Genomic DNA, 56,771 nt, shown 5'->3' on the forward strand with positions numbered 1-56,771 from the left:
GTGGGTCAGGCCCGGGCCCGGCTTCACTTCCTCGGCGTTGCTGGCGATGCAGGTGGTGCCGCTCCAGCGCTGGTCCTCGATGCAGCGCATCCAGATCAGCCCGGTTTTCCGGTCCAGGACCTGGGATCCGTCATCGATGGAGACGAAGTCGCTGACGTCGCGCCGCAGCGGCCCTTCACACTGCTGCGAAGCCAGGGCCGGCGAGCCAGCGAAAGCGATGATCACGAACGGTGCGATGTGACGTGGATTCAATGTGGACTCCTGAAGCGCCCCGGGTTTGCTGGTGCCCGGTAGTTTGCCTCAGGCCCGGCGGGTGGCGCGGGGCCGCCGCGCTGCTGGGCGTGTGGCAGCGGCGTGGTGGCAGGGCGATCTCGATGCGATGAGGGTGGACTCGTGATCCTGGTCGAGGTGCTGCAGGGCTCCACCAGGCAAGGAAGCCGCTGGCTTCGCTGCGGTGGCCTTTTCATGCCTGGAGGCGGATCCAGGCAGGGCGATGGCATGAAGCCAACGCGCAGGAACGTGGCAGCGTCAGCGTGGTGCCCGGCGCAGCAGGTGCTGCTGGTCGGCGGCCTGTGCCTGCTGCTGTCCCTGGCCGCGGCGCTGCTCGACGAGCGGCTGCGGCGCTGGATGACGGCGCGGTGGCTGGGGCCGGTCGGTGGGGCGCAGGTGGCGTCAGCGCATGGGATCATGCCTGATGAGGCGGGCGGGCTCGGTGTGGCCACGCACGCCAGCGCAGGGTGGTCATGGCCGGTGTGGCGGCACGCGATTCTTGGGTGATGCCGATGCGGCCGCGTGAAGACGAGTGATGACTGACTCGTACACCACGGCGTTTTCACGTCGGTCAACGGCGACGACGGTCACCAGCAGGTGGTCGTCCTCGACCGAGCAGACGACTGGACTGGCCTTCCTCAGTTCGACTTGAGCAGTTCGCGGATGCCTTGTTTGGCTGCTTCCATCGCCAGCTCCTTGCACTGGTCGCTCCAGTACCAGCAGGCGAGCGCGGCGAGTGCGACGCCGACGGTTTCTCCGCCTGACAGTCCGCTGCCGGCCGTGCGGCCTGAAATGCTGTCCTGTTCCATCGGTTCGGCGATCTGCTGCGGGGGCGGGTCAGGCTCGCGGCTGAAGGCCCGGACGGCCAGATCGGGGAAATTCACCTGGTTCTCGGCTGCGATGGCAAAGATCTTCTGGAAGGAGGCAGCGACGGCTTCGGGGGGCGTGCAGCGGCGGGCGGCCTGCAGCCACTGAAACTGCGTGTCGCTCTGCGGGTAGTTCCGTTGCCACTGCCAGAGGTAGAGGGAGAAGGCGACCTGGGTGCCGTCGCAGTCGATGGGAACCGTGAATTTCTTGACCGGTCCGGAAAAGTCGGCTTCAGCCGCTCGGGCCTCGTCCATGGTCATGTCGTTGCGTGCGCCGGCCTTGACGAAGTGCTGGAAGAGCTGGAAGGCCCGCCAAGGGTAGAGCGGCCATCCTTCTTCGCTGTCGATGGTGGCCTTGAGCGCATTGCGGTATCCGTCCAGGGCGTAGCGGGCGCCGAGTTGAATCTGCTCGGGTGTGGCGTTGCTGTCCTTGAGAAGTTGGGCTGCTTCGATCGACGCTCGGGTGTGATGCTGCTCGGCGGCGGCGGAGAGCCGGTCCCACAGCTCCCGGTCCGACTGCGGCTGGAAGCTGCCGGATTTGATCCCGAGGCCGACGTGTTCCGCGGCCTGCGCATCACCGTGGTCGGCCAGCGTTCGCCAGTGGAAAGCGGCCCGCTCCGGGTTGGCGGCCACAGCTCCTTGTCCGTGTTCCAGCAGTTCGGCCGCTGCGCGCTGCGAGAGGGGATAGCCTTTTGCCGCCGTGCGTTCGAACCAGGCCACGGCCGCTGCCTCGTCCTTGGCAACGCCCTGACCACCGATCAGGTAGATCGAGCCGATGTTGTGACCGGCCGGGATCGAGCCCAGGCGATCCGCTTGGCGATAGGCGACCAGAGCATCAGCCAGTCGCTGGCCTGCCTGCAGTGCCCGCCCATGCTGATGCTGGAGACGGGCGTCGGCTGGTTGGTCCGCGGTCGCTTCATGACAGGCCTCGATGGCCTGCTGGGCAGCGATCTGTTCGAAAGGCACGCCAGGAATGCCTGCGGGCCGGGTGTCGTCGAAGGGCGATGCCGCAGCGGTATCGCAGGCCTGTGCGAGGCGCTGGGTACGGGCGTGCTGGTGGAGTACCACCGCCACGCCAGTGCCGCTGGCCAAGGCAAGTCCCAGCAAGAAGCCATGCATTCCAGACAGCTTGAACATCACGGGATTCAGGTGGTGAGTTGAATCTTCACGTGCATGCGCCTCTGGCGCAGCCCGGGCATGGAGGTCTGCTGAAGCCAGGTGGTGGTGTCGGACCCGCCCGCCTGGCTTCCCGAGGGCAGTCAGCGCGCCGCGCTGCACTTGCCCGGCTTGGCCAAGGCGAGCTGGGCGACGTCCGCCTTGCCTTGTTCCTCGGGCACCTGTTCCAGCCCGGCGCCGCCGACGAACACGCCCATCTTGATGAACTGCCGGATGAAGTAGTGCTTGCCGGCGACGGTCATGAGTTCGAGGGAGTTGGCGGAAAACTCGGACTCGGTGTCGATGGTGTGTTTCTTGCCGCCTTCGACCTCGGTGTGGAAGAAGATGTCGGGAGCACTTTCCCCGATGCACTTGCCGTCCATCCAGAGGTCTTTCTTGAGGCCTTGGCCCACGACGCTGTTGCGGTAGATGTAGACCCCGGCATGACCCGGGCTGGGGGATTTGAATTCTTTGGCCTGGGCCGACTCGGCGGGGGTCGCCATGTCCACGGACGCGCATCCGGACAGGATGACGGTGGTGGCCAGCGCAAGCGTATAGACGAGTTTCATGGTGCAGCTTCCTCTCTGTTGTTTGAACGTCAGCCGTGGGCGGTCCGCTCACGGCATGCCTCTCCCGCGTGACGAGACCAGGCGCGCGGCCGGAACGACCTCACCTGAAAGACCTCACATCGGTTAAGTTTTTTCATTTTATTGTGAAGATTTGCTGATTCGGGTTGTTTTGTGCGCAAGCGACGGAACTCGACGGTATCGAGTGTGGGCGGTGTGGCGCTGCGCCTTGGTGCAGACCAGAACGTCTGGATGGACTTATGATGTGTAAGAAACTCATTTTTCATGCACATCATGCGCACCAACATCGTGATCGACGACAAGCTCATGGCCGAAGCCATGCGCCTGACCGGCTTGAAGACCAAGAAGGAGGCGGTGGAGATGGGGCTGCGCACGCTGTTGCGTCTGCGTCAGCAGGAGGAGATCCGCCGCTTTCGTGGCAAGTTGGACTGGCAGGGCGATCTCGACGCGATGAGGGTGGACTCGTGATCCTGGTGGATTCCAGCGTCTGGATCGACTACTTCAGGGGCGTGGTGAGTCCGCAGACACAGCGCCTGGACGCCTTGCTGGGACACGAGCCGCTGGGTGTGGGGGACCTGATCCTGGTCGAGGTGCTGCAGGGCTTCAACGCGGATCGCGACTTCAACCAGGCCAGGAAGCTGCTGAGCTCGCTGGAGGTCATCGAGCTGGGTGGCCAGCAGATGGCGATTCAAGCCGCGCGCAACTTCCGGACGCTGCGTGCGTCGGGGATCACGGTCCGCAAGACGATCGATACCCTGATCGCGACCGCGTGCATCGAGAAGGACTTGCCGCTGCTCTACAGCGATCGTGACTTCGACCCGTTCGTCGAGCACCTCGGGTTGCGTTGCGCGCTGGTGCCTGACTGATCCTGTGCCCGATCAGCGGGCGCGGCCCGGCCGAAGGCGCCGCTCTTCAATCGAAATCTGGGCGGACGGGCCGGAAGTCATCGATTGCTGACAAGAGTCATCGTTTTCCGAGCATGAGCGCGGGGTGCCGAATATCAGATTGGCGGTGGTTGGCCGAGCGTCTCTACCGTGCCGGCCTTGCGCGTCGACAGCGCCATTCCATGGCTCGGTGATCAACCGTCGTGGCTGTGACCAGGTGCTTGAACGGTTCTCTCGGCCGTCCATGCGCAGGTACGCTGGCGCATGGAGGTTTGGCGCTGAACAGGTCGCCGACGATGGCGTGCGCTTCAACTTCCAGTTCGACGCCTATCCGGACGCCCTGCCTGCCTGGCGTGACCCCGACATGACGGATCACGTGGATGATCAGGCGCCGGCCGGCGCGAGGTGGTCTTCCATGGCCTTGAGCGCGGCCGCGACGATCTGGTCCATGTTGTAGTAGCGGTACTGGGCCAGTCGACCGACGAAGGTCACGCCGCTTTCCCGGTCGGCCATCTCGCGGTACTTGGCGAACAGCGCCTCGTTCTCCGGGCGCGGGATCGGGTAGTACGGGTCGCCCTCGGCCTGCGGATATTCATAGACCAGCGACGTGCCGCTGTGCTGCTCGCCCGTCAGGTGCCTGAATTCGGTGATGCGGGTGTAGGCATGGTCGTTGGGGTAGTTGACCGTGCCCACCGTCTGCTGCAGCGGCGTGTCGGCGTGGTGCACATGCTCGAAGCTCAGGCTGCGGTAGGGCAGCGCCCCGTGGCACTGGTCGTAGTAGCTGTCGATCGGGCCGGTGTAGACGATGTGCGCCCCGGCGACGCCGTCGAGCACCTCGCGGTAGTCCGTGCCCGTGCGCACCGTGATGTTCTCGTGGTCGAGCATCTTCTCGAACATCGCCGTGTAGCCTTGCGCGGGCATGAACTGGAAGCTGTCGCCGAAGTAGCGGTCGTCGTCGTCGGTGCGCGTGGGGATGCGCGCGGCCACGCCGGCCGACAGCTCCGACAGGTCCAGGCCCCACTGCTTCTTCGTGTAGCCGCGGAAGAACTTCTCGCACAGGTCCGGGCCCACGCTGGCGAGCACCACGTCCTGGCTGGTGGCGATCCGCTCGCAGGGCACCCGCACGCTGTCGAGGTAGCCCTGGACCTGGTCCTTGCCGAGCTCGAGCCCGTAGAGCTGGTTGATGGTGGTGCGGTTGATCGGGATGGGCAGCAGTTCGCCGTCGACCTGCGCGAGCACGCGGTGCTCGTAGAAGCGCCAGTCGGTGAAGCGCGAGAGGTACTCGAAGACCCGCTTGCTGTTGGTGTGGAAGATGTGCGGGCCGTAGGGGTGGATCAGCACGCCCTGCGCATCGCGGACATCGAAGGCATTGCCCCCGATGTGGGGCCGCTTGTCGACCACGAGCACCTGCTTGCCGGCCTCGGCCAGCTCGCGCGCGCACACCGAGCCGGCAAAACCGGCTCCGACGATCAGGTGGGTAGGGGTGACCATGATGGATTCTTTCTGACGATTCGCCTGTTCCGGGCAGGATGCAGTGCCCGGCCGGATGCGGGAAGTGCCGATTGCACATTGTTGCGCCGTCCCGCGTCAGCAACGTGGCTGGAGCGGCAGGTTGGCTGCAGGGCCCCGTGGACGGGGGGTGTCTCGTGCACGAAGCCGCGGTGGTGCCGTGGCGCGGGGGCTGGCGGCGCCGAAGTCTTCGCCAGGTACGCCCGGGTGCCTGTGATGTATCGCCGGATTGCCGGGTTCTGGTGCTGATGGCGGCCTGACTCCCTGCTGACAGGGCATTGACGCGCCGGGTTCACGGGTTCGCAATGGGCTGGCCTGACTCCATCCACGGCAGGCGAGCAAGGGAGATGAACATGGACTGGACCAAGATGTCGGCGAGCCTGACGGCCGCCTTGGCGCGTTGTGCGGCGGTGCCCGCGCGGGATCGTTCGTGGGCCGCGCTGCGGCACGGGTCGGGCGGGTTGCCGCCGCCGTCCGGAGCGGCGCTGCAGTGGGGCAGCGAGACCGGGGAGGGCGAGGGCGTGCCCGGCCTGGACGTGCTGGTGGCCTGCCGCCGCGGGGCGGTGCTGGCGCCGATGGACGGGGTGCTGTGGCACCAGACCGAGGGCGAGGTGCGCTCGGCGGTGGTGTCGGTGGAGGGGCTGGCGCGGCTGGGGCGCTGCGAGGCGGTGGCGTTCATCGAGCGCTCGGTGGCGCTGCGGCCGCTGAACGATCTGGCGGCCGCACGCATCGGGCTGCCGCAGTTCCGGCGTTCGGCGTCGCCGGAACTGGACGGGCGCGGGGTGCTGATCGGCATCGTCGACACGGGCATCGATGCGGCCCATCCGTGCTTCGGGCCGCGGGTGCTGGGCATCTGGGACCAGACGCTGCCGGCCGCGGGTGGGCGGGGCGCCGGGGCCGCCGGCGCGGTGGCCTATGGCCGGCTGCTGCGTGGCCCGCAGATGGCGCACAGCCACGACAGCGACGGGCACGGCACGCATGTGGCGGGCATCGCCGCGGGCCGCGACGATCGTTTTGGCGGGGTGGCTCCGGGGGCGAGCCTGCTGGTGGTGAAGGCGCTGATGTCGACGGCACCGGTGCTCGACGCGATCGACCTGGTGTTCCGCGAGGCCGACCGGCTGGACATGCCGGCGGTGGTGAACCTGAGCCTGGGCCACCACGACAACGCGCACGACGGCACGGACCTGCTGTCGCGCTACATCGACAGCCGCTGCGGGCCGGGGCGGCTGGTGGTGACGGCGGCGGGCAACGAGGGGGCCGATGCGATCCATGCGCAGGTGCAGCTGGCCTGCGGGGGCCGGGCGGTGCTGGACATCGAGGTGGCGCAGCCGGGCGGCCTGCCGCGCGCGGGTTTCGTGCTGACGGCCTGGTATGCCGCGGCGGCCGAGCTGGAGGTGCGCGTGGTGTCGCCCGACGCCGAGCACACCGACTGGCAGCCGCTGCTGCGGGGTGGCCCGCCGATGCGGCGGCACTACTTCGCCGAGGACGATCTGCTGCTGTCGACCCCGGCACGGCGGGGCGACCGCGAGGTGCGGGTGGAGGTGTGGCCGCGGCCCGATTCGGCCACCGGGGGCGTCGACCACTGGCGGCTGGAGCTGCGCAACCGCGGCCCGGTGCCGGTGCGGCTGGATGCGTGGCTGCCGCCGGCCGGGGCGCTGACCCGCACGCGTTTCGCGGCGCGCACGGCGGCCGCGGGCATGAAGATCGGCAGCCCCGGCTGCGCGCGCGAGGCGCTGACGGTGGCGGCGATGACCACCCGCGACCAGTGGTGCGACGAAGGGGGCGCCCCGCACGGCGCGCCCGGGCTGCGGTGCGGCGAGATCTGCGACTTCAGCAGCCAGGGGCCGCTGCGTGACGGCTCGCCCAAGCCCGACGTGACCGCGCCGGGGGCGATGATCGTCTCGGCCGCGTCGTCACAGGTGCCGGCCGGCCACGCGCCGGCCGACGTGGTGCGGCGGGGTTATGTGGTGAGCGCGGGCACCAGCATGGCCGCGCCGCTGGCGACGGGGCTGGCCGCGCTGCTGCTGCAGCGTGAGCGCGGCCTCGACCCCGCGGGGCTGAAGGCCGCGCTGAGGGCGCACAGCGTGATCCCGGGGGGCGCGCCGGGCGCCCACGATCCCGTCTGGGGGAGTGGGGTGATCGATGCCGCGCGGCTCTAGCATCTGGTCCCGACACCGGAAGGTCCGACCCATGAACTTCGACAAGCTCGACAGCGCCCTGGCCGCCGAGGTGATGCGCCTGCCGGCCCACGGCGCCGCGACGGTGACGGTGCTGGTGCTGGTGATGGCCTCGGACCCGCCCACCGCCGCCCAGCAGGCGCTGCTCGAGCCGCTGGGCCTGCCACCCGGCAGCGCCACCGGCCGGGTCTTCAGCGCCACGCTGACCCGCCCGTCCCTCGCCACGCTGGCCGACCTGCCCTGGGTGCTGCGGCTGGAGCTGGCGCGGCCGATGCAGGGAGGGGGCGTGGCCGGATGAGGTCCGGAGGCGGCCTGTCCAGACTGCTGGCGGATGTCGAGTGGCCCCATGCACCCGTGGTGCAGCGGGGGCCCGCTCAGTGTTCCGGCCCGAAGGTCGAGCGCTCGGGGTCCCGGGCGCCGCGGTAGCGGGGCAGCGACATGCCCAGCGCCCACTCGGCGGCACTGACCTCGCCGGGCACCCGGCCGGCGGCGCGGTAGCCGCGCCGCAGCAGGTTGCGGATGTGCATGCGGTTGGTGTAGCGGCCCATGGTGATCTGCCCCAGCACGGGCAGCAGCACGCTGACCACGAGCGTGAGCCCGGCCAGCGGCCAGTCACGCCGCAGCATCAGCGGCAGGGGGCCGAACAGCGCCACGGGCAGGCTGTAGCCCAGCGGGACTTCGGTGCAGTGGTCGGTGCGGGGGTGCCGCATCATCAGCGGCGGCAGCTTGCGGGCGGGCGGTCGTGCGGTGGGGCGGGCGACGTGGGCGGGTGTGTCCGACATGGTGCTGGTCCATCCTCGTGCTGGTGACTTCCCTGATGGGCAACGCATGCAATCCGTGCGTCGACCCTGATTCAGGTCAGGCTACAACAAGATCCGTACCGCCTTGATGTCCGGACCACGCAGGCGCGGGGTCAGTCCGGCGCCTTCGGGCCGCGGTAGCGGGGCAGGGACATGCCCAGCGTCCATTCGGCGGCGCTGACCGTGCCGGGCGTGGTGCCCACGGCCCGGTAGCCGCGCGCCAGCAGATCCTTGATGAGCAGGCGGTGGATGCGCGTGGCCATCAGGATCTGGCCGGCCACGGGCAGCAGCACGCTGACCACGGTGGTCAGCGCGGCCAGGCGCCAGCGCTTGTGCATCAGCAGGGGAATGGGGCCCAGCACGGCCACCGGCAGGCTGAAGCCCAGCGGCACGGTGACGCTGCCACCGGTGCGCGGGTGGCGCAGCTCCAGCGGGGGCGCGGTTCTGGGGGACAGGGAGGAGGAGTCGTTCAACACGTTGAGCATGGCGTCGCTTCGCTGGGGCCGCGGGGTGGGTTTGCTGCCGCATTGGGGCACGGGTCCGGCGTCATCGATGGCGGGAAAACCACGCCGTGAACCGGCCTGTTGCCGTTGCGTTGCGTCAAATCTTACCCGCAACGGAAACAATATGTCACATGTTGGCGTGGCGGTGTGCCCCTGTCCCGCATCGGTGGGGTGATGCGAGGGGTGTCGACAGGAGCCAGGGGGGGGGCGGGGGCCCTGGCGCGCAGGGGCGGGCCGCGATCAGGCCGGGGGGCCGCGGCGCTCCAGCATCAGCAGGTGCAGCGGCACCAGCACGGCGAACGAGACCAGCACCCGCAGCACGATGCCGGCGGGCTCGCCATAGGCCAGCAGGTCCTGCAGCGGGCCGCTGCGGCGGGTGAGGTTGTCGAGCACCGAGAACACGATGATGTGCAGCGGGAACACCGTCAGCGAGGACCGCGCCAGCAGGCCGGACCAGCGGGCGGGGCCCGGCCGGGTCAGGGCCACCACGCCGGGCAGCACGATGCCGGCGAAGGCCAGCGGCTTGAGCGCCGTCGCCACGGCCGCCGACTGGCTCCACGGGCTGCTCAGCACGGCGGTCACCGCGCCCAGGGTCAGCAGCACCAGCAGCCAGGCCCCGGTGCGCACGGGCAGGGGCTGGCTGCGTTCGACCGGCCGGTGCCGGCGCAGCAGGTGGCCCAGCACGAGGTAGGGGTAGGCGGCCACGCCGGCGTCGAGCGACCAGAGCCAGCCCTGGTTCTCGGCGAACCGGCCCAGGGCGAAGGCGCCGCAGGCGAGCGCCACCAGCACGGGGCTGGCGCGGCGGGCACTGAGCCTGAGGCCGACCAGCGCCCAGGCCAGCGCCGGAAAGAACCACAGCGCGATGGGCCAGACGGTGGTGGGCTGCGTCAGGCTCGGCAGCTGGCTGGTGCCGCTGGCCGCCAGCACCGAGGCGGCGCGGTGGAGCAGCAGCTCGCCCAGGGGGCGGTGGTCGGGGCCCCAGTGCTTGACGACGATGTAGTAGAGCGCGCCCACCAGCGAGAACACCAGGTAGTGGCGCAGGCAGGGGACGATGCGATGGTGCAGGTAGGCGCTCAGCGGCTGCCGCGCGTCCCGGGCCGAGAACAGGTAGCCCGAGGCGAAGAAGAACAGCGGCATGTGGAAGCTGTAGATCACCTCGTGCAGCAGCGTGCCGTCCACGGCATGCCCCAGCACCACCAGCACGATGCCGATGGCCTTGAGGCGGTCGATCCAGGCGATGGGCGCGCTGGCCGGGGGGACGGATGCGGACGGCATGCCGGGTGCGCAGGGGCAGCAGGCGGGCGGGGGCTGATCCGGCACCGGCTGCTGCCGCCGCTCAGTAGGCGTTCTTGTCGAAGAAGGTCAGCTTGATGGTGCGCGCGATGATGCGCAGGTCCATGCCGAGCGACCAGTTGCGCAGGTACTCGATGTCGTAGGCGACGCGGGCTTCCATCTTCTCGATCGCGTCGGTCTCGCCACGGCAGCCGTTGACCTGGGCCCAGCCGGTGATGCCGGGCTTGACCTTGTGGCGCAGCATGTAGGCGTGAATGATGCGGCGGTACTGGTCGTTGTGCGCGACCGCGTGCGGGCGTGGGCCGACGATGCTCATGCGGCCCTGCAGCACGTTGATGAACTGCGGCAGCTCGTCGAGCGAGGTGCGGCGGATGAAGGCGCCGAAGGGGGTGATGCGCGGGTCGCCCCGGGTGGCCTGCTTGACGACGGCACCGTTGTCGGTGGCCCGCATCGAGCGGAACTTGTAGACCAGGATCTCGCCGCCGTCCACGCCGTTGCGGCGCTGCTTGAAGATGATCGGGCCGGGCGAGCTGAGCTTCACGCCGATGGCCACGGCCGCCAGCATCGGGGTGATCAGCACCAGGATGATGCTGGCGAGCACGATGTCGGAGACCCGCTTGACGATGCGGTTGACGCCGATGAACGGGCTCTCGAGCAGGCTGACGACCGGCAGGCCGTCCATGTTGCGCATGCGGCCCTGGATGATGTTGACGCCGAAGACGTCGGGCACGAAGTAGATGGACACGGCGCTGTCCTGCAGCTGGGCCAGCATGCGCGCGATGCGCGGCTGCGAGCTCAGGGGCAGGGTGATGTAGACCTCCTTGATGCCCAGGCGCGTGATGATGTCGGCGGCTTCGCTGAAGCGGCCGACGATGCGCCCGCGCGTGCCGGGCGCGCAGCGCTCGACGTCACGGTCCTCGAGGTGGCCGATGAAGTCGTGGCCGTAGGCCTGGCGATTGGCCAGCATGCGCGCGACCTTGTCACCGATCGGGCCGGCGCCGATGACCAGCGCGGGCTTGCGGGCCTCGGGGCTGGCGGCCATGACCCGCATGGCGCTGCGACCGGCCCAGACGGCGGCGATCTGCGCCACCGGGGTCAGCACCGCCCACCAGACCAGCACGCTGCGGTCGAAGAAGTGCACGCTGCGCGTGGCCACGCCACACAGGAACAGGATCGCGACCACCGCGGCCCAGGCGGCCATCGTGTCGACGACGACGTTGAGCGGGCGCTCGTGGAAGCGGTTGGCGCCGGGGTAGACGAGCGCCAGCGTCAGGATGCACAGCAGCAGGCAGGCCCGGTCGATGGTCTGCTCGTGGGCGATCTGCACGGCCACCAGCATGGCGATGGCGATCACCGGCTCGAGCAGCGCGGCGATGAACATCGACACCGATTGCGGCGGCGAGTTGAACAGTCGCTTGGTGGACGCAGTGGCGGCGCCATACGCCTCGGCCTGGGGCGGCAGCCCGGTGCCGGGGGTGGGAAGCGGCGGTTGTGCGTACATCGATGTCCTTGTGTCGGGGTCTGCCATGGGTGGCCTTGCAGGTCCTGGGCCCGGTCTTGCGTACGGGTAATTGTTGGTACGCAGCTGGGCCTCAATGTGCCATGCCGGGCGGGCCTGCGCGCAGACGCTGCCGTGCAGTTTTACAAGGGGAAGGCGTCGAATCAATGATGCGGCGCACCAGACCCCCTCGTATCGAGGGCTGGTTCTGATGCGTTCCCGCCCGATGTGTCCGCTTTCGCAGCGGATTTCCGACAGCTCAGCCGATCCAGTGCGGGCTCTGCGCCATCGCGAGCATCTCGCGGTCGCCGCGGCTGTCGCCGTAGGCGGTGATGTGGGTGGGCGTGCGCCCGGCCAGCCACTGGTGGATGCGGCTGACCTTCTCCGGGCCGTGGCAGTTGCGCGGGTGCAGCTCGCCGGTGATGCGCTGGCTGGCATCGACGGCCAGGCTGGTGCAGAGCACGGCATCGAAGCCCTGCTGCTCGGCCCAGGGGTGCAGGTAGACGTCGAGCGAGGCGCTGACCAGCACGCAGGTGTGGCCGGCCTCGCGGTGGGCGGCCAGCGCGGCCATCGTCTGCGGGCGCAGCAGCCGGGGCAGGCCCTCGCGGGCGTAGCGGGCGCCTTGCTCGTGGACCTCGGCCAGCGACCGCCCGCCCATGAACTGGCGCACCACCTGGGCCTTGGCGGCATCGTTGGCCATCAGGCGCAGCGCGTAGGCGAGCAGCGGGCCGCTGCTGCGGGCCAGGCCGGCGGCGAAGCCGGGCGTGCCGGCGAGGTGGTGCAGGAAGGGCAGGAAGCTGTCGCGGGTGGTCAGCGTGCCGTCGAAGTCGAAGAGGGCCAGGTGCATGGGGTGAGCGGGCTCGGGGTTCGGCGGCTCAGAGCTTGAGCCGCTTGAAGAGGCTTTCGGGAATGGCGCGGATGATGGCCATGACGGGGCGCCAGAAGCCAGGCAGGTAGGCGACGTCGCGGCGCTGGTCGATGGCGCGCACGATGCCGCGGGCGATCTGCTCGGGGGTGGCCCACAGCGGGCCCTTCTTGTCGAAGGCGGCGGTCATCGGCGTGTCGACGAAACCGGGCTTGATCGTCAGCACCTGCACGCCGTGGGGCTGCAGGCGGTTGCGCAGCCCCTGCAGGAAGAGCGTGAGCATGCCCTTGGCCGCGCCGTAGACGTAGTTGGACTGGCGCCCGCGCTCGCCGGCCACCGAGGAGATGACCACGATGCAGCCGTGGCCCTGGGCCTGCAGCTGGGTGGCGAGGCGGCTGGCCAGGTGGATGGGCGCGAGCGCGTTGGTGTGCATCTCGCGCTGGGCCAGCGCGGGGTCGGCCTCGCAGGCGGCCTGGTCGGGCAGGCTGCCCTGGGCGATCAGCACGGTGTCGATGCCGCCGAGCGCGCGGGTGGCCGCGTCGATCAGCATCTGGTGGTGCTCGAGCAGGTCGAGGTCGGCCCGGGCGAAATGGATGTGCCCGGCGCCCTGGGCGCCGGCCCGCACCCGCAGGTCGTCGACCGCGGCCTGCAGCCGGGCGGTGTGGCGGCCGATCAGGTACAGGTGGGCGCCCCGCTGGACCCACAGCCGCGCGGTGGCGTGGGCGATGGCCGAGGTGGCGCCGAAGATGACGATGCGGGAGCCTGGGGCGGGTGCGCTCATGGTGCGGGTCCGGAGGCGGTGACCCGCCGCCAGAAGGACGACGAGAAGACCGGGTCGATGTAGGGCACGAAGGTGTCGAGTCGCGGGTAGCCGAGCCGGAACAGCGCCGGACCCATGCGGGCGTCCTTGGCGGGGTAGAGCGCGCCTCCCGCGTCGGTCACGACCGCGTCGAGTTCGCGCAGCAGGGCCAGCGTGGCCTCGCCGCGGTGGGGGAAGTCGAGCGCGAGTGTCGCACCCGGACGGGGAAAGGACAGCAGGCCCGGCGAGCGGCGCTCGCCGAAGGTCTTGAACACCGCCAGGAACGAGCCCTGGCCGCTGCGGCCGATGCGCCGCAACAGCTCGGCCGCGCCTTCGCGCATGGCCGGGCGCGGCAGCACGCACTGGTACTGGAAGAAGCCGGCGCGGCCGTAGACGCGGTTCCAGTCCTGCACCGCGTCGAGCGGGTAGAAGAAGGGCTCGAAGTGCTGCAGGCCCTGGGCCGCGAGGGGGCGGTGGTAGTAGGCGGCGTTGAAGGCCCGCAGGCTCGGGCCGTTGACCAGCGACACCGGTGGGTCGAACGGAAAACGCCGCTTCGCGCTGCGGTGCCGCGGCAGCTCGGCCTGCGCGCCGACGAAGTCGCCGGCCGAGTGGATGCCCCGCCCGCCGTGCAGGCAGTCGACCCAGGCGACCGAATGCTCGTGGCGGCTGCCGAACTCGGCGTCGAGCGCCCAGTAGTCGTCGAGGTGGCCGAAGCGGCGGTGGTGCACCCACAGCCAGGGCTGGCTGATGGGCACCAGCTGGATCTCGACCCAGGTGACCAGGCCGGTCAGGCCCAGGCCGCCGATGGTGGCGGCGTACCAGTCGGCGTGTTCGGCGGGGCTGCAGCGGCGGCGCGAGCCGTCGGAGCGCTGCAGCTCGAAGGCGCGCACATGGCAGCCGAAGCTGCCGGCGCGGTGGTGGTTCTTGCCATGCACGTCGTTGGCCAGCGCGCCGCCCAGCGTGACGAAGCGGGTGCCGGGCGTGACCGCGAGGAACCAGCCCTGGGGCACGACCAGGCGCAGGATCTGGTCGAGCGAGACCCCGGCCTCGGCCCGCAGCACGCCGGTGGCACGGTCGAAGTCGATGAAGCGGTCGAGCCCGCGGGTGTGCAGCACCGTGCCGTGATGGTTCAGCGCGACGTCGCCGTAGCTGCGGCCCAGGCCGTGGGGCAGCAGGCCGGCGCCTTCACCACGCGGCAGGGGCGCGTCGCGGTCGTGCAGCTGCCGTTCGAGCGCGGGGGTGCAGCGTGGCCAGCGGCCCCAGGACGTGACGCTCATGCCGTGGCGCTCATGCGCGGGCCGGCGCCGCCGGCTCGGCGGGTTCGGTCGGCGCCCGTCGCAGCAGCCGCAGCAGCGCGGCCAGGCCCAGCGCGACCGCGAACCACAGCGTGGTCAAGCGGATCAGCACGGTGGCGACCACCGCGACCGGCTGCGACAGGCCGCTCATCAGCAGCAGGCCGACCATGGTGGCCTCGGTGCCGCCCAGCCCGCCGGGCAGGAAGCTGAGCGCGCCGGCCAGCATGCCGATGGCGTAGACGGAAAACGAGAAGGCCATGGACGGGCTGCCCCCGAGCATGCCCAGCAGCCGGTGGAAGGCCCAGGCCTCGGCCGACCAGGCGACCAGGCTGAGCGCGGTGGCCACCAGCAGCACCGACGGGCGGTGGCAGGTGCGGGCGCTGGCCAGCAGGCTCAGTCCCTGCGCCAGGCCCCGGGCGAGCCGCGAACGGCCTTGCTGCGCGCGGGCCTGCCAGCGCTGCAGCAACCGGCCCTGGGCGATCAGCAGGAAGCTGAGGGCCAGCAGCGCCACCGCGACGAGCACCAGCGCCTGCAGGCCGGGGTGGCGGGCCGACAGGCCGACCCCCAGCAGGCACAGCAGCACGATGGCCAGCAGGTCCGACAGGCGCTCGCTGAGGAAGGCGGCCATGCTGGGGCCGAAGGGCATGCCGCGCGTCTTCAGGAACAGCGAGCGCAGCGCCTCGCCGGCCTTGCCGGGGGTGGTGGTCAGCGCGAAGCCGCCGATGTAGATCAGCAGGCTGGGCCGCCACGGCTGCGGGTGGCCGAGGGTGCGCAGGTAGAGCTGCCAGCGCAGGAAGCGCAGGCCGTAGTTGAGCGCCGACAGCGCCAGCAGCAGCGCCACGCCGCCCCAGCCGACGCGGCCCACCGAGGCCAGCACCTCGTGCCAGCCGCCCCAGAGCGAGAACGCCAGGTAGCCGCAGGCGGCGGCGGCCACCGACAGGATGACGGCGCGCCAGTGGCGCGGGTTCAGGGCGGGGGGCATCAGGCGATGATCAGCAGGGTCGTGACCAGCCACAGCGGCAGCATCAGCACCAGGTGGCAGTCGGAGAACAGGTCACGCGCGGTGTCCTGGCCGTGGCCCTTGCCATGCAGCAGGAACAGGTAGCGGCAGATGCCGTAGAGCAGGAAGGGCACGGTGTAGATCAGCCGGTCGGTGCCGTGCAGCGCGACGGTCTCGGGGCTGACGGTGTAGAGCGCGTAGGCCAGCACCGAGCAGCCGCCGGTCATGGCCAGCAGCTGGTCGAGCACCTCGGGCCGGTAGTGCGCGAGCACCCGGCGCGCCGGGGTGCCGCTGGCCTCGCAGACCAGCAGCTCGGCCTTGCGCTTGGCGAAGCCCAGGAAGAGCGTGATCATCATGCCGCACAGCAGCAGCCACGACGAGGGCGGGATGCCCACGCCGAGCGTGCCGATCAGGATGCGCAGCATGAAGCCGGCCGAGATCACGAACACGTCGACGATGACCATGTGCTTGAGCCGGTGGGTGTAGGCGATGTTCATCACCGCGTAACACGTGACCAGCGCCAGCGCGGTCAGCGAGGCGGCCCCGGCGGCCAGCAGCGCCGTGGCGGCCAGCGCCAGGCCCAGCGCACGAGCCACCACCGGTTGGATGGCGCCGCTGGCGATCGGGCGGTGGCATTTGCCGGGGTGGTGCCGGTCGGCCTCGACGTCGATCAGGTCGTTGTAGACGTAGACCGCGCTGGCCATCGCGCAGAACGCGATGAAGACCAGGCCGACCGACTGCACCAGCGACGCGTCGTGCCACTGGTGGGCGAAGATCAGCCCGAGCAGCACGAAGCCGTTCTTGACCCACTGGTGCGGGCGCAGCAGGGCGAGGGCCGCCGGGTAGATCCCGATGGACGGACGGGTGGCTTGCACGCGGAGACTCCCTCTGTTGATGGCTGAAAGTGTATCCAGTTGTTTCAACAGTGGGGAGTCCGTCGATCCATCGGATCGCGCGGAGCGGGGCGGCGAGCGCCCCGCGGGGTCTCAGAGCCGCCAGACGCGCAGGCCGGCCGCCGTCAGCCCCGCCTGGCCGAAGGCGGCCTTGACGTCGATGAAGCAGCCGCCCTTGACCAGCTTGCGGCTGAAGTCCTCGGCGCCCAGCTGCTGGAAGCGGCGGTGCGCGACCGCGGCGACGATGGCGTCGGCGCGCGGCAGTTCGTCCCAGTCGAGCAGGCGCACGCCGTACTCGTGCATGGCCTCGTCGGCATCGGCTTCGGGGTCGTGCACGAAGACCTCGGCGCCGTAGCTCTTCAGCTCGGTGATGATGTCGACCACCTTGCTGTTGCGCAGGTCGGCGCAGTTCTCCTTGAAGGTCAGGCCCAGCAGGTTGACCCGCGCGCCCTTGATGTAGCTGCCCGCGGCGATCATCTGCTTGATGGTCTGCTCGGCGATGACCTTGCCCATGCCGTCGTTGATGCGCCGCCCGGCCAGGATGACCTGCGGGTGGTAGCCCAGCATCTCGGCCTTGTGCGTCAGGTAGTAGGGGTCGACGCCGATGCAGTGCCCGCCCACCAGCCCCGGGCGGAAGGGCAGGAAGTTCCACTTCGTGCCGGCCGCCTCGAGCACCTCGGTGGTGTCGATGCCGATCTTGTCGAAGATGATCGACAGCTCGTTCATCAGCGCGATGTTGAGGTCGCGCTGGGTGTTCTCGATCACCTTGCAGGCCTCGGCGGCCTTGATGCTGCTGCAGCGGTGCACGCCCGGCTCGACGATGGTCTCGTAGAGCCGGGCGACCTGCTCGAGCGTGGCGGGCGTGTCGCCGGCCACCACCTTGATGACGTTGGTGAGCCGGTGTTCGCGGTCGCCGGGGTTGATGCGCTCGGGGCTGTAGCCGACGAAGAAGTCGCGCTTCCACACCAGGCCCGAGGTCTGCTCGAGCACCGGGATGCAGACCTCCTCGGTCGCGCCGGGGTAGACGGTCGACTCGTAGATCACCGTCGCGCCCTTCCTGAGGTGCGGGCCGATCGCGCGGCTGGCGCCGATCAGCGGGCCGAAGTCGGGGATGCGCGCGGCGTCGACCGGCGTGGGCACGGCCACGATGATGAAGTCGGCCGCGGCCAGCTGGGCCGGCTCGCTGGTGTAGCGGGCGTGGGTGGCCAGCGCCATCTCGGCGTCGGGGATCTCGCGCGAGGGGTCGGTGCCGGCGCGGCAGCGGGCGATCTTGTCCTCGGCGATGTCGAAGCCGATGGTGGGCAGGTGCTTGCCAAACTCCACCACCAGCGGCAGGCCCACATAGCCCACGCCGATCACGGCAACAGTCGTCACGTTGTGTCTTCTTTCAGGGATCAGCCGCGCTGGATCAGGCGGTCGGCCACGGCCTGCACCTGGCCCATGGACAGCAGGTGGGCGTGGATCAGCGCGAGCGCGCCGCTGCGGTGCAGCTCGAGCACGACCTCGTCGGGCAGGGCCTGCAGCTTGGCCTCGTCGACCATGAAGAAGCCCGCGGCGTTGACGTCCATGCCGTTGTCGAGCCGGCCCTTGACCTCGCCGCTGCGCAGCAGCTCGAGCTGGACCAGGCGCGCGCACAGCGCCCGCGTGCGCACGCTGTCTTCCTCGAAGCGGTCGAGCAGCTGCACCATGGCCTGCAGGTAGTCGCTGGGCTGGCCGGCGTCGTCGAACAGGCGCTCGCCTTCGGTGGTGCTGTAGCCGGCCCAGCCGTCGTCGAGCGCGACGCTCAGGCCGTCGACGTCGTTGCGCACGTAGGTGAACGGGTAGCGGCGCAGGAAGGCGGGCAGGTAGCGGGCGGTCCAGCCGCCGTCGGGGCCGACGTAGGCGTTGTCGTTGGCGCGCAGGCTCAGCAGCGCCACCGGCGTGATCTGCGGCTGGCCGTCGGCGCCGTGCTCGACCGGCACGAAGGCGATCGGGTACTCGCGGGCCACGTCGAGGAATTCGGCCACCGTGACCGACACCGCGTTGAGGCCGCGCACGAAGCGCCAGTCCTGCACCGGCGTGATGCGCAGCGGCGCGTGGCGGTCGCGGTCGAGCAGGGTGAGCTGGCGGTAGAGCTGGGGATCAGTCATGGTGGTTCTCTTCGGCAGGGTGGAGGCGGCTGACCAGCAGCTTGTCGACCCGCTTGCCGTCGAGGTCGACGACCTCGAAGCGCCAGCCGTCCCACTCGATCACGTCGGTGGTCTGCGGCAGGCGTCCGAGCAGCAGCATCACCATGCCGGCCAGGGTGTTGTAGCGGCCGCGGTCCTCGTCGGGCAGCTGCTTGAGGTGCAGGCGGTCCTTGAGCTCGTGCGTGGGGATCAGGCCGTCCATCAGCCAGGAGCCGTCCTCGCGCTGCACCGCCCAGGACTCGCCGTTCTCCCTGGGCAGGAACTCGCCGGTGATGGTCTCGAGCACGTCGCGCAGCGTGATCGTGCCCTGCACGACGCCGTACTCGTCGACGACGAAGACCATCTGCACGGCCGAGGCGCGGAAATGCTCGAGCAGCTCCATGCCCGACAGCGTCTCGGGCACGAAGACGGCAGGCTGCAGCGCGTCCTGCAGCGACAGGTCGCTGCTGCGGGCCAGCTGCATCAGCAGGTGCTGTGCGGTGACGACGCCCAGCACGTCATCGAGCCCGTCGCGGCAGACCGGATAACGCGCGTGGCCGTGCTCGGCCAGCTCGGCGAGGATCTCCTCGCGGGAGGCGGTGATGTCGAGCCAGGCGATGTCGCCGCGGGGAATCATCATCGAGCCGACCTGGCGATCGTCGAGGCGGAAGACGTTGCGCACCATCTGGTGCTCGTGCTCCTCGATCACGCCGGCGTCCACGCCTTCCTCGAGGCTGGCGGCGATCTCCTCCTCGGTGACGCCGCGCCCGCCGGTGTCGCGTGCGCCCAGCAGCGTCAGGATGGCCTGGGTCGAGCCCGACAGCAGCTTGACGAAGGGGCGCGCGGCCATCGACAGCCAGTTCATCGGCAGCGCCATGCGGCGCGCGACGGTCTCGGGGTACATCTGGCCCACCCGCTTGGGCACGAGTTCGCCGAAGATGATGGTCAGGAAGGTGATGATCACGACGACCAGGCCGGTGGCGGTCACGTCGGTGATGGTGTCGGGGATGCTGAAGGTCTCGGTCAGCCAGCGCGCCAGCGGCGGCGAGAAGGCCGCTTCGCCGACGATGCCGTTGAGCACGCCGATCGAGGTGATGCCGATCTGCACCGTCGACAGGAACTGCGTCGGGTTGTCGTGCAGGGCCAGCGCGGCACGGGCACCGGCATCGCCGCCTTCGACCAGCACCTGCAGGCGGGCCTTGCGGCTCGAGGCCAGGGCCATCTCCGACATGGCGAACAGGCCGTTGAGAAGGATCAGGAAGATCAGTATCGCTAAGTCCATGGCAGGCACGGCGGGGCCGCACCATCGTTTGAGGTGCGCCGAGCGTAGCAGAATCCCCCTCATGATCTATCTGCTCGGTGACCTTCAAGGCTGTTGCGACGCGCTGGACCGGCTGCTCGCGGAGCTGGACTTTTCCCCCTCGCGGGACCGCCTGTATGCACTGGGCGACCTGGTCAACCGCGGGCCGGCCTCGCTGCAGGTGCTCGAGCGGCTGGCCGGCCTGGGCGACGCGGCCACCTGCCTGCTGGGCAACCACGACCTGCACCTGCTGGCGGTGGCCCACGGCGTGCGCAAGGTGCACCGCGGCGACACGCTCGCGCCCATCCTCGACAGCCCGCGGCGCGACGCCTGGATCCACTGGCTGCGCCACCAGCACCTGGCGGTGCGCGCCCATGGCTGGCTGATGGTGCATGCCGGCCTGGTGCCGCAGTGGACCGCCGAGCGCACGCTCGAGCTGGCCGGGGAGGTGGAGGCGATGCTGCGTGGTGCCGACCTGCAGGCCTTCCTGTCGGTGATGTACGGCAACGAGCCGGCCCGCTGGAGCGAGGACCTGGCCGGCTCCGACCGCCTGCGCCTGGTGGTCAACGTGCTGACCCGGATGCGCTTCTGCCAGGCCGACGGCACGATGGACTTCAAGCTCAAGGAAGGTGCGGGGGCGGCGCCGGCCGGGCTGTTCCCGTGGTTCGAGGCGCCGGGGCGCCTGACCGCCGGCGTGCCGGTGGCCTTCGGCCACTGGTCGACGCTGGGGCTGATCGAGCGTGCGGACCTGCTGGCGCTGGACACCGGCTGCGTCTGGGGCGGCGCGCTGACCGCCGCCCGCGTCGACGGTGGCCGCCGCGAGCTGATCAGCGTGCGTTGTGCCCAGGCGCAGGCGCCCGGCTGAGCCGGCCACCCCTTCCGGAGCGGCGCAAATCTGCCACAATGCGCGCCTTCCAGGAGATGTGGCCGAGTGGTTTAAGGCAGCAGTCTTGAAAACTGCCGACGGTGTGAGCCGTCCGTGAGTTCGAATCTCACCGTCTCCGCCAAATCCCCCTATGGAGAACGGGCCTCGAGTGGGTGCCTCCCCACATCCCGGCCCACTTCGGCCGATTGAGCCCGTTTCGAGGGGGTGCATTGGTCGTAACCGTTGGAGCTGGGGTCGCCAATGACGACCCCAGCCCGTCCGGGCGATGATCGACGCGCAGGCCGGACTCGGTGATGGCGTTGATCTCACGCATCTGCGTGCCCCCATTGCCGGAACCACCCTCAACAGTAATGAGGGCTACCAGGTCGGGGCCGTTCTGTCGAGCAGCAGTTCAGCCCTCGGTAGCTTGGAGGCGCCGACGTCGAAGGTCAGGAACCTTGACCGGCCCAGATGAACCGCCCTCGCGCTGAGCAGGCAATCGGCAAAGTCAGCTCGCGACTGTTGGCTCCAAATGTGCAGAGCTTCTTCGACCGTGGGTTCGTGTTCGAACTCGACATCGCCGCTTTCGAGCAGTTGCGCGAAGGCCCCCGCGATGGCCTCCTTGTCGAGCTTGTATCGGCTTCGCAGCACCCACTCGGTCTCCAGCAACGCACAGAGCATGATGAGGACGGGCTCATCGGCCTTCGCGGCTTCATCGACCAGACGACGGGCTGCGGCGAACTGCGCTTCGTCATCCTGGACGAGCAGCCGAACCAGGACGTTGGTGTCAATGGCGACGCTCATTGGAACGGATTCATGTCCTCGACCGCGACCTTCGGCTGACCGGGCCGGGTGAGCAAACCCGCCAGGTCCGCCAGCCGTTTGGTCTTGGCCCGCATGATGACGGTGCCATCGCTCAGCAGCGTGAACGTCAGCTTGTCGCCTGCTTTCAGTCCGAGGCGGTCCCGGATTTCACGGGGCACGGTGACTTGGCCTTTGCTTGTCAGCGTTGTGGGGTCAGCCATGGTCTTCCTCATCTGAAAGTATTACGACTGCAGAAACCGTAATGCATGGATGGAGCCAAGTCAACGGGACTGTCAACAAGGCTTGTCGTTTCGTGCCCGGGCACTATGCGAAGAACGTAGGGGCTAAGTACTTGACCACTTGCGACTTGTCCTTGAGCACCACCTGTTGACTCTCGGGGTGCTCCGACAGGTCGACGTGAAGCCCAAGATGCCGGAGCACGTAGAACACCAGCGCCTCGCGGCACTGCATCCGCGCTTCGCCGTCCACCATGCCGTAGTCGACCTCGAGCGCACGACGGTGCGGTAGAGAGAGCTTGGGGTTGGGGACCAGGACCAGTTCGGTCATCGTGTTCCAGGCAGTGTCGCCAGCCGAACCTGGCCCTGAGGGCTCGTCCAACTGAACATCGCCCATCCGAGCGATGACGAAGTCCCTGAACTCGGCTCTGGAGTCGCAGTGGGCGCGCACATGCCACCGAAAACCGTCGTGCGCCAGCGCGTGCGGCGTCAGCCTGCGTTCCTGGGGCTCCGGGCGCGACATGGACTGGTATCGCGCACGAATGCCACGCCCCTCGCGAATGGCGCGCAGCAGCGGCACCAGTGTGTCCGCACGGATGGCACGACCGGGACTTGGGACGAACCCCACGGGCGGCCGCCAGCCGATGAAAGAGGTCTCCGTCGTGAGCAGCCCGACCTCGGATGCCAACAGTTCGTTGAGGTAGTGGGAGGAGCTGGAGCCCGGGTACAACGGTACGAACTGGCTGCCACTGACGTAGACCCGTGCACTGCGGTCGTACACCAGGTTGGCGGGGGCCAGTTCGGTGTACCTCGCGATGTCGAGCGACGCCTGCGGCACCGAGATGCCGAAGAATCCAATGAGGTCCGACCTGTTGAGGCGGCCGTCCCACCGCAGGCGAAAGTCGATGAACTCCAGGCGTCGGTCCTGCCCCCAGCGCGACACGGCTCGAGGCTCTGGGTTGGGCACCTGCTTCGCGGGCGGTGCGGCGGGCGGTGTTCGCATGGGTTTGATTGTTGCACACGTCTATAGAGTAGACGCATCTAAAAACTATGCCCATAATGGGCGTGCAAGCAAGCGAACTCAGAGCAAATCAGGGAGATGACGTTGGAAGGACGCTCGATTCCGCGCGGCCCACTCGGGCGCCAGGTTCACGGCCACCAAGGGTGAGCGCTGTGAAGGTACTCCGCACCTCAGAGGCCTACCAAGCGCTGCGTGAAGGGCGCGTGTGGAAGCTCCTGGCCGCCGACCTGGGTCCGGTGGTGCTGGCCATGCTGAACTCACTCTTCATGCAAGAGGACAAGGTGCTGCCAGGGTCCGTCCTGTTTGAGCGGCTCACCCGGGACATCGACGCCTTGCGCGGGCAGGGGCACATGCTCCCTCAGGCGGCGCAGGCCTACACCGCTGACTGGCTGGCCCAAGGCTGGCTCACCCGGCGATTTCCGGCGGGGGCGTCCGAGGAGGTCTATGAGCTCACCGCCGACGCGGCCACCGCGCTGCGCCTGGTCAACAGCATCCAACGCCCCCGCACGGCGGCGACCGAGAGCCGGTTGGCCAACGTGATGCAGCAGGTGATTCGCCTCGCTGAGGAGACGGACGCGAACCCCCAGACTCGGCTGGCTGCACTGATGGCCGAGCGCGAGCGCATCGACCAGGAAATCGCTGCGGTTCGGCGCGGAGGCGTGAAGACCTTGCCGGAGGACCGTGCGGTTGAGCGCGCACGAGAGGTCATCGCGCTCGCCCAGGACCTGGCGGCCGACTTTCGAAATGTTCGCGACGCCTTCGACCGGCTCAACCGAGAGTTGCGCCAGAGCCTGATGGAAAACGACGGCAGCCGAGGCGACGTGCTGGAGCACCTGTTCGCCGGCGTGGACCTGATTGCAGAGAGCGACCCGGGGCGCACCTTCACGGCGTTCTGGCGCCTGCTGACCGACGGCGAGCAGTCTTTTGCGCTGACCGAAGCCCTGGATGCCGTCACCAGCCGCGGATTCGCGCGTCGCCTGGACGTGCGAGAACGCCGCTTCCTGCAGTCGTTGACCGCGACGCTGATGGCCGAAGGCGGTGAGGTGCACGAAGTGCTGCAGCAGTTCGCGCGCAGCCTCAAGAGCTTCGTGCAAAGCCGGGAGTTCCAGGAGCAGCGCCGTCTGCATGCGCTGCTGAAACAAGCCCAGCTGGCCGCCCTTGCCGCGCGGGACCATGTCCGTGCCAACGAGCTGATGAACTTCGACCTGTCGCTGACCAGCAGCCGCATTCGCTCGGTCGCGCAGTGGGGCCTGTACGACCCGAATCTGCGGGTGCCGGACGCCAGCATGGACGACGCGGCGCCATCGCACTGGCGCATCGAAGACGTCGAAGAACTGGTGCGGCACTCCGAAATCGACTTCCGCACCCTGCGCGAGAACATCAAGGCCGTGCTCGTCGACACGTCGCAGGCGTCCATTGCCGACGTGCTCACACGCTTCCCGGCCGAGCAGGGCTTCGGCTCGGTGGTGGGCTACGTTGCGCTCGGTGCCAAGCATGGGGAAGTGACCGATGCCATCCAACAAGTTTGCTGGCAAGGCAAGGACGGTGAGCACCGCAGTGCCCACGTCCCGGCCATCTATTTCCTGAGGGAGAGGTTCCTTGAACTATTCCAGTGAGCCCGTGGCCGAGGACCACGTCGACCAGGCGGAATCCGCCCCATCGAGCGACGCGGCCGCAGCCTTCGCAGGTGACATGGGTCAGTTGGCACTCGAAACTCGCCGAGCGCTCGTGCAGTTGCTGCTCGGCCCTTCCGTCGATGGTCATCGACAGTCCAAGCTGTGGCTCGTGCTGTTGCGTGACGAGGCCATCCTGCGCTCCCGGCTGCACGACCTGTTCCTCGACCTCGTCGTCGACCGCGAGCAGAAGGTTGCCTTCACCCGCCAGGTGGTCGCTGACAACATCGACGCACCGGTCCTGCTGCGCCGCGCCGCGCTCACCTTTCTTGAGTCGGCGCTGGTCTTGTTCCTGCGTCAACGCCTGACGCATGCGGACGCCCAGGGCGAGCGTGCCGTGGTCTCCAAGACCGAGGTGGTCGAGCACCTGCGGGTCTTCGAGCGGGACAAGAACGTGGACCATGCTCGCTTCGAACGGCAGATGGAGAACGCGCTCGAGAAGGCCAAGAAGCTGAGCCTGCTGCACAAGCTCCGTGGGGGCGATGAGCGCTTCGAGATTTCGCCGACGCTCAAGCTGTTGTTTCCGGCCGAGGAGATACAGGCCCTGGCGCATTCGTACACGGCCATTGCCCAAGCCGGGGGGCAGCCATCCGAAGGCACCCTCGACGCTGCCAGCACGAGCGCCAGCCATGAGGGCCTCGCCACCTCGCCTGGGGTCGACGACGGCGACGAGGAGGTACTCGAGTGAGCGCGGTCATGACCACCCAGAGCCTCTTCCCGATGGACGAGCCGCCCGCTGACGCGGGCGAACGCGACCAGATGAGGCTGCGCCAGATTCAGCTCTTCAACTGGGGCACCTTCCAGGGGCTGCTGCGCCTGAACATCGCCGAGCAGGGCTATCTGTTCGTCGGTCCCTCCGGTTCCGGCAAGTCGACCGTCCTGGATGCCCATGCTTCGCTGACCACCCCGCCGAAGTGGGTCGACTTCAACGTCGCAGCGCGAGAGGCCGAGAAGCGCAGCAAGGACCGCAACCTGCTGACCTATGTCCGCGGTGCCTGGGCCCAGCAGACCACCGACTCAGGCGAGTACGCCTCCCAGTTCCTGCGCTCCGACACCACCTGGACAGCCGTCGCGGAAACCTACCGTGACGGCAACGGGCGTGTCGTCGTGCTGGCCCAGGTGCTCTGGGTGCGCGGCAAGTCGACCAGCCTGTCCGACGTGAAGCGGCTCTATCTGGTGCTCGAACGCGAACTGGACCTGCAGGAGCTGCAGTTCTTTCCCGAGCACGACTTCGACGTCCGGCGCTTCAAGTTCGACCTGCCCGACGCCTTCGTCCGGGATGAGTTCAGCGCTTACCAAGAGCGCTTCCGGCGGCTGCTTGGCATCGAAAGCGAACGGGCCCTGCGCCTGCTGCACAAGACCCAGGCCGCCAAGAACCTGGGTGACCTGAACGAGTTCATGCGCGACTTCATGCTGGAGCAGCCGGAGACCTTCAAGCTGGCCGAAAAACTCGTTGACCAGTTCGCCGAGCTGAACGAGGCCCACCGTGCGGTGGTCTCGGCACGACAGCAAATCGAGACGCTCAAGCCTGCCCAGGAAGAGGCGCAGGAGCGTGAGAAAGCGCGCCTCTCCAAGAACGAACTCGACGAGCTGTCGGCCGGCGTGGACAAATACAAGGAGCAGACGCGCAAGCGTCTGCTCGATGAAGCCGTCGCGGAACAGCAGACCGACCTGGCCGGTATGGTCCACGAAGCGGCCCGCCTGGACGGGGTCGAGAAAAACGAGTTTGCGAAGCTGCGCTCGCTGCAGGACCAGCGCAGCGGCATGGGCGGCAGTCTGCTGGAGGACCTGTCTGCCCAGTTGGAGGCTGCCGAGACCACCCGGCACAAGCGGGTCGCCAAACGCGAGACGGTTCACGCCGCGTGCGGCATCCTGGGCTGGGCACCGCCCGATAGCGCGGTGTGGTTCACCCGGCGCAAGGACGCGGCCAGGACGGCCCTGCACGAAGCTGATTCCAAACGCGAGCAGCAAGCGGACAAAACCTACAAGCTGCGCAAACAGTCCGATGAGGTCGCAGCCCAGTTCCAGCAGGTCGTCACCGAGGTCAAGTCCCTCGAACGCCAGCGCTCGAACATCCCGGCCCGAATGCTGGCGGTGCGCGAGCGGATGGCCCACGCGCTGGGCATCGCCGAGGAACGCCTGCCGTTCGTGGGCGAACTCATCGAAGTCCGCAAGGACGAGGCACCGTGGCGCGGTGCCATCGAGCGGGTGCTCAACGGCTTCGCGCAATCGCTGTTGGTCGAGGACCGCCACTACGCCCAGGTCGCGGCCTACCTGAACGAGACGAACGTCGGTGAGCGGGTCGTCTACTTCCGGACGATGTCGCAGGCGTCCGCGCCTCGCAGCCCCAGCCAGAACTCCCTGATTCTCAAGCTCAACTTCGCCAATGCGCCGCAGGCCGACTGGGTCAAGGATGAGCTCAAGTCGCACTTCGACTATGACTGCGCGGAAACGGTCCATGCCTTCCGCGCAGCCTCTCGCGCCATCACCCGCGAAGGTCAGGTCAAGCACAACAGCACTCGGCACGAGAAGAACGACCGCCACCGGGTCGACGACCCGAGCCGCTGGGTGCTGGGCTTCGACAACGCCGCCAAGCTCGCCCACTTCAAGGAGGAAGCTCACCGGCTGTCTCAGCAGATTGAAGACCTGCGCAAGGCGCTCGAGGCGGCGAAGACCGAAGAGTCCACCGAGCGTGAACGGTTGAAGGCCTACACCCAGTTGGCGAACACCGAGTGGGACGAGGTCGACGTGAACTCGGCCATCGGCTCTATCGATGCCTTGAAGGAGCGCATCGACCGCGAGAAGGCTGCGCGCCCGGACCTTGCCCGGCTGGACGACGACATCAAGTCGCAGGAGACCCTGCACAACCGGGCCCGGCGCGCCTGCAGCGACTACCTGGGGCGCATGTCTGCTGAGAAGCTCAAGCTCCAGGACCTGCAGCGACGCATCGAGACGCTCCGCCCGGAACTCTTGATGGTCGAGCTCACGCCCTTCCAGCGGCGTGGTCTCGACGAGCGGTACGCCCGCTACCTGCCGGACATGACCTGGGAGACGCTCGACAACGCCACCACGCAGGTCGTTCGTGGCATCAACATCGACGAGCGTGAGGCAAGCCAGCGCATCCTTCAACTTGAAAACAGCATCGAGCGTCGCCTGGCGGATTTCGTGCGTCTGTGGCCGGCCGACTCGGGCGGCCTGGACCCCAAGATGGCCAGCGCGCCCGACTTCTTCGCCAAGCTGATGCGCCTGGAAACGGACGGGCTGCCGAAGTACGAGCAGCGCTTCCTGGAGCTGTTGCGCGACCAGAGCGCCCAGAACCTGACCATGCTGCAGACGCAGCTGGACCAGGAGCGCAAGGCGATTCGGGACCGCATGACGCTCGTCAACGAGAGTCTGGCGACAGCGCCCTTCGGGCCCAACACGCACCTGGTCATCGAGACGCAAGAAAAGCTGCTGGAGGACGTGGTTGCTTTCAAGCAGACCCTCAAGAGCGCCCTCAGCAACATGTTGACGACCAATGCGAAGGAAGCCGAACAGCGGTTCGAGGTCATCAGCAGCCTGGTCAAGCGGCTGGCCAGCCAGGAGACGGCCGACAAGAACTGGCGTGCGCTGGTCCTGGACGTCCGGCAGCACGTGGAGTTCGTCGCCCGCGAGCTCAACGAATTTGGCAAGGAGGTGGAGGTCTACCGCAGTGGCGCAGGTAAGTCTGGCGGTCAGCGGCAGAAGCTGGCAGCGACCTGTCTGGCGGCGGCGCTGCGCTATCAGCTGGGTGGACAGGACCGCGCGCTGCCCCGCTTCTCGACGGTGTTCCTGGACGAGGCCTTCGACAAGGCCGACGCCGAGTTCACGACCATGGCCATGAACATCTTCAAGACCTTCGGCTTCCAGATGGTTGTCGCCACGCCGCTGAAGTCGGTGATGACGCTCGAACCCTTCATCGGCGGAGCCTGCTTCATCCACATCAAGGACCGCAAGACCTCCTGTGCCATCCCCATCGACTACGACATCCAGGCCAAACGCCTCCTGTTGACCACGGGCACGGACGATGTCGAAGAAGCTGCTGACGCCTGACCAGGTCAAGGACTGGCTCATCCGCCGGTACAACAACCAGCATCGCGCCTGGCTCGAAGGCTCCGGTGAATGGCCCCTGGAAGTCAGCCTCGGCGTCCCCACGGAAGCGGATTTCACCGCTGACGTTTCGGCGGTGCGCCAGTGGGTCGATGCATGGACAAACTGGCGCGGCACCGGCGAGCTGCGCCAGGAGTCGCGCAAGTACATGCGCCTTGGCTCGCAGACGCTGCCATCCACGGTCGTCCTGCGGGGGGCCGAAGAAGTTGCCGCTTGGTGCGGGCAGGAGCGGCGCTGGCAGCGGGCGGTCCAGCGTCACACCGACCTGGTGTCACGCTGGCCGCAGTTCCAGGAGCGCAGAGGATTGGCACGCTACTTCGACGTGCTGGCCGACTATGCCGAGGCGGACTACGCTCGGCTCCAGACTGTTCTGGCCTGGATACTCGCCCAACCGGCATCGGGTCTGTACGTGCGGCAACTGCCTCTCGAAGGGGTGGACACCAAGTGGCTGCAGAAGCGCCGGGGCCTCATCGTGGACCTGCTGGGATTGCTTCGTGGCGGCGAGGTCGAGACGGACTTCTACGCGGCCTGCGGCCTGGCTCGCATGCCCCATCGGGTACGCATGCGGGTCTTGTGCCCCGCCCTGCGGGCTCAGGTCGGTGGACTGCGGGACATCGAGGCGCCGGTGGAGGAACTGGCGTCTCTACAGCTTGTGCCGCAGGTGTTTTTGATGGTCGAGAACCAGGAAACGGGCGTGGCGCTTCCCGACATGGACGGGGTGGTTGCGTTCATGCGCTTGGGCGGTGCGGTGTCAGCGTTGGAGGCGATTCCCTGGCTGAGGAAATGTCCTGCGGTGTACTGGGGCGACATCGACACCCACGGACTCGCCATCCTGGCGCTCGCTCGAAGAATCTTCCCATCGGCACGGTCGGTGATGATGGATGTGGCCACGCTCGAGCGGTACGCCGAGCTGACGGTTCAAGAGCCAGCGCAGCATGCGGACGCTGAGCTTGCGGAACTGACCCCGGAGGAACGCGAAGTGTTCGACGGCCTGCGCTCAGGCCGCTGGGGCGCGAAGATTCGCCTCGAGCAGGAACGCATCACATGGCCCGATGCCATGGATGCCCTGCAGGCAACCGTTGAGCAAGCGAGACAGCACCGGGCAAATGCTTGAAATAGGAAGAGTGCGCACGGGTGTGAGCCACCCGGTCGATGACGTCTTGGACCACGGCACGGTGACGCGGGAGCAGCTCTTCGACATGGTCTGGCAAGAGCCCATGCTGAGAATCGGCGAGCGCCTCGGGGTGTCGTCGAGTTACATGGCGCGGGTCTGCACGGAGCTTCGAGTACCCCGGCCGCCCCGTGGCTACTGGGCGAAGCTGGAGTTCGGCAAAGCGCCGGAGCGGCCTGCGCTGCCGAAGTCGAGACCAGGGGACGTCACCGAGTGGCAGCCGGGTGCCGTCATCGGCAAGAACGAGCGTGAAGCTGGCTGCCGGGCGAAGAGCGCTGTGTCGGTGGACGACGCCCGTTCCTCGGTCCCTGGGAAAACCGTGCAACGGCGTCCGCGCGAGCCCCGCCTTGTCGAGAAGTGCCACCCGCTCCTGGTCGGCGTAAAGTCGCACTTCGCGAAGACGCGTGACAGTGACACGGGCATCCTGCGCCCGTTCAAGCGGCTGTTGGTCGACATCCTCTCATCGAAGGAAGGACTGGATGCGGCGATGGGTGCTGCCGACCAACTGTTCCAGGCGCTGACCGCCCGCGGCCATCGGGTGACGATTGCTCCACATGGCGGGCAGTTGCGCCGCACTGAGGTTGACCTGCGCGAGGCCCCCCTGAAGGGCCACTACGTTCGGAGTGCTTGGTCCCCAGAACGGCCAACGCTGGTGTACATCGGGGAAGAACCCATCGGCCTGACGCTGTTCGAGATGACCGAAGCGACAGAAATGCAGTACGTCGGCGACAGCACCTACGTTCCGGTCAGCAGCTTGTCGCCGGCACAGCTGCGTCGGTACGAGCAGTCAAGGTACTGGACGACGACCCAGGAACGGGCGTCCAAGCGTCTTCGACTTCAGGCGTACTGCCCAGCGTGGCGGGTGACTTGGGTGCAGCAGTGGTCCGAGGCCAAGCCGGGGCAGTTCGCGTCAATGGTGCCTGACATCGTCCGGGAGCTCGAAGCCGCCGGCCCGAGGCTTTCGGCGCAAATCGAGGCGGCGAGGATAAAGGCCGAGGAAGAGCGAAGAAAGTGGGAAGAAGAAGACCGCCGACGCCGCGAAGCGGAAGCTCATGCGCTCCAAGAAAAGCGACGCCAGGAAGCCCGGAAGGACCTGATGGCTGCCATCGCCGCATGGGATGAGGCCCGGGTCATCGCCGAGTACCTTGCCGAGGTGGAGCGCTCCGCCCAGCAGCTCGATGGCGATGAGCGCCAACGGTTGCTCCACCGCATCGCGCTCGCCAAAGAGCTGGTCGGGAACGACAACCCGTTGGACCAGCTCCTGCGCTGGAAGGCGCCGGGCGAGCGAGGTCAGGTCGTCGGTGTTGGCGCATCTTGGCACCGGGTTCGCCCTTGACCGGGCAACGGCCAACGTCGAAGACCGGTTCGTGCAGCGCTCTGGCTGCCCGAAGTGCAACGCCCAGCACGCAGTGCGCAACAGCCAGGCCGGCGGCCTGCAGCACAAGCCCGGGGACGTCTCACACCATGAACACAGACTCCATCCGGCGGATTTCGCTGTTGGGCAGCGCGAGCTTGATGGCGTCCTCCTTCCATTCGGCCACGGCGGCTTTGATGTCGGCCAGTAGTACCTTGGCATTGCCCGCGGTCAGTCGGTAAAGTTCGGCGGTACGCATCACTGCGTCGATGCTTGGCTCGGCGTTGGCGCCGTCGAGCGTGAGGGCATGGGATGTCTTGGCCAAGTTGGGGTTCATGTCGAACGCCGGCGCGAGGTGCCAGCCCGTGGGCAAGCGCAGGAAGCCGTGATTGCGCAGGTGGTCGTCGCGGTTGCCCACGAGGACATTGAACAGCACCCGGCGAAATAGTTCTTTCAGGTCAGCGTCGACCGACCCCTGAGCGCCGTTGTCGGAGATGAATTCGGCGATGTCGAGGTAGCTCCCTCCTTCTTCGCCATCGCGCCGCTCCAGCAGGGTCATGGCCGACGAGTACATTCGGCGCCCCGCGGGCTTGCGGTCAAACCGTGCCGAGCAGAAGGTCCCGTACGGGGCTGACAGCCGCTCAAGACGGGCGTCCGGCACGTCGAGGCCAGCGCGATGGGCGAGTCGATTAACGAGGTACTCCCATCCGCCCCAGTCGTGACGGTCTTCGTTCGAAGGGAACTTGGCAATCCAAAGACGTTTGTTCAGGTCGACAAAGTTCGCCTTCGGACGCGCACCGCCAAGGGAGGTGCCCGGCGCGATGAGCATCGCCAGCCAACGCTCGTACTCCGGGAGCTTTTCGGCCCCCGGCTCTTCGATGCGACGGCTGATTTCTGCGAGTTCCGCCAGCGCTGTCGCCGGCGGCGCACCGAACTTGCCGTTGTCAAGAAACGGCCCGCTTGCCTTGCGGAATCTCAGGCCACCGAGGCGAGTCTCGTCAAGCACCCCGAGCAGGAAGTCCATTTCCTGGAACGGGCGTGGTTTGCGATTTTCGCGCTCCGCTACGGCGGCTTCCCTGCGCTCCAGCAGCACCCGCCCCCAGCGGTCCGGTGCCGAATCCATCAGCACACCGAAAGCCGCCGCAGGCGGCAGTACGTGCTGCTCTCCTGCGTAGAGGTCCAGCCTCGGGTCCAGCATGAACTTGTTCTGGCTCGCGAGCCACGTGGCGTCGTATTCGAACGAGGCAGCGAGGTCGGTGCGTACGTCGTGGCGATGCAACGCGCCCACCCGCTGCGGGACACACAGCTCAGGGGCGTCGAGGTGCACCTCGTAGGAATTGCGTGCCTTAGCCACGTTTGTCCTTCACGACCACGCGGGTCCGTTGCACTTTGAGCATGGCTACGTCCTGCAGCTTTTTTCCGAGTACGTCATCGCTCGCCAACGTGTTGATGTCCTGGTCCAGTCCAAGGACGCGCAGCGCGCGCATGTACGTTCCGATGGCGATGGTGGGGTCGCCCTGCTCCAAGCGACGAATGGTTTCGCGCGAGACGCCTACACGTTCGGAGAACTGAACCGTCGTCAGTTCACGCCTCAGGCGTGCCATCTGCAAGCGCTCGCCGAAGGCGCGCATCTGCTTGAGCACAGATGGGAAAGAGGGATGTGATTCCTTTGCCATGCCACATATTTTAGGCAAATCGGCTTTCTTTGTCCATTTAATGAGGCGCAAAAAGAAGGCAACCGTCGAGTGCCGTAGGGTTGCCGGCCTCGGACGCCTCGCGCCACTGCGGACGCCGGGCAGCGCGTCACTGTTGGCTTTGGCCGACGGCTCCCGAAGCCGTCCGCAGTTCACGCGAACAGAGCCAAAAACAGTCCCTGACCGATGTGACTCGTCCGGCGACTGATCACCATTGCGTCCATGGGTCGGTGACGTCAGCGTCCCTTCTGCAAGGAGTGCAGACGGCTTGTAGACCCTTGTCAAACACAATCTGGTTGCCTGCCAGGCTGCGCCGCGGCCAACGGTTCGCAGGGCGGGCGCCACCTCGCCACGGCCCCGTTGAGACGTTCATGCCGTTCTTCATCAGGTCGATGACGGTGTACGCTCACAGAACGTTGACCAGGTCAGTGGGTCCGGGAGGTGGTTGAGCGCCTCGCTCGGCCAGAAAGCTGGCTTGTTTTGGGTCGGCTCCAGATCGATCCCCGCCTGTTCCGAGCGCCTGCGCTCGCTCACGCGGTGAGCCTGCCGTGCAGACTTAACGCTGTGTCCTGCAGTGCCCCTTTACCCCTTCATGTCGGGGGCGGGCATCAGGGTTGACCCCGCTAAACTGGTTTGGCCATACACAGGCACACAACCTCAACACCGGCCCGGGTCGCTCGCTTGATTTCCGCGACCCACGGGCCACGGGAGCAAGTTCCACATGATGTCGGTCTCATCTCAAGGCGGCGTTGCCCGCGCTCGCCAGGTCAATCTCTCTTCGTCCCTGCGCCTGGTTCGCGGACTGGGCCTGGTGGCTGCGGCAGTGGCCCTGGTGGCTTGCGGCGGTGGCAAGGAAGGCGGCGCCACGCAGGTCGCGGCCAAGGTCAACAAGGAAGAGATCTCGGTCCACCAGATCAACTTCGTGCTGCAGCGCCAGCCCAATCTGAAACCCGAACAGGCCCAGGCGGCCAGCAAGCGTGTGCTCGAAGGCCTGGTCGACCAGGAGCTGGCCGTGCAGCAGGCCGTCGAGCAGAAGCTCGACCGGGATCCGCGCACGGTGATGGCCATCGAGGCGGCCCGCCGCGAGATCCTGTCGCGCGCCTACATGGACAAGCTCACCGGTGGCGTCGAGAAGCCGACGGACGCCGAGATCAGCCAGTTCTACGCGTCCCGCCCGGCGCTGTTCTCCCAGCGCCGTGTCTATTCGCTGGTCGAGTTCAACATCGAGGCCGGTGGCGACAAGGCCCAGAAGGAGGCCCTGGCGGCCCAGTTCAATGGCGTGAAGGGGGCGGACGCCCTGGCCGCGCAGCTGCGTGCGGCCGGCGTCAAGTTCGCGGCGCGCCCCAGCACGGTGCCTGCCGAGTCCGTGCCGACGGCGCTGCTGGGCAAGCTGTCGACGATGGGCGAAGGCCAGGCGATGTCCAACGTGACGCCGGTGGGCATCAACGTGCTGGTGCTCAATGCGGCGAAATCGGCTCCGGTGAGCGAGGCGCAGGCCAAGGCGGCGATCACTTCCTTCCTTGTGAATGACAAAAAGCGCAAGTTGGCCGTCGACGAGATGAAGCGTCTGCGCGAGGCCGCCAAGATCGAGTATCTTGGCCAATTCAGTGGCGGTGTTGCATCTGCTAACGTATCCGCATCCGCTGCGGAAGAGCCGGCCTCGCTGCTGCCGGCCGCAGCGGCAGCCTCGGAAGCGCTCGACGCCACGGACCTCCAGAAGGGCCTGTCGGGCCTGAAATGAACCCACGCTCGCTCCGCGCCACGCCATGACTCAATCGACTCGCCACACTGCTCACTTCGAGGAAGCCCTCATGACGCCTGAATCCACCCTGACGGCAGCCCCTGCCGCACCGAAGCGCCCGGGCGCCGTGTGGTCCCGGCGCTGTGCCGGAGCCCTGGCCGCGCTGGTGATCGGCGCCGCGCCGATGCTCCAGCCGGTGTCGGCCGCCGCCCAGGGGGTCGCCGCCCAGGCCGATGCGAAGAAGGACTACGTGATCGGTGCCGGCGACGTCGTGCGCGTGATGGTGTTCCAGAACCCGGACCTGACGCTCGAGACCCGCGTGTCCGAGTCGGGCACCATCAGCTACCCGCTGCTGGGCCAGGTCCGCCTGGGTGGCCTGTCGATCACGAAGGCCGAGGCGCTGATCGCCGACGGGCTGCGCAGCGGCAACTACGTGCGCCAGCCGCAGATCACGCTGATGGTCACGCAGGTGCGCGGCAACCAGGCCAGCGTGCTGGGCATGGTCAACCGCCCGGGCCGTTTCCCGATCGAGGTCAGCGGCATGCGCGTGAGCGAGCTGCTGGCCACCGCCGGGGGCGCCCTGGTCAGCGGCAGCGACATCGCGGTGCTCAGCGGCATGCGCGGGGGCAAGCCTTTCCGCAAGGAGGTCGACATCGGCGCGCTGTTCACCGGCGCGAAGTCGGCCGGCATCGAGGATCCGGTGATCCTGGACGGCGACACGCTCTACGTCGACCGCATGCCGATGATCTACATCTACGGTGAAGTGCAGCGTCCCGGCACGTTCCGCCTCGAGCGCGACATGACGGTGCTGCAGGCGCTGGCCACCGGTGGCGGCCTGACCCAGCGTGGCACGGCCAAGGGCCTGAAGGTCCACCGCCGTGACGCGTCCGGCGCGATCAACGTGTTCCAGCCGGCCATGACCGACCCGGTGCTGCCGGGTGACGTGGTCTACGTGCAGGAAAGCCTGTTCTAAGCCTGGAAGGCGCACCCCGATGAGCTTCCCCCAGTTTCTCTCCATCCTGCGTGCCCGCTGGAAGGCCGCCCTGGCGGTCCTGCTGGGCACCGTCGGCCTGGCGCTCGGTTTTGCGCTGATGCTGCCTCAGCAGTTCACCGCCACGGCGGCGGTGGTGGTCGACGTGAAGCCGGATCCGATCCTGGGGGCCATGATGCAGTCGGCCAACACGGCGGTGTCGATGTCCACGCAGGTGGACATCATCAAGAGCGACCGGGTGGCCCAGCGCGTGGTGCGCGAGCTCAAGCTCGGCAACAACCCGCAGCTGCGCCAGCAATGGCGCGACAGCACCGGGGGCGCCGGCAACTTCGAGTCCTGGGCGGGTGATCTGCTGGGCCAGAAGCTGGTGGTGGTGCCGGGGCGTGACAGCAACGTCATGAGCGTGACCTACACCGCGGCGGATCCGAAGTTCGCCACGGTGATGGCCAATGCCTTCGTGCAGTCCTACATCGAGACCAGCCTGGAGCTGCGGGTCGCGCCGGCCAAGCAGTACGCGAGCTTCTTCGACGAGCGCATCAAGGCCTTGCGCGACAAGCTCGAGGCGGCCCAGACCAAGCTGAGCGTCTACCAGAAGCAGAACGGCATCCTGGCCACCGACGAGCGGCTGGACATCGAGAACCAGCGCCTGGCGGACCTGAGCGCCCAGCTGGTGGGCCTGCAGGCGGTCGCCGCCGAGTCCCGCAGCCGCAATGCCGCGGCCACGCAGGGCGGGGACCAGCTGCAGGAAGTGCTGAACAACTCGGTCGTCGCCGGCCTGCGCAGCGACCAGTCGCGCCAGGAGGCACGTCTGCAGGAGCTCAGCGCCCGGCTGGGCGACTCGCACCCGCAGGTGGTCGAGCTCAAGGCCAGCATCGGCGAGATGCAGCGCCGCATCGAGACCGAGTCCCGCCGCGTGCGCGGCAGCGTGACGGTCAACGACACCGTCAACCGGGCCCGCGAGGTCGAGCTCAAGACCTCGCTGGAAGCCCAGCGCGCCAAGGTGCTCAAGATGAAGGAGCAGCGCGACGAGGCGATGCTGATGGTGCGCGAGGTCGAGAGCGCGCAGCGCGGCTACGACGCCGTGGCGGCCCGCTACACCCAGTCCAGCCTCGAGAGCCAGATGAACCAGACCAACATCACGCTGCTGACCGCGGCCACCGAGCCGTCGTCGCCGTCGGGCCCGAAGGTGCTGCTGATCGGTCTGCTGTCGCTGGTGGCCGGCCTGCTGCTGGCGCCCGGCTTCGTGGTGCTGCGCGAATTCTTCGATCGGCGCGTGCGCACGCTCGACGACCTGTCCGGCTCGCTCGGCCTGCCGGTGCTGGGGGTCGTGCCGCGTCCGACGACGGGCCTGCTGGGCCAGTCGTCCGGCCGGCTGATGCTGCCGGGCCAGGTGATGGCCCGCCTGCCGCAGCAGAGCCACTGACCCCCCTCGATCGACAGGAACGGTATGACAGCCTCTGCCCGCAGCACCTTCAAGTCCGCTGGCCCGCGTCCGGTCTCCGGCGACGATCTGGCGCAGCACCCCGAGCAGGACCGCACCATCGGCGAGATCATCCGCCGGGCCAAGAACCTGAGCGCCGAGCAGGTGGCCGCGATCTCCGAGCACCAGCGCACCCACAACCTGCGCTTCGGCGAGGCGGCGGTCGCGCTGGGCCTGGCCACCGAGGCGGACGTCGTCTTCGCGCTGTCCCAGCAGTTCCACTACCCGTTCACGCCGGAAGGCCGCAACGGCGTCAACCGCGAGCTGGTGACCGCGTCGCAGCCCTTCAGCGTGCAGGCGGAGGCCTTCCGGGCGATCCGCAGCCAGCTGATGATGCGCATCTTCAGCGCCACCGAGCCGCGCCGGGCGCTGGCCGTGGTCAGCCCCGATTCGGGCGACGGCAAGACCTTCTTCGCCGCCAACCTCGCCGTCGTGCTGGCCCAGCTGGGCAACCGCACGCTGGTGGTCGACGCCGACCTGCGCGGCCCGCGCCTGCACGACGTGTTCGGCATCCCGAACGCCTCGGGGCTGTCGGGCATCCTGAGCGGGCGCCAGGAGGACAACGTGATCTTCCAGGCCCCCGACCTGCCCAGCCTCTACGTGATGCCGGTCGGCGTCACGCCGCCCAACCCGCTCGAGCTGATCGAGCGCCCGGCGTTCCGGCTGCTGATCAACGAGCTGCTGCGCAAGTTCGACCATGTCATCGTCGACACCCCGGCGGCCGTGCACGGCAGCGACTTCGCCGCGCTGGCCTCGCGCTGCGGTGCCGCCCTGGTCGTGGCCCGCAAGGACCGCTCGCGCCTGAAGGAGATCGAGCAGGTGGTGCAGACCGTCATGACCGGCAACGCGACCGTGGCCGGCGTGGTGATGAACGAATACTGATCCTTTCCCTCCACTTCCGAGACAGGCCGCTGCGGTGCAGATCCTCCAGTCCTATGTCAGTGCCGTCTTCGGGAAACGCGAGGCGTCCGACACGGCCCACCTCACGTTCCTGGTCGTGGCGGCCGGTTTCCTGGCGATGTTCGTGCCGGTCTACCTGGACCTGGCGCGCCACATCTGGTCCACCGACGAGCAGGGCCACGGCCCGATCATCCTCGGCCTGTGCGCCTGGCTGATCTGGCGCAGCCGCGAGGCGCTGATCGCCTTGCCGGCCCGGCCCGCGCGGCGCACCGCCGCGGTGCTGATGGCGCTGTGCTGGCCGGTCTACGCCATCAGCCTGTCGCAGGGCATCACGACGGTCGAGGGCCTGCTGCAGCCGCTGGTGGTGATCGCGCTGCTGCTGTGGTTCAAGGGCTGGCCCGGGGTGCGCCTGATGTGGTTTCCGCTGGCCTTCATGCTGTTCATGGTGCCGGTGCCCTCGACGGTGGTGCTGCAGGCCACGATGCCGCTGAAGGTGGCGGTCTCCAGCGTGGCCGAGCCGCTGCTGCACGCGCTGGGCTACCCGATCGCCCGCACCGGGGTGATCCTGCAGGTGGGCCAGTACCAGCTGCTGGTGGCCGATGCCTGCGCCGGCCTGAACTCGATCTTCACGCTCGAGGCCCTGGGCCTGCTCTACCTGAACATGAAGGGCCATGCCTCGGCCGCGCGCAACCTGGTGATGGCCTGCCTGATCTTCCCGGCGTCCTTCCTGTCCAACGTGATCCGGGTCTGCACGCTGGTGCTGGTGACCTACCACTTCGGCGACGCCGCAGGGCAGGGCTTCACCCACACCTTCGCCGGCATGGTGCTGTTCCTGTGTGCGCTGGTGATCATCATCGCCCTCGACCACGTGCTGGACCTGGTCTGGAAAGTCCTGCCCGCCCGGACCACAGGAGCCCCCCGATGAACGACGAACGACGCCAGCGCCGCCAGCTGCTGCACGCCGCCGGCCTCGCGGCGGTGATGGCCAGCGCGCCGGTGGCCGCCTGGCGCATCCGGCCCGACGAGCCGCTGACGCTGTCCTATCCGAAGATGGACCTGGAGCAGCAGATCCCCGAGGTGTTCGCCGGCTGGCGGGTCGACCGCAGCCTGACGCCGCTGGTGCCCGATCCGGTGCTGCAGCAGAGCGTGCAGGCGACCTACGACCAGAACATCGCCCGCACCTACATCAACGACCGGGGCGAGCGGGTCATGGTCACGGTGGCCTACGGCGCCGATCAGGGCGCCGAGGCGACCCAGGTGCACCGCCCCGAGATCTGCTACGGCGCCCAGGGCTTCGTGGTGCGTCACCAGGCCGATGAGCTGCTGGCGCTGCCGGAGCACCGCATCGCGGTGCGGCGTCTGTTCGCCTCGCTGGGGCGGCGCATGGAGCCCGTCAGCTACTGGGTCACGCTCGGCGACACCGCCAGCCTGCCGGGCTGGCGCCGCAAGCTCGAGCAGATCCGCATCGGCCTGGCGGGCAAGTACGCCGATGGCCTGCTGATGCGCTTCTCGAGTTTCGGCACCGACACGGCCGCGGCCTACACCCTGCACGACCGCTTCGTCCGCGACCTCTACGCCAGCGTGGCGGCGGACGTGCGTCCGCGCTACTTCGGGAGCTGAGTTTGCTGGCCGCCTCGGCACGCCTGCCTCGACCCCTGAACGCCCGCAAGCCGGTCGACACCGACGCCGATCAGGTCTTTCCGGGCTACGGGCAGTGCGTGTTCCTGCTGGTGATGGCCGTGTCCTACCACTGGCTGCTCACCTTCGCGCACACCAACCTGCACATCCAGCCGACCACGACGCTGGTGGGCCTGGTCGAGCTGGCCCTTTACCTGTGGGTGATCGTGCTGGTGCTGCGTGCGCCCCGCAGCATGCCCTCGATCGTGCTGTTCCTCTTCACGATGGCCACCATGTTCGTGCTGGCCGTGCTGCGCGAGGGTTATCTGGACCCGAAGGCGATCCGCGACCTGCTGATCCCGTTCCTGTTCTTTTTCCTCGCGTCCAGTCGTCGGGCGACGGATGCGTCCGAGCGGCGGCTCGTGAGCGCGGTGTTCTGGGTCGTCGTGCTGGGTGCGGTCGTCGAGGTCGGGCTGGCCGGCGACTACGGCCGGGTCTTCAATACCTTCAACTACCACGTCGCCATCGGCACCATCTCGGCCGAGTCGGCCCATTTCAGCGGCATGGACGTGACCCTGAACGCCTTGCGTCCCCAGGGCATCGGCACGACCGCATTGAACTGGCTGGTCGGGCAGCGCCGCATCTCGTCGGTCTTCGTCGAGCCGGTGTCGCTGGGCAACTACTGCGTGGTGATGTTCGCCTGGATCTGCGCCCACCCCTGGGCCGAGGTGCGCCGCCTGTGGTGGATGCTGCTGATGGTCGCCTTCCTGATGCTGCTGTCGGACTCGCGCTTCGCGATGGTGGCCGTCGGCGCGCTGGTGCTGATCCGCTGCCTGGTGGCGCCGGGCGCGATGAAGGCGCTGGCCATGGCCTCGCCGTTCGTCGGGGTGGCGCTGGCGATCGGTCTGGCGGCCTTCCATCCGATGCATGGTGACAACCTGCCCGGCCGCCTGACCACCAGCGGATACGTGTTCATGGATTTCCCGCCACAGGCCTATTTTGGTCTGCACGCCTTTGCCGCCCGTTTTGGCGACATGGGTTATGCCTATGCGCTGACCCGGTTCGGCCTGCCTCTGGTGGTGGTGCTGTGGGGCGTGGTCGCCCTGAGGACGGCCCGCACGGATCGGCAGACCCGCTTCCAGTCCCTGGCCTTGATCTACATTTCGATGATTCTCAGCATTTCAGGGTCATCGGCCTTCGCACTCAAGACGGCCGCCCTGACCTGGTTCCTGATCGGGCTGGGCTATGCGTCGTCGGGGCCCGCCACGGCTGCCGTGCCGCCGGGTGGTGCCATCGTTGCGCCCGGACGGGCGCGCAGGGGAGTGTTCCAACCATGAGCCACGACTCCTCGTTGATCAAGCCCGCCTTGGGCGACCGGCCTGCCGCGCCTGGCACCGGCGGTGAGGGGGTGCTGCTGGCGGGCTTCCAGCTGGAGCGCCACACCGACGGCAGCCTGATCCAGCTGCTGCGCCAGCGCCTGGCCAGCCGGGTCTCGACTGCGCTGTTCTTTGCCAACACCAACCTGGTGGTCACCGGGCAGGGACTGCTGCCGCAGCTGCGCCATGAGACCGCTGCGGTCGTGGTCAACGACGGCCTGGGCATCGACATCGGCATGGCGATGCGTGGGCATCCGAAATTCGCCCAGAACCTCAACGGCACGGATTTCATCCCGCTGCTGCTGACCGAGGTTCCCGGGCTGCGGGTCTTCCTGTACGGCGGCCAGCGGCTGTCGGTCGAAGGCACGGCCCGTCGCATCGAGGCGATGGGGCATCAGGTCGTCGGTTGTTTCGATGGTTATGACAGCCAGGAGGCCGAGGTCGTCGAGGCGATCGGCCGCACCCGGCCCGACGTGATCCTGGTGGCCCTGGGCAATCCGCGCCAGGAAGCCTGGATCCTGGACCACATGGCCAGCCTGCCGCCGGCGGTGCTGGTCGGTGTCGGCGCCTTGTTCGATTTCATGTCCGGACGCATGCCGCGTGCGCCCCGCTGGGTGCGGCGCCTGCGCATGGAGTGGCTGTACCGGCTCTACCGCGAGCCCCGGCGTCTGGCCCGGCGCTACACGGTCGACTTCGTGCGCTTCCTGGTCCTGTGCCTGTGGCCGGCCCGCTGAACGGGGCCGGCGTGGCGGCCGCCATGGAGCCGGGGCGGTGAGCGCGCGCATCGTCATCGACGCACGCATGCTGAGGACGACCACCGGTCGTTACATCGACCGCCTGCTCGAGCACCTGCAGGACCTCGATGCCCGCAACCAGTATCTGGTCTGCCTGGACCAGCGTGGTTTTGACAGCTGGTTTCCCCGTGCCCCCAATTTCACGAAGGTGCTGGCGCCTTTTCCGGCCTACAGCTGGGCGGAGCAGTGGAAGTTTCCCCGGCTGCTGCGCCGGCTCCAGGCCGATCTGGTGCACTTCACCATGCCGCAGCAGCCTTTCCTGTTCTTCGGTCGCAACGTCACGACGGTGCACGACCTGACCCTGATCCGCTTCAGCAATGCCGCGGACGGGCGCTGGAGCTACCGGCTCAAGATGGGTCTCTTCGGCGCGCTGCTGCGGCTGATCGCCTGGCGTGCCTGCGGGGTGATCGCCAACAGCTTCTACACGCGCGACGACTATGCCCGGCTGGTGGGCTGTGATGCCGAGGACATCCACGTGACCCATCTGGCCGCCGACCCGCTGGCGGCCGAGCCGCAGGAAATCGCCGCCTTGAAAGGCCGCAGGTTTCTGCTGTATGTCGGCAATGCTTATCCTTACAAGAATATCGATCTGTTGCTGACGGCGCAGCGGCAACTGGCCCGGACCGATCCGCAGTTGCACCTGGTGCTGGCCGGCAAGACCGATGGATATCACGAAACCATCGAGCGGCGGGTGCGTGAGGAGGGTATTCCGAACGTACACTTTCCGGGTTATGTGTCCGACGGGCAATTGAGCTGGCTCTACAGCCGGGCGGTTGCTTATGTATTCCCGTCCCGTTCGGAGGGCTTCGGTCTGCCCGGCCTGGAGGCCATGCTGCATGGCCTGCCGGTGATCTCCAGTTCGTCGACGGCCCTGCCGGAGGTTTTTGGTGATGCTGCACTGTATTTTTCGCCCGATTCCGTCGAGCAGTACATCGAACGTGTCCAGAGCGTGCTGCAGGGGCGTGAGTGCCGCGACGCGCTGATCCGGCGGGGTCACCAACGGGTATCGTCCTATTCCTGGTCAAGAATGGCCGAATCGACCTTGGCGGTCTACCGGGGATGCCTGGGTCAATCCGCCCATGCCACCCGACCTGACGTGGTGTGAAAATCGGTAGCTGATGTGAAGATCCTGGTCGTGACGGGTTCCTACGTTCCACATGTGCGGGGTGGCGCGGAATATTCGACGCAGATCACTGCCCAGGCCCTGTCGGCACTGGGTCATGACGTGACGGTGCTGACCTGTGCCGATGCGGGACGGCGCGAGGACGTGCTCGACACCGATGGCTGCACCCGCATCGTGCGGATCCCGTCGCCCAATCTCTACTGGAACTACCACACGCCGACGGCGGCGTGGAAGCGGGTGGTGTGGCACCTGCGGGAGAACTTCAACGGCGATGCCCTCGAGGGGGTCGAGCGGGAGATCTTCTCGATCGCGCCCGACGTGATCTGGACCAGCACCATCGAGAATTTCGGGCCGCTGGCCTGGGAGGCGGCCGCACGGGTCGGCGTGCCGGTGGTGCACACGCTGCGCAGCTACTACGTCTCCTGCTACCGGGGCACCTGTTTTTCGGGCGCGAAGACCTGCTCCGGTCCGTGTCCGGTGTGTGCGGTGGCCACCGTGGGCCGTCGCCTGTCGGCGCCGCTGGTCGACGGGGTGGTCGGCATCAGCGACTTCATCCTGGCGCATGAGCGCCACCATTTTCCGTCGGCGCGCACGCGCGTGATCGCCAACCCGATCGCTCCCGGCACGCTGCAGCGCCCGCGCGAGGGCTGGCTGGGGCCGCGCCCCCGTTTCGGCTTCATCGGCCGGCTCGAGCCTGAAAAAGGCATCGAGTCCTGCCTGGAGGCCTGGTCGCAGCTGCCGGCGGGCTCGGCCTCGCTGCTCGTGGCCGGCCAGGGGCGGCCCGATGACGTGATGCGGTGGCGCCGCTCCCATGCGGACCCTGCCATCGAGTTCGCCGGCTGGATGCCGGCGGCCGATTTCTACCGCCAGGTGGACTACGTGCTGGTGCCCTCGCGCTGGAACGAGCCGTTCGGCCGGGTGGTGATCGAGGCTCAGGCCAGCGGCGCGGTGCCCATCGTCAGTGATCGTGGTGGATTGCCGGAACTGGTGCAGCACGGTGTCGATGGCTGGGTGTTCGGCTCCGACATCGCCGACGATCTCGCCGCGGTGATGCGGGCGGCGGTGACGGGTGTCCGGGCTTATGCCGGCATGTCCCGGGCCGCCGTGGCCCGGGCCGGGCTCTATCGACCGGAGGCCATCGCCGCGGCTTACGTCGAGCTGTTCGACGGACTGGTGCATTGAATCGCGGGAAATGAACCTGAGTTATGGCGCTGACCACGTGACGGTCGTGACGGTCACCTACGGCGACCGTGCCCACCTGCTGGACCAGATGCTGAGGGCGTCGATGGCCGAGGGCGTCGGCCACGTGATCGTGGTGGACAACGGCGCCGCCGACGATCTGGCCACCCGCCTGCCCCGTGAGCATGGCGACCGGGTCAGCGTGGTGACGCTGCCGTCCAACCAGGGCTCGGCCCCCGGTTTTGCCGCCGGCCTGGCCGAGGCACGGCGCCGCGGGGCGTGCTGGGTGCTGATGCTCGACGACGACAACCGGCTGCGCCCCGGGGCCTTGCGCCGGCTGCTGCTGCGTCATGAGCACGAGGCGGCACGGGTGCCGCTGGACCAGCTGGCGGTGGTCGCCTACCGCACCCGGCATCTGGATCAGGCCCGTGCCATTCCGTCCATCGGCATGTATGGCGGCAGTGCGACGTCCTGCCTGGGTTTCCATGTCGGCGATCTGCCGATGAAGGTGTTCCGCCGGACTCCGTGGGGGCGGCGCTGGGAACGCTCGAGGGCCGTGCGGCCGGCGGTGCGCATCGCGACGGCGCCCTACAGCGGCATGCTGTTCCATGTGTCGGTGCTGCAGCGCCACGGCCTGCCCCGAGCCGACTACGTGCTCTACATGGACGACATCGAGTTTTCCTCGCGCCTGACCCGTGCGGGTGGCGCGCTGATCCTGGTGAGCGATGCGCCCGTCGACGATGTCGAGGAGTCGTGGCACAGCGAGCAGGACCACGGATCGGCCTTCGGCGGCCTGCTGCATGGCGCGGGGGACTTCCGCGTTTATTACCACGTGCGCAACTGCCGGCATTTCGAGTCGGTCGAGCGCCAGGGGGCGGGCTGGTTGCGCCGGCTCAACGAGCGGGTGTTCATGGCCATCCTGCATCACCAGGCGGTCAGGTCGGGTCGCATCGAGCGTTTCGAGCTGATCCGTCAGGCCATGGCCGACGGGGCAGCCGCCCGTCTCGGGGTCAGCACGAGGTTTCCCCTGCCATGAACATCATCCATGTGGTGCGGCAGTTCCTGCCGTCGATCGGCGGGCTGGAGGACGTGGTCCATCAGTTGGGCCGGGAACACCTCCGGCGCGGCCTCGGCCCGGTGCGGGTGGTGACGCTGGACCGGTTGTTCCGCGGTGGCGAGGGCCGGCTGCCGGCGCACGAGTTCATCGACGGCATCGAGGTGCTCCGCCTGCCTCACCGGGGCAGTTCCCGTTATCCCTTGTGCCCGACCGTGCTGGCGCAGCTCGGCGGGGCCGACCTGGTGCATGTGCACGGCATCGACTTCTTCTTCGACTACCTGGCCGCGACCCGCTGGTGGCATCGCCGGCCGCTGGTGGCCTCCACCCATGGCGGCTTTTTCCACACGCCTTATGCGTCGGGGCTGAAGCAGGTCTATTTCCGCACCGTCACCCGGGCCTCGGCCCATGCCTACGGGGCCATCGTCGCCACCAGCCACAGCGATGGCGAGATGTTTGCCGACGTGGTGTCGCCCCGTCGGTTGCGGGTGGTGGAAAACGGCGTCGACGTGCAGCGTTATGCGGGCGCGGCGCGCGGGCCGCTGGGCCGGCAGCTGCTCTATTTCGGTCGCTGGTCGGTCAACAAGGGGCTGCCGCAGGCGCTGGCCCTGCTCAAGGCCTTGCGTGATCAACACCCGGGCTGGTCCTTGACCGTGGCCGGCCGTGAATATGACCTGTCGGCCGACGGGCTGATGCAGCAGGCCCGCCGACTGGGCGTGGCCGAGCACCTCCAGCTGGTTCCCAATCCGTCCATCGAGGTGCTGCGTGAATTGATGACGGTTTCTTCGTATTTTGTTTCACTGTCCCGTCACGAAGGTTTCGGATTGACCGCCATCGAGGCCTTGAGTGCGGGATTAATACCGATCCTGAGTGCCATCCCCGCATATGAACGGGTGATCGAAGGGGTGGGCCTGGGTTATCTTTGTCCGTCGGATCCCGCCATGGCGGCCAGTCTCGTCGAAAACGGCCATGCAGGGCTGGCGGGGTCCATCGAGCAGCAGCGTGCCAAGGCGATCGGTTTCTGCTCGGCCTTTGCCTGGGACAAGGTATTCCGGAAGTACGAGGGAATTTATGAAGAGGTATGCGGGAAAGGTGGGCCGTGATGGTCTGAAACCCTGGTCGACCGCCTTGATCGCAGCGATCATGTGCCTGTCCGGAGCCGGTGTGGCCGCGCAGACGCGGGTCACCGTCAGCGAGGGTTGCCTGAATCAGCGCATGCGTGGCGTGAGTCTCGCCGGTGCGGAGTTCAACCCGACCCGGGTACCGGCCCAGCATTTCCGGGATTACATCTACCCCTCGGCCAGCCAGTATCCGCTGTTCTCCGACATGGGCGCGTCGGTGTTTCGCCTGCCGATCGCCTGGGAGCGTGTGCAGCCGACCCTGTTCAGCGATCTGGACGCGGCCCAGGTCAGCCTGCTGCGCACGGCCTACGACAACGCCCGCAAGTCGGGCGACTGCCTGCTGATCGATCTGCACAACTATGGCACCCATCAAGGCCGCAGCCTCGGTTCCAGCGAAGTGCCCCAGGGTGCCTTGCTGGACTTCTGGAGTCGTCTGGCGGCCGTGCTGCCCGATGACCGCCATGTGGCGCTCGGCCTGATGAACGAGCCCGTCAGGGTGTCGACCGCGGCCTGGTCCCGACTGGCCCAGGAGGTGGTGCTGGGTCTGCGCCACGCGGGGGCGCGTCACTACGTGATGGTGGCCGGCGGGGGCTGGAGCGGGGCACACAGCTGGTTCAAGTCCGACGGCAGTGGCGTGTCCAGTGCCACGGCCTTCGCGAACTTCCAGGATCCGCTGGATCGCAGCTACTTCGAGGTGCACCAGTACGCCGACGGCAACTATTCAGGCACCGGCAACACCTGCCAGAGTGCCGACGCGATCGTGCCGTTCCTGGCCGCGGTGGGCAATTGGGCCGAAAGCAATGGCCAGAAGATGTTCCTGGGCGAGTTTGGTGTCGCGGACAATCGAGCCTGTCTTGCCACCCTGCAGGCCATGCTCGAGCACATCAGCAATCGTCCCAAGGCATGGGCTGGCTGGAGCTATTGGGCGGCCGGTGAATGGATGACGGAGTATCCGTTGACTGCACAACCGACGGCGACCCGCGTGCCGGGACCGCTGAAGACGCTGCAACGTTATTTCAACCGATGAGCCTGCCAGCAGCCTGAGTGCTGCGATTGATCGACCCCGTGGCCAACCGAAAACGACTGATCGAGAACATCCTTTCCCTGGGCGCAGTACAGCTTGCGAGCTATGTGCTGCCCTTTCTGAGCCTGCCGTATCTGGCCTTGACCCTCGGGGTCGATGCGCTCGGGCGCATCGCGTTCGCGCTGTCGGTGGCCCAGATCTTCGTCGTCCTCACCGACTACGGGTTCAATCTCAGTGCGCCCAAGGACATCTCGGTGGCCCGCGACGACCCGCAGCGGGTCAGCGAGATCTACTGCGCGGTGACGCTGCTGCGGGCCGGGCTGGCGCTGGCGGGGGGGCTGCTGCTGCTGGTGCTCACGCGCACCGTGCCGCGTTTCCAGGAGGATGCCTCGCTGCTGCTGGTCACCTACACCATGGTGCTGGGCAACATCCTGTTCCCGCAGTGGCTCTTCCAGGGGCTGGAGCAGCTCAAGCTGGCCAGCGTGTTCCAGGTGATCGCGCGGCTGCTGGTGTTCGCCGGCACCTTCACGCTGGTGCACGGCCCGGAGGATGTGCTGTGGGCCGCCTGGCTTCAGGCGGGCGGCACGGTGCTGGGCGGGCTGATGGCGGTGCCGTTCACGCTGCGGGCGTTGCGCGGGGCCGGGCTGCGGTGGCCTTCGAAAGCCCAGTTTCACCACCAGCTGCAGGAGGGCTGGCATGTCTTCCTGTCGACCGCGGCGATCAACGTCTACACCAGCAGCAACGCCTTTTTCCTCGGCCTGTTCGCGGCGCCGGCGATGGTGGGCCACTACCACGTGGCCGAAAAACTGATCCGCGCCGTGCAGATGGTGTTCGGACCGATCAGCAATGCGGTCTACCCGCACGTGGCCCGGCTGGCGGCCACCGACGAGCAGGCCGCGCTGCGCTTCAACCGCCGCCTGCTGCTGCGCCTGGGAGCGGCCGCGACCGTGGTGACCGCCATGGTCTGGCTGCTGGCCCCTCAGGTGGTCGCCCGGCTGTTCGGCCCGGCCTATGAGCCGGCCGTCGGCGTGCTGCGGATCTTCGCGCTGCTGCCGCTGCTGATCGTGGCCTCGAACATCCTGGGCATCCAGACCATGCTGACGCTGGGCATGAAGGTCGCGTTCAGCCGCATCCTGCTGGGCGCGGCGCTGGTCGACTTTGCCGTGTTCATCCCGGCGGCCTACTGGTTTGGCGCCGAAGGGGCGGCCTGGGCCAATGTGCTGGTGGAGTTGTATGTGACGGTGACCATGGCGGTCGTGCTGCACGGGGCCGGGCGCAGCCCGCTGTCCTCGCGGCTGGCCGTTCCGGCACCGTGACCCTGCTCGACAGGGTCATTCAGTTTGACACGAGGCACGCATGATGGAAAAAGTGGTCGCGGTGGTTGTCACCTTCAACCGGAAGGCCTTGCTGATCGAATGTCTGGCGGCCCTGCTGAGGCAGAGTTGTCCGCTGCAGAAGATCGTCCTGATCGACAACGCCAGCACCGATGGCACCCATGAGGCCCTGGGCGAGCTGGGTCATCTGTCCCATCCTTCGATCGATTACCACCGCCTGTCTTCGAACACGGGCGGCGCCGGCGGGTTCCACGAAGGGATGAAGCGCGGGCTGGCCCTGGCGCCGGACTGGCTCTGGCTGATGGACGACGATGCCGAGCCGGCCGATGACGCCCTGGAGCAATTGCAACTCGGGCAATGCCAGGATTCGACGGTGGCGGTGGCCTGCATGCCGGTGGGCACCGACGGCGTTCCTCAATGGGTGCACCGGGGCTGGCACGACCCGAAATCCAGCGATCTGGTCGGATTGACCCACCTCTCCCAGAAGGACCTGATCGGCACGCCGGTGCAGATCGGGTTTGCCTCCTTTGTCGGCATCTGCGTGTCGGCCCGGGCGGCGCGGCAGATCGATCTGCCGCGCAAGGAATTCTTCATCCACTTCGACGACTACGAGTACTGCATCCGGCTCGGGCAGCTCGGCGACCTCTGGCTGATGCCGCACAGCCTCATCCTGCACAAGGATGCGCGCACCGCCGGCGGGGCCATTTCAGGCTCCGTGACCCGGCAGGTCCTGAAATACGACCGGCTGTGGCTGACCTATTTCGGGCCGCGCAACCGGCTCTGGATGCGGCTGCACCAGGCGAGCCTCGACACGCGGATCAAGGTGCTGATGGCCGAATCGGCCGAAGTGCTCAGGCACTGCGCGGGCGCCTTGCGGCACCGGGATGACCACATGTTCCGGCGCTGCCTGCTGCGGATCTTTTCCTTCGTCGATGGCGTGCGCGGCAATTTCGACAATGAGCGGCCGCGGAAAGTCCTGTTCGACTGAATGCTGACCAGGCCTTCGCCGGCGCATCGCCCGCAAGGAGTGCTCGTCTGAATCCGTCGCGGATCCTGTGGCTGGATGCGCTGAAGGCCATCGGCATCGTGCTGGTGGTGCTGGGTCATGCCGTCGACGGCTCTCGGCTGCACGACCTCATCTACAGCTTCCACATGCCGCTTTTTTTCTTCGCGGCGGGCTGCGTGTTCCCCGGGGAGCGCTCCGGTGCGGGTTTCAGGGCCCTCTTCAGGCAGCGCATCCAGGTGCATGTCCGGTACTACGTCTGGTTTTCGCTGATCGGCATCGCGTATTTCATGCTGGTGAAGCACCTCGGGCCCGACCGACGCGCGCTGGACGAGCTGCTGGTGAACCGGTCGATCTCCCTGCTGACGGCCAGCGCCTCGTTCTCGTGGCCCGGCCTGGCGCCTGAGGTCACTGTCTGGCCCGTGGCGCTGTGGTTCTTCCCGGCGCTGGTGTGGTGCCTGAGCGCGTGGGCGCTGGTGCTGCGCTGTCGCGTGCCGGTCCTCGCCGGGATGGCCCTGGGGGTCTGGTCGATCGGGTGGTGGGTCCTCGAAGCCGGTGGCCTGCCCTGGTCGCTCGATGCGGCGGCCCTGGCGTTTCCCTTCGTGGTGGTCGGGGGGATCTTCCAGAGAGGGGCGCTGCTGGTGCCGCCCCCCTCGCAGGCGGTCCGGGCCGTCGCCCTGGCGGTCCTGTGCAGCGGGCTGGCGCTGATCTGGCACCTGAGCGCGGCGCTGCTCCCCTTCACGCCCCGGGCGCTGGAACTGCTGCGCCTGTTCGGCTTCGCCGCGGTGGTGATGCCGCTCGCGGTCCTGCTGGCGGGGATGCGCTGGGCGCCCTGGAGCGCCCGGATCGTCCACACCCTGTCGCGCTCCGCCTTGCTGGTGTTCCCGTTCCACATCATCGTGTTCTCGATCGTCGACAACCTGGTGCGGCGGCTGCACGGGCTCGAGCACGGACTCGCCTATGGCGAGCCGGCCGGGGTGGTGTTGCGGGTGGGGGTGTCTTTCCTGGTGCTGGTGCCGGCCCATGCGCTGTGGTTCGGCCGCCGGGCCGCCCGGTGCGCGCCGGCGGCCTGAGCCTGCGCGCGGGTCGGCTCCGGCGAGTCAAGGGGCGGCAGGGCCGGCCTCGGTCTCGTAATCACAATCACACCCGCTGCCCGACGAGATCAGCCGCAGCGCCACCCGGCGCAGCAGCGGTGCGGCCGCCTTCAGCGCCCCGGGCAGGAAGTCCTCAGGCTGCGCGACCACCCCGCAGCGGTAGCGCGCGGTGGCCTCGTCCCAGCGCAGCGCCTGGCAGGCGCCGCTGCGCTGGCGGCTGATCAGCATGCCCACCGGGCAGGGTTCGGCCACGCAGCAGACGCCGCAGCCGTTGCAGGGCGCGGTCCGGTCCGGCTTGGCCGGGGCCAGCGCCTGCAGGTGGATGACCCGCGCGCCCATGTTCAGCGCTGCGCGCGCCGGCGCAGGCCGGCCCAGCCCAGCAGCAGCACGGCCAGTCCGGCGGCCCAGGGCCAGGACAGCGCGCCACCGCCACCGCCACCGCTGTCACCCGAGCCTGTGGTGGGAGCCGCCTGGATGGTGATCGTCTCGGTGTGGCTGCGGGTGGCGCCGGTGCTGTCGGTGACCAGCAGCGTCACGGTGGCCGTGCCCGCGGCATGGGCGATCAGCGTGGTCTGCACCGTGTTGACGGCGCCGCTGAAGCTGAGCACCGTGCCGCTGCCGGTGGTGAGGGTCCAGAGGTAGTTCGTCAGCGTGCTGCCCGTGGTGCCGACCGCGCTGGAGGCGTCGAGCGTGATCGTCTGGCCGGCCGTGGCCGGATCCGGGCTGATGTCGAACACGGCCACCGGGCCCGTCATGGCCGCGGTCGCGATGACGGCCGCCCCGGCGTCGAGCATGCCGGCGCCGCAGGTGCTGGTGGTGCAGTAGCACTCGAGCTGCTCGGTCGTGCCCGGCGCCGTGCACTGGGCCACCGTGCTGTCGGCGCCGCTGGTCGGGAAGGCCCGGGCGGTCTGCTGGAGCCGCGTGCTCAGGCCGTCGGGGGTCAGCGTGCCGTCGACCGAGAGCATCAGGCCGGCCGTGCCGGCCACCAGCGGGGCGGAGAAGCTGGTGCCCACCGCATAGTCGCTGCCGCCGCTGGTGTAGCTGGCTGAACCGGGGGTGGTGGTGCCGGTGTTGCTCGTGCTCAGCATCGGGTAGACACACTCGCCGGACGCGTTGACGCAGTTGCCGGCCGGGGCGCTGATCGTGACCTCCGGGCCCAGGCTGGCAAAGCCGTTCTTGGTGCCGAGGTGGCGCAGGCCGCCCACGGCGATGACGTTGCCGCAGTTGGCCGGCGTGTTGGTGGCCAAGCCGTCGTTGCCGGCCGAGGCGACGATGGTGACGCCGGCGGTCCGCACTTCAGCGATCACTGCCTCATATGCTGCATTGCACGCGCCTGCTGAGCCCAGGCTCATGCTGATGACCTTGGCTGGATTCGGGTTGGTGGGCACGCCCGCCACGGACAGGCCAGCGGCCCAGCGCATCGCCGCCTGGATGTCGGAGTCGTAGCCGCCACATTTGCCCAGCACCCGCACCGGCAGCACCATGACCTGCCGGCCGATGCTGGCCATGCCGACGCCGTTGTTCGTCAGCGCGCCGACCAGCCCGGCGGTCTGGGTGCCGTGCCAGCTGCTGTCGGACGCACCGCAGCCCTGGAAGCTGCCGTTGCGGGTGGTGTTCTCGGTGGCGGTGATCCAGTCGCCGGGATCGGACGGGTCGGCGTCGCGGCCGTCGCCGTCGTTGGCGGTGGCGACGTCGGTGACGAAGTCGTAGCCGGCGAGCAGCTTGCCGGCGAGGTCGGGGTGGTCGCTGCGCACGCCGGTGTCAAGCACGGCCACCACCACGCTGGCGCTGCCGGTGCTGACGGCCCAGGCGGTGGTGGCATGGATGGACGAGCGCACCGTCGCCGTCGGCGCCCGCAGATACCACTGGCCGGTGGCCGGCGAGACCCCGAGCGCGTCGCCGTAGAGCGGATCGTTCGGTGCGGCCTGCACCCGGCGGCGCTGGTCGGGCACGGCGTATTCCACCTCGCTGTCGGCGGCCAGGCGGCGGGCCAGCTCGGTGCTGTCCAGGCCGCTGGCGGTGATGACCTGGGTGCGCGGGGCGATGGTGTGGCCGTCGACCAGGTTCAGGCTCAGGCGCTGGCCCAGCGTGCTGGCACGTTGCACCAGCGCCTGTTCGCTGCCCGAGGCCGACAGGATCGCCGCGTTGGTGCCTGTGCCGGTGCTGCGGAACTTGACGATGACCCGCGCCGACGTGGCCGCCGGCACGCTGAGCCGGGCCGGCTGCCGTTCGACGGCCTGGACCGGCGGCGTGCCCAGCAGGGCCGTGAGGCCGGCCAGCATGCAGGCGGCAGCGCCACCCCGGATCAGGCGGCGGGCGAGGGGAGAGGCGGACGGCTTGAACATGGCGGGGCAGGGCTTCCACAGCACGAGGACTGCGGGAGTGTAGGCACGCCGATCATGTTCTTTTGTTGCCGTGGCTTTGCCGTGGGGTGGCCTGCCTTGCCGGTTTGTTTCAGGATGTGTGCCGCGGGCTGAAGGCCGGGCGATGGGCCTGCCGCGAGACCAGGTCGAGCACCGTGGCCATGCCGCTGCGTCGGCCGGCGACGACCGGCACCCGGGGCCGCACCGGCTCGGGCATGAAGCCGCGGGTCTCGAGCTGCCAGCCTTCGGTGGCCTGCTCGGCGCTGTGCACCATCACCCGCTGGGCGCTCAGGCCCAGTGCGGCGGCGCGCACCAGCAGCGCCTCGGCCTGCGTGGCATCGAGCTGCAGCGCGAAGTGCTGCCAGTGGTGCAGCACGTCGGGGTGGCGCCAGGCGTCCTCGAGCCTCCAGCGCTGCGGCAGGCCGTCGGTGGTGCGCACCGCCTCGGCCACCAGCGGCTGCAGGGCGGCGAAGAAGCGCTGCAGGTCCTGCTGCAGGTCGCTGTCGGGCAGCAGCGCGACCAGGCGGTCGATGCGCCGGTCGCAGTCCGGGCGGGCCAGCTGCTGCGTCATCAGCACCTGCACCGCCTGGATGGGGTTGAGCAGGCGCAGCCGGTTCGACGGCATCACCAGCAGCGGCAGCCGGGCGGCCTGCTCGTGCGGCAGCGGCGTGACGAAGGACATCAGCACCGCCAGGCGGCGCCAGGCGTCGGCGCCCAGGCCGTCGAGCTGGGGCAGGCCGCTGGCCAGCAGCCGGTCGGCCTGGGCGAAGGCCTCGTCGGCGCTCAGGTCGGCCTTGGCCACCTCGGCGGCCAAGCTGATCTGGGCGAGGTTGCCCGCCGCGTAGCCGGCGTCGTCGCAGATGCGGCTGATCACCGCGTCGGTGGCCGCGCCGTGGGGCGGCTGCAGCCGGCCTTCGGTCAGCGCGGCCCGCGTGACCGGGCAGTGGCTGCCGTGCAGCTGCTGCAGGTAGTTGGGGGTGACGCTCATCAGGTCGAAGCTGCGACCGCGCAGCCAGGCCTGCAGCCGCAGCGCCAGCCACTGTCGTGCACCGGGCGTGGCGGCACGGGCCCGGGGGCCGAAGCTGGCGCGGCCGGCCTCGTAGCCCTGGCGCACCGGATGGACCAGGCCCATGCATGCCGCCGCCGGCTCGACCGAATGACGGGCATGGTCCCAGCCGAGTTCAAAGCCGATGTGTTCGATGTCAGCGTGCATTGCGAAGTCCACAACGATGGCAACCATGTCTGCTCTCCTGCGCCGGGGCCCGGATGGGCCATCCGGTGCCAGGGCGCAGTCTGAGGCCCGTCAGGCTCACCACGTGAGCCTGTGGTGAGGCGATGACTCCACTGTGCCGCGCACCGCTCGCCCTGCCCAGACCTTGCCCGGGGGTGGGGCCCACCCGCTCGGGGGTGGCCAGGGGGTGTGGCGCCGCGGGGGCACCTGTCTGCGGGGGATCCTGCGCAGGGCGACCCCGGCCGGTCGTGCAATACGTCTCGAATGGCGCGCCATCCGGGCTCGCGGGGCGGACTCGGGCGGTGTTGCCGCGCCCGCGCCACGAACTGCGGGGCTGACTTTTCGCGGTTGCCCGCTAAGATGGCTCATTACCCGAGCTCGACCCGAGACAAGACCAAGGGAGCCGGTCATGGACCGCACAGAACGTTTCTACAAGATCGAGTTGCTGATCCGCACCCGTGGCGCCGTCAGTTTTGCCGACCTGATGGCCGAACTGGAAGTTTCGCGCGCCACGCTCAAGCGTGACCTCGACTACCTGCGCACCCGCATGGACGCCCCGATCGTCTATGACCGGGAGCTCAACGGCTACCGCTTCGACGCCGCTGCCCGCGGTGGCGGTGGCGACACCAGCCACGAGCTGCCCGGCGTGTGGTTCAGCGAGCGCGAGATCCATGCGCTGCTGACGATGCACCAGCTGATCGGCGGCCTGGACGGCGGTGGCACGCTGGGCCGCCACCTGCAGCCGGTGCTCGAGAAGCTGCACGGCATGCTGGGCACCGCCGAGGTCGATGCCCGCGAGCTGATGAAGCGGGTGCGCATCCTCCAGCCGGCGCTGCGGCCGGTGCCGGTGCGCCACTTCGAGGTCGTGGCCAGCGCGCTGCTCAGGCGCAAGCGCATCACGCTGACCTACTGGACGCGCAGCAAGCAGAGCGAGTCCGAGCGCATCGTCTCGCCGCTGCGCCTGGTGCACTACCGCAACACCTGGTACCTCGACGCCTGGTGCCACGCCAGCGACGGCCTGCGCCGTTTTGCGCTCGATGCGGTCCGGGCGGCCGAGGTGATGACGCAGAAGGCCAAGGAGGTCTCGATGAAGACCGTCGAGGCCGAGCTGGATGCGGGTTACGGCGTCTACACCGGCCGCGACATCCGCACGGCCTCGCTGCTGTTCACGGCCGCGGCCGCGCAGTGGGTGGCCAGCGAGCAGTGGCACCCGAAGCAGGAGCTGCAGACCCTGGTCGACGGCAGCCTGCGCATGCGCCTGCCGTATGCGGACGACACCGAGCTGCTGATGGACCTGATGCGCCACGGCGCCGACGTGCGGGTCGAGTCGCCCGCCGACCTGCGCCGCAAGCTCGCCGAGCGCCTGCGCACCGCGCTGTCCGCCTACGAGCGCTGAGCCGGCGCGGGCCGGCCGCGGCACGGCAGGCTCGCCTGGCGAGCCTGCCGGTGGGCGATGATGGCGGCCCGTGTGCATCGTCCACCCCGAGCCGAGGCTGATCCGCCGTGTCCGACCCCCTGATTCCCGGTCTGCTGGTGCTGCATGGCAACCGGCTCGAACTGCTGCGCGAGGCGGTGCTCGACTTCGTGCGCCGTCAGCCCCCCGGCCCGCTCGAGGAGGAGGTCTACCTCGTCCAGAGCAACGGCATCGCCGAGTGGCTGAAGATGGCGCTGGCGCGTGAGCAGGGCGTCTGCGCGGCCACGCGGGTGGAGCTGCCGGCCCGTTTCCTGTGGCGCACCTACCGGGCCATGCTCGGCGCGGCCGGTGCGCCGATGCGCTCGCCGCTGGACGAGGCGCCGCTGGCCTGGCGCCTGATGCGCCTGCTGGCCTCGCCGCTGGTGCAGCAGCCGGGCTACGAGCCGCTGGCCGGCTTCCTCGCCCCGGGCGACGTGGAGCGCCGCCTGCAGCTGGCGCAGCGCCTGGCCGACCTCTACGACCAGTACCAGCTCTACCGCGCCGACTGGCTCGACGACTGGGCCGCCGGCCGCGACGTGCTGGCCCGCTCGCCCGCGGGCATGGGCCACCGGCTCGACGGGGCCGTTGCCGTGCCCGACGAGCAGCGCTGGCAGCCGATGCTGTGGCGCACGCTGCTCGACGAGCTGGACCGGCCCGGCGCCGACGGCCGCCCGGCCGTGGGTCGCCACGCGCTGCGCCCGGCGGTGCACCGGCGTTTCGTCGAGGCGCTGCAGCGGGCCGACGAGCCGGTGCGGCCGCTGCCGCGCCGCATCGTGCTGTTCGGACATTCCAACCTGCCGCTGCAGACGCTGGAGGCGCTGGCCGCGCTGTCGCTGCGCTCGCAGATCCTGCTGGCCGTGCCCAACCCCTGCCAGTACCACTGGGCCGACATCATCGACGGGCGCGAGCTGCTGCTGGCCGCGCGGCGGCGCCACGGCCACCGCCCGGCCGCCGATGGCACGGGTGTGGTCGACCTGTCCGCGCTGCCGCTGGAGCAGGCCCATGCGCGCGCCCATCCGCTGCTGGCCGCCTGGGGCCGGCAGGGGCGCGACTTCGTGCGCCTGCTCGACGAGTTCGACGACGTGCGCAGCACGCAGGCCCGCTTC

General features: G+C 68.5%; 52 protein-coding genes, 1 tRNA gene and 1 pseudogene (1 of these 54 running past the window's edge). 30 read left to right on the forward strand and 24 right to left on the reverse strand.

Features of this window, described 5'->3' with window-relative positions; translation table 11 throughout:
* A pseudogene (locus tag C7444_RS12380) lies at positions 1-252 on the reverse strand (hypothetical protein); the annotation flags it as partial.
* 141 nt (positions 253-393) lie between these two features.
* Between C7444_RS12380 and C7444_RS20005 the strand changes: the two are divergent.
* Positions 394-777 carry a hypothetical protein gene (locus C7444_RS20005; protein ID WP_146219392.1) on the forward strand — a complete coding sequence of 128 codons (384 nt, stop codon included), beginning with the start codon at positions 394-396 and terminating at the stop codon, positions 775-777.
* A gap of 131 nt (positions 778-908) precedes the next feature.
* Here the strand turns inward: C7444_RS20005 and C7444_RS12390 are convergent, their stop codons facing one another.
* Together C7444_RS12390 and C7444_RS12395 are read right to left on the reverse strand one after the other, a co-directional pair.
* The gene (locus C7444_RS12390; RefSeq protein WP_110401176.1) at positions 909-2,273 is read right to left on the reverse strand and encodes a DUF2610 domain-containing protein; all 1,365 of its coding nucleotides are present in this window, start codon (positions 2,271-2,273) and stop codon (positions 909-911) included.
* 122 nt (positions 2,274-2,395) lie between these two features.
* Positions 2,396-2,860: a DUF2846 domain-containing protein gene (locus tag C7444_RS12395; RefSeq protein ID WP_110401177.1), complete on the reverse strand. Its 465-nt coding sequence runs from the start codon at positions 2,858-2,860 to the stop codon at positions 2,396-2,398.
* Positions 2,861-3,151: 291 nt separating this feature from the next.
* On the opposite strand from C7444_RS12395, the gene C7444_RS12400 reads away from it, so the two are divergent.
* Entirely contained in the window at positions 3,152-3,346 is a 195-nt protein-coding gene (locus tag C7444_RS12400) for a type II toxin-antitoxin system VapB family antitoxin (protein ID WP_110401281.1), read from the forward strand.
* Entirely contained in the window at positions 3,343-3,744 is a 402-nt protein-coding gene (gene vapC, locus C7444_RS12405; protein WP_110401178.1) for a type II toxin-antitoxin system VapC family toxin, read from the forward strand. The genes C7444_RS12400 and vapC overlap by 4 nt, the downstream gene beginning before the upstream one ends.
* Positions 3,745-4,146: 402 nt before the next feature.
* Here the strand turns inward: vapC and glf are convergent, their stop codons facing one another.
* Entirely contained in the window at positions 4,147-5,253 is a 1,107-nt protein-coding gene (gene glf, locus C7444_RS12410; RefSeq protein ID WP_110401179.1) for a UDP-galactopyranose mutase, read from the reverse strand.
* Between the two features lie 371 nt (positions 5,254-5,624).
* On the opposite strand from glf, the gene C7444_RS12415 reads away from it, so the two are divergent.
* Positions 5,625-7,430: a S8 family serine peptidase gene (locus C7444_RS12415; protein ID WP_170130738.1), complete on the forward strand. Its 1,806-nt coding sequence runs from the start codon at positions 5,625-5,627 to the stop codon at positions 7,428-7,430.
* A gap of 31 nt (positions 7,431-7,461) precedes the next feature.
* Positions 7,462-7,746 (forward strand): hypothetical protein, encoded by a 285-nt coding sequence (locus C7444_RS12420; protein WP_110401181.1) that lies wholly within the window; start codon positions 7,462-7,464, stop codon positions 7,744-7,746.
* A gap of 76 nt (positions 7,747-7,822) precedes the next feature.
* On the opposite strand, the gene C7444_RS12425 is transcribed toward C7444_RS12420, so the two are convergent.
* The 12 genes from C7444_RS12425 to C7444_RS12480 form a co-directional block, all read right to left on the reverse strand.
* The gene (locus C7444_RS12425; RefSeq protein ID WP_110401182.1) at positions 7,823-8,230 is read right to left on the reverse strand and encodes a hypothetical protein; all 408 of its coding nucleotides are present in this window, start codon (positions 8,228-8,230) and stop codon (positions 7,823-7,825) included.
* A 131-nt stretch (positions 8,231-8,361) separates the two neighbouring features.
* On the reverse strand, positions 8,362-8,733 hold the full coding sequence (locus C7444_RS12430; RefSeq protein WP_110401183.1) for a DUF2628 domain-containing protein: 372 nt from the start codon (positions 8,731-8,733) through the stop codon (positions 8,362-8,364).
* A gap of 258 nt (positions 8,734-8,991) precedes the next feature.
* Positions 8,992-10,026: an acyltransferase family protein gene (locus C7444_RS12435; RefSeq protein WP_110401184.1), complete on the reverse strand. Its 1,035-nt coding sequence runs from the start codon at positions 10,024-10,026 to the stop codon at positions 8,992-8,994.
* 61 nt (positions 10,027-10,087) lie between these two features.
* Positions 10,088-11,545: an undecaprenyl-phosphate glucose phosphotransferase gene (locus C7444_RS12440; protein WP_110401185.1), complete on the reverse strand. Its 1,458-nt coding sequence runs from the start codon at positions 11,543-11,545 to the stop codon at positions 10,088-10,090.
* Positions 11,546-11,801: 256 nt separating this feature from the next.
* Complete coding sequence (locus tag C7444_RS12445) at positions 11,802-12,389, reverse strand: HAD family hydrolase (protein WP_110401186.1); 588 nt, start codon at positions 12,387-12,389, stop codon at positions 11,802-11,804.
* A 28-nt stretch (positions 12,390-12,417) separates the two neighbouring features.
* Entirely contained in the window at positions 12,418-13,188 is a 771-nt protein-coding gene (locus C7444_RS12450; protein WP_110401187.1) for an SDR family oxidoreductase, read from the reverse strand.
* Complete coding sequence (locus C7444_RS12455; protein WP_110401188.1) at positions 13,185-14,483, reverse strand: FAD-binding oxidoreductase; 1,299 nt, start codon at positions 14,481-14,483, stop codon at positions 13,185-13,187. Before C7444_RS12455 ends, C7444_RS12450 begins: the two co-directional genes overlap by 4 nt.
* 10 nt (positions 14,484-14,493) lie before the next feature.
* The gene (locus tag C7444_RS12460) at positions 14,494-15,483 is read right to left on the reverse strand and encodes a lysylphosphatidylglycerol synthase transmembrane domain-containing protein (RefSeq protein WP_110401189.1); all 990 of its coding nucleotides are present in this window, start codon (positions 15,481-15,483) and stop codon (positions 14,494-14,496) included.
* Positions 15,483-16,376, reverse strand: coding sequence for a decaprenyl-phosphate phosphoribosyltransferase (locus C7444_RS12465; protein WP_110401190.1), 894 nt, complete (start codon positions 16,374-16,376; stop codon positions 15,483-15,485). The genes C7444_RS12460 and C7444_RS12465 overlap by 1 nt, the downstream gene beginning before the upstream one ends.
* A gap of 111 nt (positions 16,377-16,487) precedes the next feature.
* Positions 16,488-17,768: a nucleotide sugar dehydrogenase gene (locus tag C7444_RS12470; protein WP_110401191.1), complete on the reverse strand. Its 1,281-nt coding sequence runs from the start codon at positions 17,766-17,768 to the stop codon at positions 16,488-16,490.
* A gap of 20 nt (positions 17,769-17,788) precedes the next feature.
* The gene (locus C7444_RS12475) at positions 17,789-18,523 is read right to left on the reverse strand and encodes a SapC family protein (protein WP_110401192.1); all 735 of its coding nucleotides are present in this window, start codon (positions 18,521-18,523) and stop codon (positions 17,789-17,791) included.
* On the reverse strand, positions 18,516-19,823 hold the full coding sequence (locus C7444_RS12480) for a hemolysin family protein (RefSeq protein WP_110401193.1): 1,308 nt from the start codon (positions 19,821-19,823) through the stop codon (positions 18,516-18,518). Before C7444_RS12480 ends, C7444_RS12475 begins: the two co-directional genes overlap by 8 nt.
* 61 nt (positions 19,824-19,884) lie before the next feature.
* Between C7444_RS12480 and C7444_RS12485 the strand changes: the two genes are divergently transcribed.
* Both C7444_RS12485 and C7444_RS12490 read left to right on the forward strand, forming a co-directional pair.
* Complete coding sequence (locus tag C7444_RS12485; protein WP_110401194.1) at positions 19,885-20,706, forward strand: symmetrical bis(5'-nucleosyl)-tetraphosphatase; 822 nt, start codon at positions 19,885-19,887, stop codon at positions 20,704-20,706.
* 52 nt (positions 20,707-20,758) lie between these two features.
* Positions 20,759-20,848, forward strand: a tRNA-Ser gene (locus C7444_RS12490).
* Positions 20,849-21,084: 236 nt separating this feature from the next.
* Here the strand turns inward: C7444_RS12490 and C7444_RS12495 are convergent.
* The 3 genes from C7444_RS12495 to C7444_RS12505 form a co-directional block, all read right to left on the reverse strand.
* Entirely contained in the window at positions 21,085-21,510 is a 426-nt protein-coding gene (locus tag C7444_RS12495; protein WP_110401195.1) for a PIN domain-containing protein, read from the reverse strand.
* Positions 21,507-21,731 (reverse strand): AbrB/MazE/SpoVT family DNA-binding domain-containing protein, encoded by a 225-nt coding sequence (locus C7444_RS12500; RefSeq protein ID WP_110401282.1) that lies wholly within the window; start codon positions 21,729-21,731, stop codon positions 21,507-21,509. The genes C7444_RS12495 and C7444_RS12500 overlap by 4 nt, the downstream gene beginning before the upstream one ends.
* A 103-nt stretch (positions 21,732-21,834) precedes the next feature.
* Positions 21,835-22,749: a helix-turn-helix transcriptional regulator gene (locus C7444_RS12505; RefSeq protein ID WP_110401196.1), complete on the reverse strand. Its 915-nt coding sequence runs from the start codon at positions 22,747-22,749 to the stop codon at positions 21,835-21,837.
* 170 nt (positions 22,750-22,919) lie between these two features.
* Here C7444_RS12505 and C7444_RS12510 point away from each other — a divergent pair, with 170 nt between their 5' ends.
* The 5 genes from C7444_RS12510 to C7444_RS12530 are packed head-to-tail and all read left to right on the forward strand — an operon-like array spanning position 22,920 to position 31,075.
* Positions 22,920-24,383, forward strand: coding sequence for a DUF3375 domain-containing protein (locus C7444_RS12510; protein ID WP_259372558.1), 1,464 nt, complete (start codon positions 22,920-22,922; stop codon positions 24,381-24,383).
* A complete protein-coding gene (locus C7444_RS12515; RefSeq protein ID WP_245909540.1) occupies positions 24,367-25,128 on the forward strand; it encodes a DUF4194 domain-containing protein in 762 nt (253 codons plus the stop codon). The genes C7444_RS12510 and C7444_RS12515 overlap by 17 nt, the downstream gene beginning before the upstream one ends.
* An 8-nt stretch (positions 25,129-25,136) precedes the next feature.
* Complete coding sequence (locus C7444_RS12520) at positions 25,137-28,511, forward strand: ATP-binding protein (RefSeq protein ID WP_245909541.1); 3,375 nt, start codon at positions 25,137-25,139, stop codon at positions 28,509-28,511.
* Positions 28,486-29,682, forward strand: a complete 1,197-nt coding sequence (locus C7444_RS12525; RefSeq protein WP_110401197.1) for a DUF3322 domain-containing protein — start codon at positions 28,486-28,488, stop codon at positions 29,680-29,682. Before C7444_RS12520 ends, C7444_RS12525 begins: the two co-directional genes overlap by 26 nt.
* 46 nt (positions 29,683-29,728) lie before the next feature.
* Positions 29,729-31,075 carry a hypothetical protein gene (locus tag C7444_RS12530; protein WP_146219393.1) on the forward strand — a complete coding sequence of 449 codons (1,347 nt, stop codon included), beginning with the start codon at positions 29,729-29,731 and terminating at the stop codon, positions 31,073-31,075.
* Positions 31,076-31,196: 121 nt separating this feature from the next.
* Here C7444_RS12530 and C7444_RS12535 read toward each other — a convergent pair whose 3' ends face one another.
* Together C7444_RS12535 and C7444_RS12540 are read right to left on the reverse strand one after the other, a co-directional pair.
* Positions 31,197-32,447 (reverse strand): type II toxin-antitoxin system HipA family toxin, encoded by a 1,251-nt coding sequence (locus C7444_RS12535; protein ID WP_110401199.1) that lies wholly within the window; start codon positions 32,445-32,447, stop codon positions 31,197-31,199.
* Positions 32,440-32,769, reverse strand: coding sequence for a helix-turn-helix transcriptional regulator (locus tag C7444_RS12540; RefSeq protein WP_211317544.1), 330 nt, complete (start codon positions 32,767-32,769; stop codon positions 32,440-32,442). The genes C7444_RS12535 and C7444_RS12540 overlap by 8 nt, the downstream gene beginning before the upstream one ends.
* Before the next feature lie 829 nt (positions 32,770-33,598).
* On the opposite strand from C7444_RS12540, the gene C7444_RS12545 reads away from it, so the two are divergent.
* From C7444_RS12545 to C7444_RS12620, 16 genes are all read left to right on the forward strand, one after another.
* Positions 33,599-34,528 (forward strand): EpsD family peptidyl-prolyl cis-trans isomerase, encoded by a 930-nt coding sequence (locus tag C7444_RS12545; protein WP_245909542.1) that lies wholly within the window; start codon positions 33,599-33,601, stop codon positions 34,526-34,528.
* A gap of 70 nt (positions 34,529-34,598) precedes the next feature.
* Positions 34,599-35,501: a polysaccharide export protein EpsE gene (epsE, locus tag C7444_RS12550; protein WP_245909543.1), complete on the forward strand. Its 903-nt coding sequence runs from the start codon at positions 34,599-34,601 to the stop codon at positions 35,499-35,501.
* A 19-nt stretch (positions 35,502-35,520) separates the two neighbouring features.
* The gene (gene epsF, locus C7444_RS12555) at positions 35,521-36,942 is read left to right on the forward strand and encodes a chain length determinant protein EpsF (protein ID WP_110401200.1); all 1,422 of its coding nucleotides are present in this window, start codon (positions 35,521-35,523) and stop codon (positions 36,940-36,942) included.
* Positions 36,943-36,966: 24 nt separating this feature from the next.
* On the forward strand, positions 36,967-37,881 hold the full coding sequence (locus C7444_RS12560) for a polysaccharide biosynthesis tyrosine autokinase (RefSeq protein ID WP_110401201.1): 915 nt from the start codon (positions 36,967-36,969) through the stop codon (positions 37,879-37,881).
* Positions 37,882-37,915: 34 nt separating this feature from the next.
* Positions 37,916-38,824 (forward strand): exosortase B, encoded by a 909-nt coding sequence (xrtB, locus tag C7444_RS12565; protein ID WP_211317545.1) that lies wholly within the window; start codon positions 37,916-37,918, stop codon positions 38,822-38,824.
* Complete coding sequence (epsI, locus tag C7444_RS12570) at positions 38,821-39,519, forward strand: exosortase-associated protein EpsI, B-type (protein WP_110401202.1); 699 nt, start codon at positions 38,821-38,823, stop codon at positions 39,517-39,519. The genes xrtB and epsI overlap by 4 nt, the downstream gene beginning before the upstream one ends.
* Before the next feature lie 2 nt (positions 39,520-39,521).
* A complete protein-coding gene (locus tag C7444_RS12575) occupies positions 39,522-40,853 on the forward strand; it encodes a hypothetical protein (RefSeq protein WP_110401203.1) in 1,332 nt (443 codons plus the stop codon).
* Positions 40,850-41,626 carry a WecB/TagA/CpsF family glycosyltransferase gene (locus C7444_RS12580; protein ID WP_110401204.1) on the forward strand — a complete coding sequence of 259 codons (777 nt, stop codon included), beginning with the start codon at positions 40,850-40,852 and terminating at the stop codon, positions 41,624-41,626. The genes C7444_RS12575 and C7444_RS12580 overlap by 4 nt, the downstream gene beginning before the upstream one ends.
* 37 nt (positions 41,627-41,663) lie before the next feature.
* Positions 41,664-42,791 carry a glycosyltransferase family 4 protein gene (locus C7444_RS12585; RefSeq protein WP_110401205.1) on the forward strand — a complete coding sequence of 376 codons (1,128 nt, stop codon included), beginning with the start codon at positions 41,664-41,666 and terminating at the stop codon, positions 42,789-42,791.
* 30 nt (positions 42,792-42,821) lie between these two features.
* The gene (locus tag C7444_RS12590) at positions 42,822-43,991 is read left to right on the forward strand and encodes a glycosyltransferase family 4 protein (RefSeq protein WP_170130740.1); all 1,170 of its coding nucleotides are present in this window, start codon (positions 42,822-42,824) and stop codon (positions 43,989-43,991) included.
* Positions 43,992-44,001: 10 nt separating this feature from the next.
* On the forward strand, positions 44,002-45,024 hold the full coding sequence (locus tag C7444_RS12595; RefSeq protein WP_170130741.1) for a glycosyltransferase: 1,023 nt from the start codon (positions 44,002-44,004) through the stop codon (positions 45,022-45,024).
* The gene (locus tag C7444_RS12600) at positions 45,021-46,145 is read left to right on the forward strand and encodes a glycosyltransferase family 4 protein (protein ID WP_110401208.1); all 1,125 of its coding nucleotides are present in this window, start codon (positions 45,021-45,023) and stop codon (positions 46,143-46,145) included. The genes C7444_RS12595 and C7444_RS12600 overlap by 4 nt, the downstream gene beginning before the upstream one ends.
* A 25-nt stretch (positions 46,146-46,170) precedes the next feature.
* Entirely contained in the window at positions 46,171-47,190 is a 1,020-nt protein-coding gene (locus tag C7444_RS12605) for a glycoside hydrolase family 5 protein (protein ID WP_170130742.1), read from the forward strand.
* A 38-nt stretch (positions 47,191-47,228) separates the two neighbouring features.
* A complete protein-coding gene (locus C7444_RS12610) occupies positions 47,229-48,503 on the forward strand; it encodes a flippase (RefSeq protein ID WP_211317546.1) in 1,275 nt (424 codons plus the stop codon).
* Positions 48,504-48,546: 43 nt separating this feature from the next.
* Positions 48,547-49,509, forward strand: coding sequence for a glycosyltransferase (locus C7444_RS12615; protein ID WP_211317547.1), 963 nt, complete (start codon positions 48,547-48,549; stop codon positions 49,507-49,509).
* Between the two features lie 71 nt (positions 49,510-49,580).
* On the forward strand, positions 49,581-50,597 hold the full coding sequence (locus C7444_RS12620) for an acyltransferase family protein (RefSeq protein WP_375136933.1): 1,017 nt from the start codon (positions 49,581-49,583) through the stop codon (positions 50,595-50,597).
* Between the two features lie 27 nt (positions 50,598-50,624).
* On the opposite strand, the gene C7444_RS12625 is transcribed toward C7444_RS12620, so the two are convergent.
* From C7444_RS12625 to C7444_RS12635, 3 genes are all read right to left on the reverse strand, one after another.
* On the reverse strand, positions 50,625-50,957 hold the full coding sequence (locus C7444_RS12625) for a hypothetical protein (RefSeq protein WP_110401212.1): 333 nt from the start codon (positions 50,955-50,957) through the stop codon (positions 50,625-50,627).
* A 2-nt stretch (positions 50,958-50,959) separates the two neighbouring features.
* Positions 50,960-52,963, reverse strand: coding sequence for a S8 family serine peptidase (locus C7444_RS12630; protein ID WP_146219394.1), 2,004 nt, complete (start codon positions 52,961-52,963; stop codon positions 50,960-50,962).
* Positions 52,964-53,072: 109 nt separating this feature from the next.
* Positions 53,073-54,221, reverse strand: a complete 1,149-nt coding sequence (locus C7444_RS12635; protein ID WP_146219395.1) for a hypothetical protein — start codon at positions 54,219-54,221, stop codon at positions 53,073-53,075.
* Between the two features lie 400 nt (positions 54,222-54,621).
* Between C7444_RS12635 and C7444_RS12640 the strand changes: the two genes are divergently transcribed.
* Complete coding sequence (locus C7444_RS12640) at positions 54,622-55,608, forward strand: helix-turn-helix transcriptional regulator (protein WP_110401215.1); 987 nt, start codon at positions 54,622-54,624, stop codon at positions 55,606-55,608.
* A gap of 107 nt (positions 55,609-55,715) precedes the next feature.
* Positions 55,716-56,771, forward strand: partial view of an exodeoxyribonuclease V subunit gamma gene (gene recC / locus C7444_RS12645; protein ID WP_110401216.1) — the beginning only. 2,667 nt of this gene lie beyond the right edge of the window; the window shows 1,056 of its 3,723 coding nt (coding positions 1-1,056); its start codon is at positions 55,716-55,718; the stop codon falls past the right edge of the window.

It is taken from the genome of Sphaerotilus hippei (genome assembly GCF_003201595.1).
GTDB lineage: Bacteria > Pseudomonadota > Gammaproteobacteria > Burkholderiales > Burkholderiaceae_C > Sphaerotilus > Sphaerotilus hippei.

What these genes read in the sequence shown, in the direction of transcription:
- C7444_RS12640 (WP_110401215.1), top strand. Translation starts at nt 54,622, where the DNA reads ATGGACCGCACAGAACGTTTCTACAAGATCGAGTTGCTGATCCGCACC.
- C7444_RS12600 (WP_110401208.1), top strand. Translation starts at nt 45,021, where the DNA reads ATGAACATCATCCATGTGGTGCGGCAGTTCCTGCCGTCGATCGGCGGG.
- C7444_RS12450 (WP_110401187.1), bottom strand. Translation starts at nt 13,188, where the DNA reads ATGAGCGCACCCGCCCCAGGCTCCCGCATCGTCATCTTCGGCGCCACC.
- C7444_RS12415 (WP_170130738.1), top strand. Translation starts at nt 5,625, where the DNA reads ATGGACTGGACCAAGATGTCGGCGAGCCTGACGGCCGCCTTGGCGCGT.
- C7444_RS12475 (WP_110401192.1), bottom strand. Translation starts at nt 18,523, where the DNA reads ATGACTGATCCCCAGCTCTACCGCCAGCTCACCCTGCTCGACCGCGAC.
- C7444_RS12635 (WP_146219395.1), bottom strand. Translation starts at nt 54,221, where the DNA reads ATGGTTGCCATCGTTGTGGACTTCGCAATGCACGCTGACATCGAACAC.
- C7444_RS12630 (WP_146219394.1), bottom strand. Translation starts at nt 52,963, where the DNA reads ATGTTCAAGCCGTCCGCCTCTCCCCTCGCCCGCCGCCTGATCCGGGGT.
- C7444_RS12540 (WP_211317544.1), bottom strand. Translation starts at nt 32,769, where the DNA reads ATGGCAAAGGAATCACATCCCTCTTTCCCATCTGTGCTCAAGCAGATG.
- C7444_RS12445 (WP_110401186.1), bottom strand. Translation starts at nt 12,389, where the DNA reads ATGCACCTGGCCCTCTTCGACTTCGACGGCACGCTGACCACCCGCGAC.
- C7444_RS12435 (WP_110401184.1), bottom strand. Translation starts at nt 10,026, where the DNA reads ATGCCGTCCGCATCCGTCCCCCCGGCCAGCGCGCCCATCGCCTGGATC.
- C7444_RS12400 (WP_110401281.1), top strand. Translation starts at nt 3,152, where the DNA reads ATGCGCACCAACATCGTGATCGACGACAAGCTCATGGCCGAAGCCATG.
- epsE (WP_245909543.1), top strand. Translation starts at nt 34,599, where the DNA reads ATGACGCCTGAATCCACCCTGACGGCAGCCCCTGCCGCACCGAAGCGC.
- C7444_RS12480 (WP_110401193.1), bottom strand. Translation starts at nt 19,823, where the DNA reads ATGGACTTAGCGATACTGATCTTCCTGATCCTTCTCAACGGCCTGTTC.
- C7444_RS12560 (WP_110401201.1), top strand. Translation starts at nt 36,967, where the DNA reads ATGACAGCCTCTGCCCGCAGCACCTTCAAGTCCGCTGGCCCGCGTCCG.
- C7444_RS12395 (WP_110401177.1), bottom strand. Translation starts at nt 2,860, where the DNA reads ATGAAACTCGTCTATACGCTTGCGCTGGCCACCACCGTCATCCTGTCC.
- C7444_RS12595 (WP_170130741.1), top strand. Translation starts at nt 44,002, where the DNA reads ATGAACCTGAGTTATGGCGCTGACCACGTGACGGTCGTGACGGTCACC.
- C7444_RS12580 (WP_110401204.1), top strand. Translation starts at nt 40,850, where the DNA reads ATGAGCCACGACTCCTCGTTGATCAAGCCCGCCTTGGGCGACCGGCCT.
- C7444_RS12440 (WP_110401185.1), bottom strand. Translation starts at nt 11,545, where the DNA reads ATGTACGCACAACCGCCGCTTCCCACCCCCGGCACCGGGCTGCCGCCC.
- C7444_RS12615 (WP_211317547.1), top strand. Translation starts at nt 48,547, where the DNA reads ATGGAAAAAGTGGTCGCGGTGGTTGTCACCTTCAACCGGAAGGCCTTG.
- glf (WP_110401179.1), bottom strand. Translation starts at nt 5,253, where the DNA reads ATGGTCACCCCTACCCACCTGATCGTCGGAGCCGGTTTTGCCGGCTCG.
- C7444_RS12460 (WP_110401189.1), bottom strand. Translation starts at nt 15,483, where the DNA reads ATGCCCCCCGCCCTGAACCCGCGCCACTGGCGCGCCGTCATCCTGTCG.
- C7444_RS12505 (WP_110401196.1), bottom strand. Translation starts at nt 22,749, where the DNA reads ATGCGAACACCGCCCGCCGCACCGCCCGCGAAGCAGGTGCCCAACCCA.
- C7444_RS12485 (WP_110401194.1), top strand. Translation starts at nt 19,885, where the DNA reads ATGATCTATCTGCTCGGTGACCTTCAAGGCTGTTGCGACGCGCTGGAC.
- C7444_RS12430 (WP_110401183.1), bottom strand. Translation starts at nt 8,733, where the DNA reads ATGCTCAACGTGTTGAACGACTCCTCCTCCCTGTCCCCCAGAACCGCG.
- C7444_RS12455 (WP_110401188.1), bottom strand. Translation starts at nt 14,483, where the DNA reads ATGAGCGTCACGTCCTGGGGCCGCTGGCCACGCTGCACCCCCGCGCTC.
- C7444_RS12390 (WP_110401176.1), bottom strand. Translation starts at nt 2,273, where the DNA reads ATGTTCAAGCTGTCTGGAATGCATGGCTTCTTGCTGGGACTTGCCTTG.
- C7444_RS12425 (WP_110401182.1), bottom strand. Translation starts at nt 8,230, where the DNA reads ATGTCGGACACACCCGCCCACGTCGCCCGCCCCACCGCACGACCGCCC.
- C7444_RS12525 (WP_110401197.1), top strand. Translation starts at nt 28,486, where the DNA reads ATGTCGAAGAAGCTGCTGACGCCTGACCAGGTCAAGGACTGGCTCATC.
- C7444_RS12495 (WP_110401195.1), bottom strand. Translation starts at nt 21,510, where the DNA reads ATGAGCGTCGCCATTGACACCAACGTCCTGGTTCGGCTGCTCGTCCAG.
- C7444_RS12520 (WP_245909541.1), top strand. Translation starts at nt 25,137, where the DNA reads ATGACCACCCAGAGCCTCTTCCCGATGGACGAGCCGCCCGCTGACGCG.
- epsI (WP_110401202.1), top strand. Translation starts at nt 38,821, where the DNA reads ATGAACGACGAACGACGCCAGCGCCGCCAGCTGCTGCACGCCGCCGGC.
- epsF (WP_110401200.1), top strand. Translation starts at nt 35,521, where the DNA reads ATGAGCTTCCCCCAGTTTCTCTCCATCCTGCGTGCCCGCTGGAAGGCC.
- C7444_RS12420 (WP_110401181.1), top strand. Translation starts at nt 7,462, where the DNA reads ATGAACTTCGACAAGCTCGACAGCGCCCTGGCCGCCGAGGTGATGCGC.
- C7444_RS12500 (WP_110401282.1), bottom strand. Translation starts at nt 21,731, where the DNA reads ATGGCTGACCCCACAACGCTGACAAGCAAAGGCCAAGTCACCGTGCCC.
- C7444_RS12625 (WP_110401212.1), bottom strand. Translation starts at nt 50,957, where the DNA reads ATGGGCGCGCGGGTCATCCACCTGCAGGCGCTGGCCCCGGCCAAGCCG.